Below are 53,998 nucleotides of genomic sequence, written 5' to 3' on the forward strand. Positions count from 1 at the left end.
GAGATATTGACGATGTTTTACTATTAGACGTAACACCTTTAACTTTAGGAATAGAAACAATGGGTGGAGTAGCAACACCATTAATTCCAAGAAACACAACCATTCCAGTAACAAAAAGTCAAATTTTCTCTACAGCACAAGATAATCAAACTGAAGTAACAATTAATGTTGTTCAAGGTGAAAGATCTATGGCTGCAGACAACAAAACATTAGGACAGTTTAACCTTTCAGGTATTGAACCAGCTCCTAGAGGTATTCCGCAAATTGAAGTTTCTTTCTCAATTGATGTTAATGGTATTACAACAGTAAAAGCAAAAGACAAAAAAACAAATAAAGAAACAGAAATCGTTATTAAAAATTCAACTTCACTAACAGAAGATGAAATCAATCAAATGGTTAAAGATGCTGAAGAAAATAGAGAAGCTGATAAAGTTAAAAAAGAAAAAGTTGAAATTACAGTTAGAACTGAATCTTTAATTTCACAACTTAAAAAGTCAATTTCAGATCAAGGCGATAAAGCAGACCCTAAAGTAGTAGAAGAATCTGAAAAACAAATTAAGGAATTAGAAGACTTGTTAAAAGACGAAAAATTTGATGAACTTAAAACAAAACTAGATCAAATTGAAAGTGCAATCAATGCATTTGCTCAACAAGCTGCTCAAGCTAAAGCAAACAGTTCTGATTCTGATAATATTGATTCTGTAGAAGCTGAAGAAGCAGAAGAAATCAAATAAATCAATAGAATTATTCAAAAAACGCCCAGCGCGTTTTTTTCATTTTACATTAGTTTATTAATTAAATTAAGGTTTAAAAGATCAAAACATGCACATAAAAAAATTTAAAAAAAATTTAATCTTTTTTTACACGTATGTTGATTTTAGTGTAATATATATATCAAGTGGTCATAGCACAATGTATACCTGATACCATTCCGAACTCAGTAGTCAAGCATTGTTGCGCCGAAGATACCTGAAAAGGGAAAATAGGTCGCCGCTTTTTTTATTTCTTTTTTTGGAGTAACAATGAGTTTTAGCAAAAAAATAAAAAACGAGATTTTAGAACAAAGTTTCGAATTAAAAGGATTTGAAGAATTGCTTCGTGGTTTCATAATTACATCGGCACACACTATAACTGACAACAGCGTTATTTGTAAAATAACAAATCAAAATATTAAATTGCAACTTATTTATCTATGTGCAAAATTTGACATCCGACATGGTTTTAGCACCGAACACAATAATGATTTGATGTTTGACAAAAAGTATTACAATTTAAAAGAAATAAAAAATCCAAAATTATTTTATGGCGGAGTTTTCATAGCTAGAGGAAGTGTAAGTTCAATTGATAGTAAAATTTTTCATCTTGAGTTCAGCGTGAATAATAAGGAAAATTTTGATTTTATAACAAACTTTTTACTCCAGCCTCAATACAATTTTAATCTCAAAACCATTAGCCGCAAAAATAAGCATGTGGCATATATTAAAAAACAAGAATCAATTAGTGATTTCCTTTTAGCACTAGGATTGGTACAAATTCATTTAGAATTTAATAATCAATTAAACCAGCACAAAATGGAAGGCTATGTTTCAAAATTAGCTCATTTAGATGAAATTAATACAGATAAAATCGTAAAGGCTAGCTTAAAACACATAAAAATGATTGATTTCATATTAGCTAATAATTACATTAATGAATTTAGCCCAGAACAAATGAAATTATTTGAAATAAAAAAGAACCAACCTTATTTGAGTTTGGAAGGATTAAGAGACGGTTTAGAAGAAGAAGATATTGAAATCAGTCGTAGTGGGATTAACCATTGACTTAGAAAGCTTAAAAAAGTTTTTCTAGATAAAGGTGGAGTGCTATAATTAGGCAATGAAGGAGAAAAAATGAGTGAACAAAATTTAGAAAATAATTATTCGAATTTAAGAATTAAAAAAACTTATTCATATACTGCATCAAAATATTATGGATTTACATTTTTAATATTTGCAATTGCTTCAGCTATTTTGGTATTAGGAGTCTATTTATTTACATATTTTAATGTAGCTAATAGAATTGTGATGGCATCAGATATATCGGTGTTAAGTATTATATTCTTTGTGCCACTTATACTTTTATTCATTTTTAGTTTTTTTAGACATAAAATGCCCCCAAAAGTATTTATACCTATATCAATATTTTTGATGTTGGTTATTTCCTTTTGAATTTCTACAATAGTTTCTTTATTAATCATTTACACTTCAATTGATTTAAACAACATTATATTAATATTCTTTATTCCAGTTGCTTTTATGCTACTTGCTGGTGTAACTGCTTGAATTCCAGGTTTAAAGATTTCTAAAGCATACAATTTGCTATTAATCGGAACCATAGCTGTTTTTGTAACTTTAATTGTTGGTTATTTTGTTACTTCAAACTGAGTCAATACCGCAATACTTACTTTGATGACAATTGTTTACTTTTTAATGAGTGTTATTGAAATGTATGTACTTAAAAAGCGTGCTAAATATGTTTCACAAATTGGTGGAAGAATGCCATTGGGTGAATTATTACTAATAAGTTTTGATAGTGCTTTCAATTTGTTCTATATATATGCAATGTTAGTTTATTATGCTGCTTTATTATTCGGTAAAAGATAGTGTCTCATATTGAGACATTTTTTATATAATTTTTTTATGAATGATTTAAAAATAATTATAAATGGTAATTCACTTTTATGGTTTGCCGAAAGTGAATGTTTAGCTTTTTTTAGTAAACATAATTCTGATAATTTAAATGAAATTATTTTTGATGATCGTAAACTTACAAAATTAAATCACTTTATTACACTTAGTAAAGCCAATCAATTACATGACACAAATTCTATATCTTTATCGTTTGATAAAGGATTTTGATTATATGTTAATGAGTCTGATACCATCATTGATTTATCAGATTTTAATCCAACAATAAAACCAATTAAACACCCACATTTAAATCAATTGAAATATAAATATCGATCACTATGGAACCAATTTCTATCAAATGAAATTAACTATAATGATTATTCTGAATTAATTACGGATGCTGCAATTTTAATACAACATATTGCCATATTTTTTAAGCCAGCCATATTGCATTTTTCTGGTAATTTTTTTTATACAAATAAGTGAATTGTTAAAAAATCCCTAGATTATGTTTTTAAAATTTTTTCACAAATCAGTACACGTAAAATAATGTTTGATTACTTTGATTATTCAAATATTGAAAAAAGCTTTCAATTCTCTGAAAGCTTAGATTTAAATAAAAAATTTATAACTAAATTGATAGAAAGAAATAATTAATAATTTTTGTCAATTGAACCGTTTTTAAGATAGACAATAACTTTACCACCAATTTTATCAGCTAATTCTTTTGCTCTTTTAACTGCTTCTGGTTTATTTTCTACTTCATCAGATTTTCTTACAGAATTACCTCTTTTAATAACTCATGTATTTGTGTGATTACCTTTTTCATCTTTACCGGCTACAACATAATATGTAGTTGACAATTCTCTAGTGTTATTCATATCAGTCCTTTATTTATTTAATATATTTATTATTATATAATAATTTTATAATTTTAAATATTTAGATTTTCATTGAATTTGCTAAAGAATTAGTAAGCTGATTATAATTAGCTAAAAATTTGCTTTAAAATATCTTTTTCATAGTAACACGTATACAATTTTAAGAAAAAAAACTTTTATTCATAATTTTCAAAAACGTGAAAATTGAAATTTTACAAAAAACTATTTTTTCTGTGTTATTTTGTTTAAAATACCGTTTTTTTGCATAAAAAATTATAATGTAATTTATGCATCTTTTTTTAAAAGAGGACTTCATCTTTTTTAAATAAGCATTCATTTTTGGTAAAATTAATCCATATCTTTGATAGAACAATTTTTTAATCTCTTTACTATTGACGATATGACAAAAAGAAAGGAAAAATATGAAAAAAACACAAATCAATAATTCCAATGTGATTGCAGATGACCAAAGTAAAATTAGTGTTAATGCTCAAATAGAAATTATAGGTCGTAAAGATTTTAAAATCGGTCTTTACAAAATTATAATTTATTCAATTTTTGCTGTTTTTTCAGCATTATTAGCAACCTCACATTACGTTGTTAACTCAAATAGTGTTATCTTTACAACTGTTGAGTTAAATAATATGGAAATTTATTGAATCGTTTGATTAGCCGCAATAGGTGCAGGTTCTATGTCAATATTTGTATTCATTGGTAGATCATTTAGAAATATTTGACCGCAAAAGTACCATTTGAGTGTAATTATTATTGTAACCTCGTTATTTATTTCAATTGTAGTTGCAACATTAACTAACAAACTTTCATCACAACAAACTGTAATAGACAGAGCAACAACTTGAATGATTATTGGGATTGTTAACTCAGTAATTCAATTAGGAGTATTAACATATTTCAGTATTATTTCAAAAAGTGTATTTCCTACAACTTACAATAGAGCATTACTTTCAATACCATGAATGCTAATGTTTCCAGTGTTTGGTATTATTTTAAGAGAATACGCAATTTCTGCACAAATAATCAATTCAACACAAACAATTATGTATTCAATAGTAGTAATTGTTTTAGCTGTTGTTGTAGCTCTATATTTTGCATTTGTTGTTATTTATTCTAATTTATTTAGAAGTAACATCATCAGTAATTTAACAAATAAAGAGCTTGAAGTTATAGATAGAAATAGAGAAATCTTTGTTTTTGCTTTAACAAATATTTTTGCATTAATGATTGTTGTTCCAATAATGTTAATTCAAACAACTAACCAAATTACATCTAATGACAATATTGCCTTCGTAATAGTAGGTGGTTTAATTACCCTATTATTAACTGGTTTATACATTTGATGAAAATACGATAGAAAAACTAAAAAACATAAAAAATCATTCTTAGGAAAAAGTAGTGATTCAACAACTGCATTAGAAAATTTAGTTCTATATGTATTTTTTATGTTCGTAATTGTTTTAATAAACACCCTATTAATCGGGTTTTCAAGTTTTTCAGGACAAAGACAGGTAACTTCAATTTTATTATTGACAATAACAGGAATATCGTTAATAGTGATAACCTTCTACAATACTATTTCACAAGTTAAGTTCCCAAATATTAAAAACTATACTAGTTCAGTTATTGTTTCATTTATGTTTTTCTTAGGAATAGTTATTGCAATTCTGTACTCTACAGTTTCAGATGCAACAATTATTAAAACATTTTTAACCAACTACCTTGTATTGTTCTTGTCAGTGATTATATTAATAGGATTCTTTATTTTATTAATTGTCAATATGTTTATTGCTTGAATTGCAATAACAGGTAAAACACCTAAATTTATGAAAAAGTCTCAAAAAAATAGTAAAGATTTTAAAAAGGGAAATATTACTGAAACAAATGAGTCATTAAATAACACAGTAACTCAAGAGTTATAAGAAAGGAAAATTTATGAGTAAAAAATCACAAAAAAGTGAAGCTATTCAAGAAACAAATACATTTGAAATTAACAATATTAGTTCAACTGATGAATTTGCTAGATTTGACAGAACAGCTGAACAAGTTTTTAAAGATGAACCAAAACTTGAAGGAGATGACGAGTTAGCTCAATTAGAAAAAGAGTCAGTCGTAATTAAAACAAAGTCAAATTCATCATACAAAAGTGTTGAAGACAGAAAAAGTTATGAAGAAATAATTAATCAAACTACTGAAATTCACGCTAGTCAAAAATATGCAGAAGCCGAAATGGAAAGAATCGCAACTGATTCAATGGCTCGTCAAGAAAAATTAAAAGACTTAGAAGAAAAATTAATTGACTATAACAGAAAACCTCTTTCAGGATTAGATTCATATGATAGTTATGCACTAGTTTTAAATAAAGCAGAATGAAACTTTAATGAATTAAAAGAAAGAAATACAGCATTTTCTGTAGTTGATATGGCATTACAGACACACCTATATCTATATGATGGTGAAATAATTTCTATTGAAAAAATAGAGTCTGTAATTAGAGAATTTATTCAATCAGTAGCTTTAAGAATGGCTTCAGGAAATGCAGTTCTATTAAATCCTATTTTAATTATGGATACAGTTAGATTTGATAATACAAGTGTTTTACCAATTATTGTAGCTAACCCAAAATTAATGAGTCCAATGAACATAATTGAATGAACATCAGTTGTTAAAGATAGTTCAAAAGACAAAATGAAAATTATTGATGTATATCTAAAAATGTTAGAAAATGCCCTATCAAATGGTCATGAAGTAGAATTTTTCGAAAACTCATTAATTGTAAGAAATATTGAAGGAATTCACTCATTATTTATGCACACAAGTGCAGCACAATGATTCAGAGGATTAATTTCTCGTGATTATATAAATAATATTTCAAAAGACAAAATTGAACAATAAAATCACAAGAAAGGAATTTAAATGAAGAAAAGTGAATTAAAAGAACGAAAACACTCGCTTGAATTCTTCTACGGACACATCGAAATTTCCAAACTTTCACTTCTACAAAAACTTAATCAAGAAAATTCCAACAAAAGAGCTTTAATGAAAATTAAAAGCACTAATGAAAAACTAATTAAAACAGTAGGTAAAAAATGATTAAATCGCTACATAGATTATTATGTTGCTGATAAAAAATTACCTAAATTCTACATTCTTGTCGAACCTTCTTCAGGTGACAAAATTGCAGAAATTGGAATGAAAAGATTAGAAGAATTTGTTAAAAATGAAATTGTTTCAGACTCATTTGTTGTAACAGTAGGTCAAAGAACATCAGAAATGGTTTCTAAATACAATTTAAGAGTTGTTGAAAACTTTGAAACAAATGATCTAGATAAAGATACTTCTAAATTTTCAGAAAAAATTAGTTCTTTAATCGAAGTAGGAATTAACAATAATGTTTTTGGTTATGTAGAAATCATTGTTGCTGAAATTAACAGTCGTACTAAAGAATTGGTTAGACAAAAATTATTCCCATTTGGTGAAGCCGGAGATTTAGATAAAGCAACTAAAGATCTAAATCAAAAAGTTGATCAAGACGGGATAAACGTTGAACCAGAAATTGAAAATGAATCCCTAGAAATTAAAAAAGCTAGAGAATACATTGAAATTATGGAAGCAATTGATCTAACTAAAAATAAATGATCTCCAGATATTGCTAACTTTTATGCTCTATTTGCTAAATCAATGATGAAAAGTTCAATTTATGAGTTACAAATCATAAGAAGAATCGAATCATTAACTTTAGAATTAGCTTTACTAAATGATAAGCAAAATAAAATTGAAGAACAACTTTCAGATGTTACAAAAGCATTTAATAGAATCAGAAAAGAAGAAACAACACTTCAAGGTTTAATTCTTCATGCTGCTTTCGAAAATCGTAAAAAGAAAAAAGCTGATGATGAGTCAATTTACAATAAATATCGAAGTTTTGCTCGAGATTTAGCTAAAGGGGGTAACTAATGGCTTTAGTAATTAAAACAATAGTTACCGATAAATTAAGACAAATTTATAATCCAAGAACTCATCAAATTGACTCAATAATTCTTTTTACAGTAGGCGGAGCACCTGAAAAAATCACTGAAGATAAAGGGGTTCGATCTAAACAAGATGTAAAGCAATCAGTTTCTATTTATGATGCAGTTGCCTTAATTGTTAAAATTGTTAATCCTGGTGATATCGAAGATGTAGTAGAAGATAGATTAGTAATAGCTGAAAATGTCATGATTGTTAAAAATCATGCAGGAAACTTAGTTGCAATAAATGGATTATTCAAGGTAATTTCAGATGATGATGTCAAAGGCTTTTATAGTGAAGATAAAGAATTACGAACAATGACAACTGAAAAAATTGAAGACTTCCTTGAAATTAATAAAAGTCAATCTGTTGCAAAAATTTTCTCAGAAATTTCAGAATACTTTACAGCCGAAAACTACCAAGTTAATAACAACATTTTCCGCTTAATTAGACATAAAGATAAATCTTTAGAATTAGCTAAAAAAGTTTTACTTAAATCAATTATGGCTTATCAATTAGAAAAAGGACAGGAGTAAAAGTGACTAAGAAACAAAAAAATAAACTTTTAATTTCAGCAGCATTAACTACTTCTGCAGTTGCAATTAGTTTAGGAACTTACGGTTTAATTAACGCAAATAATTCAAATTCTCAAGTAAATAATAGAATTAATTCTCAATTTGCTGTTGAAACAATTTCTACAAATGATGCAGCTAGTGCTTCAAATAGTGAAATATATTTTACGATTGGTGAAGTTCTTGATTTTGCTGTTGAAAATGGTCAATATGACAACATTTACAATAATTTACAACAATACAGTACTCAAAATTCTCCTGCTTTAGTTGAATTAATTAAAATTAGTCAGAATTTAAGATACTACAGATTGTGAAAAGAAATTGAATCAACTGTTAGTGACCAAACACTTTTAAATGAATTGAAAGCTTCTAAATTTCCAGATATTAATTTAGATTCACTAAATGATGTTATAACTTCTCAAGAACATATTCAACAACTTGTTGCAAATTTAAATGGTTATACTGAAAGTGCTAGTGTTAATATAACTGGTATTGGTAATCCAGTAGCAGATGAACCTATTGCTGGTGCTGCTTTAGTTGATTTAAGTAAATCAGTTGATGCAAATAATGGTGTAACACTGAATTTAAATAGTCAATATAACACTTTAGTTAAAGTTGCTGAAATTAATTCAAATGCTGCTTCTGATATCGTATTTAGTTTTACTCATTCAGGACCTCAAATTACCGGAAATAACAGTGGACGTTTAGTAATTAAAGCTGCAAACAATGCACTTTTAGATGCTTCAACAGGAACTGCTGCACAATTTCAAAATGGTTTAAATGTTTTTGGACGTTGAATTGGTAAATCAAAAGAAGATTTAGAAAAAGACCCTAACTTAGCAACAATTAATAATTTCATTTTAACTAACACAGGAAGTACATGAAATCTTTATGTTAGAACAAGAAATGATGAAGAAATTTCTAACTTAAGAATTATTTCAGGAAATGATTCTACTAATATAAAAGCTTTTGGAGTGTTGCAATCACAATTAAGTCCTGAAGCTATTGCTGAAAATAATCAAATTTCAAGTATTAGCTTTTTCTCAACATTTGTAAATTCTCAACAACCAAGTACAACAGATACTTCGTTAAATGAATTAAATATTTATATTGGTGATAAATCAAGTTTTGAACATGATTATTACACTAAAACACCTAATAGTGCAATTGTGCAAAATTCATATTCAATTGGTACAAATGCAGCAGGACAAGCAACTAAGTTTCAACTTACATATGATTCTGATTTAACTACAGGTAATGTTGGTGGTGGAGCCTTAAATATTCAACCTGATTCTATAAATGTTATTGCTTCAGGTGGTAATGAATTATCTGAAGGAGCTATCAAAGTTGATTCAAGTTTATATAATTCATATGTAGGTTATAAAATCGAATTTTCTAGTGATACCTTTGCTTTTAATCCAGCTAAATCTAATGCAGATGGTTCATATGCTTTTGATCCGCAAATTACTTTATCAGCTGAAGATTATGCTAATAAAATTTTCTTTGAAAAACCAAATACAGCAGTTTCTACTAGAACATTTTCAACCAAAGTTATTAATGCAATTGAACAAATTGATAAAAATGCCGAAGCAATTTCACTTCTAGCACAAACTTATTTAAATTGAGCAAACGGTAGAAATGCAAGTGCAACAACATTTACAGACAATCCACTTAGATTAAGTACAGTTTCTTCTACACAAGTTGGAAGTAAATATAGCAATATTGAATTATTTGGAAATCAAACAATCTTTAGCGGAATTGGACCAGATTTATATTCAGCTTTAATAAGTAATAATGTAATGATAAATAACATTGTTAGACAACTTACAAATGAAAACTTACAATTAGATACTGTTTATACTTTAGATGCAAATCAAGGTCAAGCTGATGCTTTAACAATTATTAATGACACTATTTTAGCTTCATTAAATACAAGTCAAAGTCAGCCATTAATTCAAGTTCTTGTTGATGCTTTAAGTGATGAATCACAAAATGAAACTACAAGAAATCAAGTTGCAGAATTGCAATTAGGAAAATTAATCGAACTGGTTTATTCAAATCTATTAAATTCAGCTAGAAATAAATTTAATGATTTATATACAAGTGCATTATTTAACTTTTTATCAACGCAAGCTTTAAGCACAACACAAACATTTAATACAGAATATGTAAATGTAGAAAATAAACAAAATGTTCTAGCTAATGGATTTGGTTCAAATAATACTAACAACCGAGTTGATTTAACATTATTTGCAAAAAATTCAGGTAATAGTTTAGTAACAATGGAAACTCCTTCTGGACGAAATTTAGCTAAAAATTACATTGATTTAATTTACAAAAGTGAATTTGGAGCAACTTTATATGCTTCAGCACAAAATGGTTCAGCAACTGCTTTTTCAGAATTTGCATCTAATAGTGCAATACTATATGATGCTGAACAATTGCAAAATTCAACAAATAGCGTTAAATTAAAATATCTAGATATTTATTCAAATCTATTTAGAATTATCAATAAAGATTGAAATTCAGTTTTAGATACATATTTAGCTTCTGGAGATACTATTAATTTAGTAGCAACAGGTATTGGAAATGATGTTGTAAGTTTTGAATCATGATTTAATGAACTAAATCAAAGATTAGATTCAAATTCAAACGAAGAAAACACCAAAGATACTTTAAATATTTACGGTTCAATAATTCAAACATCAATATTAGATAACTGAATTACCGGTGCTAATATTTACAAATCATTACAAAAAAGAAGAGAAGTTTTAGTTCAAGCAGGTACATTAACAAATTCTGAATTAACATTATTGCAAACTAAAACTAATGAACAACTTTATACATTACAAGTTATAGCTAATTATGCTTTAGCTACTAAAAACATAAGTCCTAATTCATATGTAAATGAATTTAGTAACACTCAAAATCAAGTTGCTTTAGCAGAGGAAATAATTAATAATTTAGATTTAAATACTCAAATTACTTACTCAACAAGCAGCTTGCAATCAGTAGTTGCACTTACAGTTCAACAAGCAAATAGTGCTTTTGTTGGAACATTATACGCTTTAGGAGCAATTACTACAATTGCAGCTGCAGCATTTCTATTGGCAAGATGGAAAGTACTAAGAGCTATGGCTACAAAATCACTAAGTAGAGCCTTAATCGGAGCACTAGTTGTCGGAGGCCTATTATTAGTGGCAGCCGTTATTGCGACAGTAGTTCTATTATAAAAAGAGAGGAATATAAAGATGACAAAATTAAAAATAGAAGCTATTAAAGATAACATTGTTACAGTTTCTGGTAAACATCCATATCAATTTTTAGAAGTTGTTACTTTTGCCAATAAAACTGAAGGTGTTATCTTAAAAGCTGACGTCGAAAAAGCAGAAGTTGGTCTGCTATCATCAAACCAACACAATGATTTAGAAGTGGGTGGAATTGCGATTCCTTCTGGTAAATTATTTCAAGTTAATATCTACAATGATTTACTTGGTTCAATTCTAGATGTAAGTTTAAATCCACTTATTTCAACTAAAGCAAGAGTTGATGAAATCTTAGCTACACAAGAAGTTTTTGAAGAAGCTAAACCTATTTATTCACGTGAAGCAGTTAGATCACCACTTGAAACTGGTGTTACAGTTGTTGATGCGATTTTACCAATTGGTAAAGGACAAAAACAACTTATTCTAGGAGATAAAGGAACTGGTAAAACAGCGATTGCTTTAAATGCAATTTTAGCTCAGTTCAGAAAAGAAACAATCAACATTTTTGTTGGTATTGGTAAAAAACGTGAAGAAATTGTTGAAATTTATTCAGTTTTACGTCAAAGAGAAGTAATTGACCAATCAATTATTCTAACTGCAGCTGCTGATGATTTAGCTGTTGCTAAATACTTAATTCCTTACGTAGGAGCTGCTGTTGCTGAATATTTCCAAGCACAAGGTAAAGATGTTTTAGTTGTATTTGATGATTTAACTAACCATGCTGATGCCTACCGTGAATTAGCACTACTTTCAGGTTCTTCACCTGGTCGTGAAGCTTTTCCTGGAGATATTTTCTATACTCACTCAAGACTTTTAGAAAGAGCAGGTCGTTACAGTGAACAATTTAACGGTGGTTCAATTACAATGCTTCCGATTGCTCAAACATTAGATAGTGATATTAGTGGATATATTCCTACAAACTTAATTTCAATTACTGACGGTCAAATTTTTACTTCAACTGCTTTATTTAATGCAGGTAAAAGACCAGCCATTGACATTGGACTTTCAGTTTCACGTATTGGTTCACAAGCACAAGAACCAATTATGGTTAAAGCATCAAGCGGTCTAAAACGTCAAATTGCTGATTTTGAAAGACAAAAAAGATTAGCTACATTTGGACAAAATTTAGATAAATCTCAAATTGATTTAATGGATACTGCTAGAGTTTTTGAAATGTTAACTGATCAAGGGCAATATGAAGTTATTGACTATCATACAACTGCTATTTTAGTTTTCTTACTTAAAAAAGGATACTTAAGTTTTTACAAAGATAATACTGAAAACTTAGTATTAGTTAAAGATGTCTTAAAAGTATTTTTTGCTAAAGATATTTTAGGTTCAAAACTAAGAAAACTAATCCGTGAAAATGATCTTGAATCTGACATTATTAGTCAATATGTATTCCACATGATTTTACCTCTACTAAAATACCACTTACTATCTGATTCAAAATACTTATCAAAAAACAAAAAATTCATTGAACTATACAAGAATGTAAGAAACGATGGACGAGTATTACTAGCTTACGAAAGACGTGGATTAGAGAAAGGAATTGCATATGAGTACAACTAAGAGACTTGATTATTACAAAAGTTTATACTACAATACTCTAAAAATGGGTGCTGTTAGAAATGGTATTAAAGTACGTAAAGGTACCAAAAAAGATAAACTAATCGAAAACATTTTAGCTTATGATGCAGAAAATCCAAAGCGAACAATTAAATATTGATTAGAAAATCGCGACAAAATGACTGAAGAAGAACGTAAAGCTGATGATGAAGCTTTTGAAGCAGCGCAAAAAAATGCTCCTGTTAAAGAAAAAGTTGAAGCTAAAGTTGCTACTACTTCAACATCAAAACGCGGACGTAAATCAAAAGCTGAAAAAACTGCTGAAATTGAAGCAGCTGGTGAAGTAAAACCTACTATTTCAAAACAAGAAGAAAGTGAATACTTACCTTTATCTGATTCAGATTACAAAAAAGCTACTTTTTATAAAGTTTATGCTCCTGAATCATTAGCATTATTAACAATTGACCAATTAAAAGTACTTGCAAGAATTTACAGTGTTGGAAGTATTGACATTAAAGGTAGAACACAATTAGCTAAAGAAATTGCTGCAAAACAATACAGTCAAGAATTCATTCAAAAAGCTCAAGAAGTTCTTAAACCTAAAAAACGTTTTATTGCTAAAAACAAACTTACACCACTTAAACGTAAAGATTATGTGATGGAAGGTTATGTTGTTGAAGTTAAATCTCAAGTTTACAAAATCGAATTAACTAAAGCTAAAGAAAGTCCTACAATCGGAAGCGTTTTTGAAATTGAAGTAGGTAGTGAAGTTAGAATTTTAGAAATTGCTGAAGTTATTAATGAAAAATTAGTTGCTGGATTTATTCTAGGTAAAGAAAGCGGAATTACAATTGGTTCATTTGCTAAAAGTAAAAACCAACCATATTCATTACCAATTTCTGAATCATTATTAGGAAGAATTATTGACCCAGTTGGTCGAATTTTAGATGATCCTAGTCACAGTATTAAAGGTGAACTTTATGCTCCAGCTGTTCCTGAAGCAACAAAAACTAGAGATAGATATAAAGTTTTACCTAAAACTGCTATTTTAGAAACTGGTATTAAAGTTATCGACGTTTTACTTCCAATTCCTTCTGGAGGTAAAACTGGATTACTTGGTGGTGCTGGTGTAGGTAAAACTGTTGTTATTCAAGAATTAATCAATACATTCATTAAACACCACGACGGAGTTAGTGTCTTTTCAGGTATTGGTGAAAGAATTCGTGAAGGACACGAATTATGAATGGAAGCTAAAGAATTAGGTTTTCTAGATAAAACAACATTTGTTTTCGGACAAATGAACGAAAGTCCTGGATTAAGATTACAATCAGGATTTACTGGAATTAAAGTTGCTGAATACTTTAGATCGAACCACGGTAAAGACGTATTACTATTTATCGACAATATTTTCCGTTACCAACAAGCTGGTTCAGAAGTATCTGCTCTATTAGAAAAAACACCTTCAGCTGTTGGTTACCAACCTTATCTAGTTAGTCAAATCGGAAGATTACAAGAAAGAATTAATTCAAACACTGATGGTGCAATTACTTCTATTCAAGCTATGTATATTCCAGCTGATGACTTTACTGATCCTGCTGCTGTTTCAGCTTTTGCTCACTTTGATTCAACAATTATTTTGAGTAGAAAATTAGCTGCAGAAGGACTTTACCCAGCTATTGATCCATTAGCAAGTAGTTCAAATTTACTTTCAACTCGTTTTACAACAAAAACACATATTGAAGTAGCTAGAGAAACAATTAGAATTTTAGATGAAAACAAACGTTTAGAAGACATCATTAACATCCTTGGATTTGATGCGCTGCCTGAAGAACAAAAAGAAACAGTTCTAAAAGGAAGAAGAATTAAACAATTCTTAACTCAGCCTTTTGTTGTTTCAGAAAAATTCACAGGTACACCTGGAGTTTTCGTTAAACTAAAAGATTCTATTGCAGGAATTAGAGAAATCCAATCAGGAGCTTTAAATCATATTCCTGAAAACTACTTTGCATATGTAGGAACAATTGAAGAAGTAAAAGCAAAATACGCACAATACGAAAAATCAATCAAAAAAGAAGAAACTACTGTTGAAGATATCACTGGTGAAATCGATACAGCTATAGCTTAATCTTTATCTAAATAGAAATGCTGCACACGGCAGCATTTTTTTGTTACGTTAACATCATCTTCAACTTGATCCGAATTAACACAAGCATAGAGCTACAAGATACTATATTCTTGAATAAATAAAATAGAATGCATTAATTGAATTTTTCTCATTTTTATTTACTAAATAACAAATAAATTCATCATTTTCTTTAACTATTGCATAACCATTTTGTTCAAAAACATAATCCTTATCAGAAATTAATTTTTGAACAAAATACTCATTTTTGATATCTTGATATTCAGCTACTTTTTGAATTTCTAAAGGATTCAAATTAGTTTTAACAGACTTAATAGCTTTATCGATATGTAAATCACGGTAATTACCATTACTATCTTTACGTTCATAGTCATAGACCCTATATGTTATGTCACTTGGTTGCTGCACTTCTAGAATCTGAATAAATTTATTTTCTTCATTTCCGATTGCGTGAATATATCCGGCAGGGATATCATAAAATTGGTTATCTTTAATAGACTTAAGATTAAATAATTTTTTGTAATTATTTTGATTAGCAATAGCAATGTCTTTTTCTGAAATTCCAGGTAATAAACCAACGATAATTTTTGCTCCTTCTTCGGCTTTTAATATATATCAGCTTTCAGATTTACCATTAGCCATATTTTCCAATAGCTTAGCTTTTTCATTATCAGGGTGTACTTGAATGCTTAAAGCTTGATTAGCTTCAATTATTTTAATTAATGGTCCTGTTGTAATTTTATTTCCATTTTCATCAATACTTTGATTTTCGACTAGCGGTGAATGAAGTCAGATTTCTCGACCTCATATTTTTTTCAGAATTATCGGTTTAATCTTTTTCATAAAAAATAAAAAAAATAAAAACGGCTACCCGTTTTTATTTACCTTCCTTTGAATGTTTACTAGAGTGACTTTCATTTAGTTTTTTAAGTTCTGCTAAAATTAATTCGTCCACAGTAGGCTTTACCTCAACTGGTTCAGGAGCAGGAGCATTTTGTGCTTTTTTAGCTGCTAAATAGTTAACAACTAAATATCATACTAATAGCATAATAAAAATAAAGAAAGCAACAATTAAGAAACTAACTAATGCTGATAGGAAGTTTCCATATAGAATGTACCCTTCATTAATTCCTGTAAATGCTTTTGCACCATCTAGATTTGGTACTCCAAATGATGTTACAATACCTGTTAAAATAACATCTTTTGCTAATGAGTTAACTAATGTACCGAATGCAGTACCAAGTAATAACCCAACAGCAAGCATAAACATATTTCCTCGTTTTACAATTTTATATGCATCACTCGCTGACTTTTTCAAAATATTTTTTTTCATAAGTTTTATATTATACTAAAATGTTTAGATTTGCTCTAAAATTGATAATAAATTTTTGATATTTTTGCGTTTTTCACTTGATGTGTAAACAACTTCCGGATTAAATTCAAGTAATGATACTTCTTGCTTAATTTTATGTAGCTGACTTTGATTGATTTTATCTACTTTTGTAAAAACTAATGTAAATGCCTTTTTTAAATCATTAAAAGTTTTCATAATTTCAATTTCTTCTTCTTGGATTCCTCTTCGAGAATCTATTAAAAGAAAAATCATATTCAATTGTTCTCTTTCAGAAATATATTCATTAATCATTTTTCACAATTTAATTTGATTAACTTTTGACATTTTTGCATATCCATAGCCAGGTAAATCAACAATTATTTTTTTAGAATCAGATTCAAAAAAATTTACTAATCTTGTTCTTCCGGGTGTATTACTAGTTCGAGCAATTTTCTGGTTTGCTAAGGCATTTAAAAGCGATGATTTACCAACATTTGACCTACCTAAAAAACAAGCTTCAGAACCATTATGTTTAAATCAATTGTCCTTACTGCTTGAACTTTTAATAAATTTTCACACTATGTCTACTTTCTTTTGTAATACTCAACATTAAAATCTAGATTCTCATCAACTCTTACTAATTTAAAATTATTTAAAAAACTTGTATCAAGATAAACATTGCCCTCAAATTTACCTTTAACTCTAGATAAAATAATTTCTTGAGCAAATTTTGCATATCTTTCGTATATGCTTTTTCCGCCACTTATAAAAAGAATTTCACTAGAATTTTCAAATTTTTTAAATAGAGCAAATAATTCTTCTTCGTTATGGATTGTAAAATCAGCGTTTTCTACATCTTCTGGTGATAAAACATAATGCACTCTTTTAGGTAATTTAGCTGGTAAACCCAAAAAAGTAGTACGCCCAAATAATAGAGAATGATTTAGCGTTGTATTTCTAAAATGGTCAAATTCACTTTTAATATTTCATGGCATTTTGTCATTTTGACCAATTAAATTATCTTCTGCTGTTGCTACTATTAATTTAATCATTAAACAGCTACTTTCGCTTTGATTGCAGAATGAGATTCATAATTTTCTAATTCAATATCATCGATTTTAAAGTCAAATAAATTTTTAATTTTTGGATTAAGTTTTAAAGTAGGTAAACTAAGTGGTTTTCGACTTAATTGCTCATTTACTTGTTCGTGATGATTTGAATAAATGTGTGCATCACCAATTGTGTGAATAAATTCACCAACTTTTAAATTAGTTACTTGAGCTACCATACTTAACAATAAAGAATATGAAGCAATATTAAAAGGCACACCTAAAAAAGCGTCACCGCTTCTTTGATAAAGTTGTAATGATAGTTCAGAATTTGCAGAAACATAAAACTGAAAAAAAGCATGACATGGCGGAAGAGCCATTTTATCTACTAAAGGCGGATTTCATGCTGAAACAATTATTCTTCTACTAAAGGGATTATTTTTAATGTCATCTATAGCTTTTTGAATTTGGTCTACTCCACCAAAATCTCGTCACTGTTTACCATAAACTGGTCCAAGATTTCCATGTTTTTCAGCAAATTTTGAATCACTTTTAATTTTTTCGGCAAACTCTTCAAGTGATTCGTTTTTAAAATCCGCTGATTTTTTAAATGCTTCATATGGCCATTCGTTTCAAATTCTTACATTGTTATCTACTAGATATTTAATGTTGGTTGATCCGCTAATAAATCATAATAATTCGTGCACAATTGCTTTTCAAGCCATTTTTTTAGTTGTAAGCAAAGGAAAACCTTGTCTTAAATCATAACGGCTTTGTGTACCAAAAACTCCCTTTGTACCAGTTCCTGTTCTATCTTCTCTAGTGGACCCATTTTTTTCAATGTGCATTAGTAAGTTTAAATATTCTTGCATTATTTCTCCTGTTTTTATAATAAATTAAAATCAAATTGCGCTTATTTTTATCGTGTATTTAATAAGATCAAATAAGTAATTATTTCACTTAAAAATTATATATTAAATATATTGTCTTACTTTAGAGTTTGCTCATTCAATAATCTTAATTTGTAAATGAGTAAAATATACATGAGGTAAATAATGGTAAAAAAATTTGAAAAAATCTTTAATTTAATGGCTACATTTATATTTGAAATCTATTGCTCAAATGCTAAAGTGTATGCTTCGTCAAATAGTAAAAAAAATAACAAAGAAACAGTCGAATTTATCGCCCCTACTGATGGTTATTATTCTGTTGACATCATTGCTCAAAAAAAGAATTTGAAAAGTTATGCGGTCGAGGGTTATTACTCTTATTTTTTAAATTAATATGAAAAAAATAAAAAAGTTAATACTAAGTATCCCTCTACTTGCAGTTGCAACACTTTCAAGCTGTGCATTTGCTTATGAAGAAAATACATCAACCAATTTTGAACATCATGGAATTATTAAGCTTACATATGAAGGAGGTAGTACTTATAATTCTCTAACCAGATTTTCTATTAGAACATTTTCTGATCAATCTAAATATACATGGCTTGATAATTTTGAAGTTTATAATACTTCTGAATTACATTGAGATACTGATGGCAATGACAATTTTTGAAATAATCGGGCGAAAAATTCAAGACAGTTTAATCAAAAAGTACTTTTATTTGATCAAAAATTAGACTATTCAAACTGATTTGATAAACGTAATTTAAAAATTAATAATTCAACAGATATTTCTCTTAAAAATAAAACGGTGAGCAAACAATTGAATGAATTTGATTTTGAAAAATATTCCTTACTTATTCTTCCTACCTTAATTACAATAACTGGTCCAGAATTTACTGAACCTGAAAAAAATATTTCTTTTTATAACTCGATCATGATTAGTGGAGAAAAATTAGTCCTAACAATTAAGGTTCAAGAGCTTTCTTCAACAAAATGGTGAACCAAAAATGTTCATACTGCAATTGTTGATTTTACTAGTTATCGTTTTATCATTGTTTCAAAAGAAGTATCGCAAAAACTTCAAGCAGTAACTAATAATGTTGAAATTATTATTGATAGATAAATAAGAAAGACATTTATACTTTTAAAAATAATCTTTTTTGTAACTAATAACTTTTTCAAAAAATATTTTCCAGATTGATATGTACTTGTGACATATCGATTTTTAAATAATATAATTTAGATATATAAATTTTAGGAGAAATATGAAACTTATTAATTCAAAAAAAGCAAGACAACCGCTTGGCCATTATTCGCAAGCTGTCGAAGCAAATAATACACTGTATATATCTGGTCAATTAGGTTTGACAAACGAAGATAATATTGATGTTTTAAAATTAAGATCTAAAGAAGCTTTAATAGAACAAACTACAAAAGCACTGTGAAACATTGAACAAATATTACTCGAAGCAAAATATACGATTAACAATTTAGTCAAAGTAAATATTTACTTAAGTTTAAATTATAGTCAAGCAGAAAATTTTGGATACATTAATGAAGTATATTCAAAATTTATGAAAGAACATAAACCGGCAAGAGCATTTGTTGTTGTTGCAGCATTACCAAAGGATGCAATTGTTGAAATTGAAGCAATTGCAGTTAAATAATGAAGATAGATAAATCACTAGCAAATGAAAATTTGTGAAATAAGCAAATTAGTCTTTTAGATATTATAAAAGCTAATCGAGAAATGTCAAAATATTTAAAGCCAACACCAACAGTGAAGGCTTATAGTTTTTCAAATCAACTAGGTATAAACTTTTATTTAAAACTAGAAAATACTCAGCCAGTCAATTCATTTAAAGTGCGCGGTGCTTTAAATAAAATTTTGAATTTAAGTGATGCAGAAAAACAAAAAGGTGTAATCGCAGCTAGTGCTGGTAATCATGCACAAGGTGTTGCTTTAGCTGCAACTGAATTTGGGATAAAAAGTTATATAGTAATGCCTGATAATGCCCCACTTACAAAAGTTAATAACACTAGAAAATATGGTGGTGAAGTAATTTTTAGTGGAGATAATACTTTTGATAGTGCACTAGAAAAAGCTATTAGACTAAGTAAAGAAAGAAATTTAGTTATGATACCACCATATGAAGACATTTCAGTAATTGCAGGTCAAGGCACAATTGCTCTAGAAATATTTAATGATTTAGATGATGTTGATACTATTGTTGTTCCTATTGGTGGCGGAGGATTAATAGCTGGTATTGCTTTAACAGCTAAAACATTTAAACCAGAAATTAGAATAATTGGTGTTGAAAGTGAAAATGTACCATCTGTTTACAATGCCATAAAAAATAAAGAATGACAAATTCTTGACCCTTCTTTATATAAACCTACAATAGCAGATGGTATAGCAGTTAAAAGACCAGGTTTAGTTAATTACCAAATGATTTTATCTTTAGTAGATGAAATAGTTTTAGTTAATGAAACTGAAATTCAAGATACTATAACACATATATTAAGTGAAACTAAAACAGTTGTAGAAGGTGCAGGAGCAGTAGCTGCTGCTTCAGTAATATACAAAAAGTTTGATTTTAAACCAGGCGAAAATATTGTTGCTATTGCATCGGGCGGAAATGTTGATAATGATAAATTGATCAACCATATGCTTAATACATTAAACCGCGAGAAATTACATCAGGCATTAAAAATTAATATTACTAAAAGCAATTATGGAAAGATTTTAGAAATATTAATTGCAAATAGCGTTAAGTTTTATACAAACAGCGGTGTTGATTTAAAACATAATATTCAATATGGAATGGTTACTTGTTCATTATTTACAACTAGTCATGGCGCAATTGAAAAAGTCACAAAGGCTTTTGAAAAAGAAAAAATTATCTACTCACCAATTTTTGAAATTAATTAATTGTTCAATAAAAATTAGGATTCAGTTGAATCCTTTTTTTAATACAAAAATCACGAAATGATAAATGTGTGTAATTGAAAATTTCACTAATAATTACTTATTCAAATTTTCATAGTCTAAAATATTTTTGTAATATTTAAATTCAACTTCCCCAGAATCTAAAATATGATTTCTCATTTTTCTTCTAACATCAGCTAGTTTAAAGCCAGATTCCATATTTAATTCGATATCAACTGCTCAAATTTTAATAGTGTAATAATGATCATGATCACTTGGACCAGGACCAATATAAACATTAGATGGCTCTAAAACCAATGAATTAGGTAATATAGATGGAAAATGCAAACCCTTATTAGAGCGGAATGTATCGCCCATAGTAATTTTTAATTTTTTAAAATCAGAATTTTCATTAATGTAATTTGTTTTTATGTTTGAACATAATCAATGTATCAAAGGAAATCCAAGTGTTCTAGTTGAATCATAATCGATCATCATCAAAACATATTCTTTTGCACCTTCTATTTCATCTCATTGCAAATGTGGATTAACTCCTAAATTAGAAACAGAATTGTATTTACCAATTTCTTTTTTGAATATGCCGTTAACTTGGCTATTAGAATATATTTTCATTATCCCATTCTTTTTGGTGTGCTAACACCTATTAATTTTAACGCTTTAGAAAATACAATATTTGTTAATTTAACAAGCGCCAATTTTGAAGCTTCATTTTCACTATTAATGATTTTTTCTTCAGCATAAAAAGAATTAAAAATGTTTTTCAAGTCAATTAAATAAGGGGCAAGTAAATTAACTTTGTAATTAGTTGCAATTGATTTTAATACATGCGGAAATTCAAAAATTTGCATTAATAATTTTTGCTCTTTTTCACTAAGAATATGATTAGCATTATATTGTTCTTCATTACTTTTTTCTAATAAAGAATTAGATCTTGCAAAAGCATATTGGACTCCATATACAGGATTTTCATCACTTTTTGAATTAGCTAAATCAAGATCAAAATCTAATGGACTGTTAATATCTCTTGATACCATAAATCATCTAACTGCATCTACACTAGTTAATTCGATCATATCACGTAAAAAAATTCCTGTACCAGCCCTTTTAGACATTTTATATTCGCTGCCATTTTTTAATAAGCGAACTAATTGAATAATTTCAATAGAGAATTTATCTAAATCTCTACCTAATATTTTCATTGCAATTTGCATTCTTCTTACATAGCCGCCGTGGTCAGCTCCTCAAAAGTCAATCATCTTATCAGATTTTGATGCTTTAATATTGTGATAAGCTATATCCGGTAAAAAGTATGTATGTGAACCATCTGATTTAATTAATACTCTATCTTTATCATCTCCAAATTCTGATGTTTTCAAAAATAATGCTCCATCTTTTGAATAAACATGATTTTCCATTTTTTCAATAGTTTTTTCGATCAATTCTTTTTCAATACTTCTTTCACTAAATCAAGTGTCATGATGAACATTAAAAATCTTAAGGTCAGATTTTATATAGTGTAATGCTATTTTTATGGCTGCATCTTTAAATTTTTTATTTTTGGTTATTGAATTTAAATCTTCATTTTCAAATTCAGTTTTAAATTCATCAAATAAATCTTTAGCAAAAATTTTAATATCTTCACCTCTATAAGAATCTTCAGGCATTTCAAATTTCTTAACACTTAAATTCTTTTCTTTCAACAATTCAATATATCTTACGAAAGTAGAAATAGCTAAAATATCAATTTGATTACCAGCATCATTAATATAATATTCAGATTCAACATCATAACCTTGGTATTTCAAAATCTTACTTAAACTATCTGCATATGCAGCCCCTCTTGCATGTCCAAAATGTAAAAAACCTGTTGGATTAACGCTCACAAATTCATTATTAATTTTTATATTATTAATTTTAGCTTTACCAAAATTATCGGAATTAGCAAGAGTTTTATTTAATGAAGAAATTAAAAAATCATTACTTAATTTAATATTTATAAATGCAGGTTTACTTATTAAGACACGATCTATTATTGAGCTTTTATCTAATTCAATTTTTAAAATTTGAGCTAATTCATGAGGATTTAATTTGAAAGATTTTGTTAAAATCATTGCTAAGTTAGTTGCAAGATGATAGTAAACTTTTTCATCGTTTAAATTATCTGGTAACTTACTTTCGCTTAATTGATAATTCAAATTATCAGGTAAATCGATGTTGTATTTTTTTGAAAGATTTTCAATAATTAAATTTAGTTCCTTTTTGATCATTGATTTTATTTCCATAATTCCGCCTTTATAGTTATTTAGTTGTATATTTTAAAGTCAAATATTGATTATTTTACATATCGTTATTCATACTAAAGTTTCACTAAAAATTTGTGAAATTTATTATCATATAAATAATAATTAAATTATATATATAATTATAGGCATGTCAGAAAACGTTTCAAATTACACATTAGAAATTTCTAATTTAAAATACAAACATTCCAAAAAGGATAAATTTGAAATTGACATTAAAACATTAAATCTTAAAAAAGGTAAATTTTATGGTTTTATTGGACCAAATGGCGCAGGAAAGACTACATTAATTAGATGTATTATTGGTGCGTATCCATCTTTTCAAGGTTTAATAAAAATTAATTCAATTTCAAATAAAATACCAACATCAAGATACAACCTAGGTTATGTTCCGGAAGCTGAAATATTTGCTGAAAAACAAACTGTCTATCAATTCTTATATTATTCAGCTTTGATGAGCGGAATTAAAACTAATGAAGCAAAATTAAAAATCGAAAAGAACCTTGTCGAATTTAAAATGGATCAATACAAAAATAGAAAAGCTAAATCATTATCAAGTGGTCAAAAGAAAAGATTACTATTAATTCAAGCTCTAATAAATGAACCAGATATTTTAGTCCTTGACGAACCAGCGGCAAATTTAGATCCAAGTAGTAGATACGAATTTTTCACATATTTAAAGCAAATTCAAAAACAAGGGAAAACTGTATTTATTTCTTCACACATATTATCTGAATTAGAACAATATATTGATGAATACATTTTATTCAAAGAAGGGAAAATTGTTTCTACCGGTGTTTTGGATGGAAAAAGCCAAAAAGAAGGCAATAGTTATACAATATTAATTAATAATGATCACATCGAAAATATGCAACAATTATTAACAAAATTAGGTATTGCTTTTGAAAATGTAGATAATGAATTTAAAATTGAAACATTAGATTCATCAGCTGTTTTAAGTTTGCAATCAGAAATAATTTCACATAAGATTGAAATGTTAGAATTTAAGAAAAAAGAAAGAAAATTGCAAGATGTTTACAACATTGCAATGGAGGTTGAATAAAATGGAATATAATAAATTAATTGATCATACATATTTAAAACCAGAAGCTAGACAAAAAGATATTGATAAATTGATTGAAGAAGCAATTGAGTGAAAGTTTAAAACAATTTGTGTTAATTCATCCTGAGTAGCTTATGCAGCTTCTAAACTAAAAAATTCAGAAGTTGGAATTACTTCTGTAATCGGTTTTCCGCTTGGTGCGATGATCACACAAGCTAAAGCTCAAGAAGCTAAATTAGCTATTGATCATGGAGCAAGTGAAATTGACATGGTTATTAATATTGGAAAATTAAAAGATAAAGAATTTGAATATGTTTTAAATGATATTAAGTCAGTTAAAAAAGCAATTGGAAACCATGTTTTGAAAGTGATTATTGAAACAGCTTTATTAACTCAACATGAAATTATTGAAGCAACTGAAATAGTATTAAAATCAGGTGCAGAATTTGTTAAAACAAGTACAGGTTTTAGTTTTAGAGGTGCTACACTTGATGATGTTAAAACTATGAAAAAAGTTGTAGGTAATAAAATTCAAATTAAAGCAGCTGGTGGTGTTAAAACACATGAAGATTTAGTGCAAATGGTTGAAGCAGGTGCATCAAGAATCGGAACATCAAGCGGTGTTAAATTAATGAAAAAAGAAGAAACTAATAAAAACGACTATTAATCAAACAATTTTTTTAACCGACTAACTTCATCTGGAGTTAGTTTTTTATATTCACCAATTTTTAAAGAACCAATTTCTAAAAAAGAATATTTAACTCTTTCTAATTCAATAACTTTTTTATTGAATTCAGCAAACATTCTTTTAACATGATGATATCAACCTTGACTTATTATCACCTTATATTTTCGATCGCTAATTTTTTCAACTTTTTGCTTAGATATTTTTTGGTTAATTTTAAAATGATTTGAATTTATTAATTCCATTTCTTGCTCATTTAAATTAGTATCTAAAGTAGCAATATAAACTCTTTCAATTTCAAATTTGGGATGAGTTAATTTATAAGTTAAATCACCATCGTTAGTTAATATTAAAAGACCTGTAGTGTCATAATCTAATCTTCCTACAGGATAAATTCGGCTTTTTGTATTTATCAAATCAACAACAATAGGACGATTAAAATTATCGCTAGTTGTTGTCACATATTTTTTTGGTTTATTTAGAATATAGTATTCTTTTGTATTTTTAAAAATAACAAGTCTATTTTTAAAATAAACTTTATCATTTGGATTGATTTTTTGACCAATTGCTGCAATTTCGTCATTGATTTTAACCAAACCCTGTTTAATATAAATTTCAGACTTTCTCAATGATGCAATTTCGGCTTTAGCTAGAAATTTTTGAATCCTCATTTTGATTAAATTGCAATTTTTAATAAAGCGGGAAACGCTAATTCTGCAGCTTGCTTAATATTAGCGTTAATTTGTTCGTTAGAAACTTTTTTATTCAAATCTATAACGTCACTTACAGCTTTTACAGAAGTAAAAGCAGTTTTATTTGCTAAAGCAACTTGTGCTATTGCAGCAGTTTCCATGTCAAAAAGAGTTGTTGTTAAAATTTGAGAAATGTACATTGCTCTTTCAAATTCAGAAACAAATGAATTTAAAGAAGCAATTCTTGCTTTAGGTAATGATCTTCTAAAATTATGAAAAAGTGGATAGTTGCGACTTTCACCTGGAATTTGCCCTAAAGGATATCAAGGAGTTTCAACATCTCCGTATGATGCTTCACTTATTATAAAAATTTTTCCCAAATCTTCTTTTCTAATTGAACCAACTGCTCCATAGTTATAAATAATTTTCGGATTATATCTTGAGATCATATCTTGCGCAGTCATCGCGGCATTAGTAAGACCTATTTTAGACCAAACTAAAATTAAAGTAACGTCACCTTTTTCTAAGAAATAATATTTTCTAATTTTGCTATCTTCTACTTTAACTTTAGCAAAACCACTTTGACTAATTATTTCAATTTCCATTCTGTCAGCAACAATTATATGTAATGTTTTTTTAGCCATTTATCAGCCTTTCATAATGAGCAATAATTTTTTCTGATGCCACATTTTTTTCTTTTAGAAAATTCAAGTTTATTTTTAGCAATGATTTAAAACCATTTTCTAAATCTGATTTAACAAGATTTCGAAGTTTTTGAATACCATTAAATTTTCTTCCTTCTGATATTTTATCTGCAATAAAGACAATTTTATCTTCGATAGACAAAGGTGTATTTTCTAAAGTAGTATGATTTAAAATTGCTTTATAAATTTTTTCATTTTCACCTTTATAAATATATTTATATCAAAGAGCACCGGATATTTGATGATATTTGTGAGTTTCTAAATTTTCAAATTTAATATCATAATATTTGTTAATCAATTCACGATGTACATCATTTTCTCATTCTTTTGCAACATCATGAAGCAGTCCTGCATAATAAGAAGTATTTCACTCTAAACCATTATCCTTTGCCAATTGTCCGGCAAATTCAGCTGTTGCAAAAGAATGTTTTGAGCGCTTTACAGACAAACACTTCCTCAGATATTCTTCTAAGTACAAATAATTTTTTGCAAAATATTTTTGCACGTTATTTGGAACTAAATCATAAATACCATGTTTAACATCAGTTGAAGAAAATTCTACTACTTCATTATTCAATAACCTTGCATTATATTTTTTTAAATTTACTTTTGAAATTCGACTACTCCTTCTAGCAACTAGCAGTGTAACTTGTTCTGAAATCCATTGAATTTCTTCTCATTTATGTAATCTTGTTAATAAATCGCTACCGATTAAAAAATAAATATCAGCATTTGGGTATATAGATTTAAAATATTTAATACTATCTTTTGTGTAACTGATTGTCCTACGATTAGTTTCAAATTCTGAAATTTCATCATTTTTGTCAATTGCCATTTTTAGCATTTTAAGACGATGTTCCGAAGTGGTTATTTTTTTACCTTTTTTGAAAGGATTTGTACCTGTTGGCAACCAAATAAAACGATCAGGTTTAATTTCTGATTTAGCATATTCTGCCATTTTTAAATGGCCAAAATGAATTGGGTCGAAGGTACCACCAAATATAATCACTTTCTCTTTTACGGACATTCTTTAAATTTTATATTATAAATAGTTCATATTACCAAAAATATGCTAATTGCGCAATTATTTTTTTATTTTTAATGTTAATGAAAAATTTTGTAACTATAAAATTCACAATTATATGATTGGCAATTATTAATGTGATTATATAATAGTTGTTATAATTTTCTAATATGGCAAGAAAATCAAAAAAAATTTCAAGACAAGAGCGTTTAGCGCAAGTTGAAAAAAAATTACAATTACTTGATGAAAATGAGTTTATTTTAAAGTTTGAATGACTTAAATCACCAGATTCTGAAGCAAGTTTAAAACGTCCTGAAAAAGCAAGAATTTCAAATTGAGATACTAAATCTGATTTTTACAATTCTTATAATAACGGTGATGATTCAGCAAAGTTACAATTATTTAGAATGATGCAAAGACTTTTTTCAGTAAATAAACAAGAAGGGAATATTTTTAAAAAAACATTTTCGAAAAAAAGTTATCTTTTTTACCTTTGAATATCAACAGTTTCTTTATTAACTATGATGTTTTTTATAATTGCTTATTTATTCACAGGTAATAGAGTTCAAGAAACAAATAACACAACAATATACTTAGTAATAGCTTTAGGACTTTTGTTTTTTGTATTGATAAGTCTTTACTTTTTATTTAAAGTTAATAAAATAATGGCATATAAAAATAAATGGATAAAAGAGTATTTTGGTAATTTCTGGTCGCAAAAAAATGTTAAATTTTCTTTTTCTAAAGAAGCGCAAATTTTGAAATTTTTAGATAATAAAATTGAAAATTTGCCAGCTGAGATTCCAGATTTTTTTACAGACCAAGATTTTTTAAATTTTAAAGTTTTATTTTTTAGAGAATTTTATTTTCATGAACCAATAAATCCAAGATGAAAATACAAAGTTAAATACAAATTATTTTCATTAAACTTTTCAATTGTTCATTTTGTATTTTTTCTAGGACTAATTACATCAGTAGCAATGTTAGTTCTTACATTAATTTAATATAAGGATAATAATGAAATACATTAAACCTAAAGGTACTTCAGATTTTATCGGTATTGATTCAGAAAAATACCAATTTATCTATGAGTCCTTTAAATCAATTTCTAATCAATATGGTTTTTCATTTATTGAAACACCTATTTTTGAAAATTCAGAATTATTTAAAAGAACGAGTGGCGAAAATAGCGACATAGTGAATAAAGAACTTTATGAATTTCAAGATAAATCGAATCGTAATTTCGCTCTAAGGCCTGAAGGTACTGCCCCAGTATTAAGAGCACTATTAGAATCTAAAGAAACGTTTCCTTTTCGTAAATTTTATTTTGGACCTATGTTTAGATACGAAAGACCACAAAAAGGTAGATATAGACAATTTTATCAAGGTGGATTAGAATGGGTATCAGATTTAGACACAAAATATAAATATGAAGTTTTATTTCTTGCTTTAGATTTTCTTAAAAAAATTAATTTAAATAATTTTAAAATTAAAATTAATTGACTAAGTTCTTTTGAACAACGTAGAAAGTACATAAATGAATTAAAAGAATACTTTCAAAAATTCAAATCTATGCTTGAACCCATTTCACTAAAAAGACTGGACAAAAATCCTCTTAGAATATTGGACGATAAAATTGAAATGCAAAAAGATTTTGTTAAACAAGCACCGCTTATAAAAGACTATATTAGTGGTGAAGAAATTGTTATTCTTGAATTTATTAAAAATAAAATCCAAGAATATCATCAAGAAATAAAAGTTGAAATTGATTACCGTCTTGTAAGAGGTATTGACTATTACACTGATATAGTTTTTGAGTTTGTAGATAACGAAACAGAGTTAACTTTATTAGCTGGTGGAGCATATTCGAATCTGCTGTCAGATTTAGGCGGAGAAAACATCCAGGGAATAGGTTTTGCTTTTGGTCTAGAAAGATTGATGGATTTAATAAATTTAAATCAAAAAAGACAATTGAAAATATGTGCTTATGCAACAAATGAATTAGAGTTAGAAAATATTATTGAATATAGAAATTTGTTTAGAAATTTAAATTATTCGTATGTTGAAAAAATAATAAATCACAACAAAGCATTTAGATACAAAGAAATAAAAAATGCAGATTTAATATTGTATTTTGACGCACTTCAAAATTCATATATATTAAAAAATTTATTAACAAAAGAAGTGTATAAAATTTCAAAAACAACATCCGTTTTTGAAATAAAAAAAATAATTGAGGAGCAAAGTGAAAGAATTAAATAATGGTCAAATTAATGAAACATTAATTGATAAAAAAATAACAGTTTATGGTTGAGCTCAAACAGTCAGAAATTTTGGAAAATTAACATTCGTAGATTTGAGGGATCAATCCGGAATAATTCAAGTTGTTTTCAATGATTTGGAAATAAAAATTAAACCCGAATCAGTACTAAAAATAACTGGAGTTCTACAAAAAAGAAAAACATCAAACGACCAAATACCAACAGGTAAATGGGAAATAAATGGTTCAGAAATACAAGTTATAAATGAATCTGATGATTTACCAATTCAAATAAATGATGAAGATAATTCAAAAGAAGACATAAGATTAAAGTATCGATATTTAGATTTAAGAAAACCTTCAATGCACCAAAAATTAACTTTAAGATCTAAGTTTTTTAGTGCATTAAGAAGAAGCTTAGATTCTCATGGTTTTTTAGAAATTGAAACGCCTTTATTGTCAAAATCAACACCAGAAGGTGCCAGAGATTTTCTAGTACCAACAAGAAAAAAAGGTCATTTTTTCTCTCTGCCACAAAGCCCACAATTGTACAAACAATTATTAATGAATTCTGGTTTTGAAAAATACTACCAATTTGCAAAAGTATTTAGAGATGAAGATTCAAGAAAAGATCGTCAACCAGAATTTACTCAATTAGATATGGAAGTTAGTTTTAAAAATCCAGAATATATAAAAACTTTAATTGAAAAAATTTTTAAAGAAAGTTTTGAAGCAATTTGTCATCCGATTAAAATTCCTTTTAAAAGAATGGATTATGACTATGCAATTGAAAATTATGGAGTAGATAAACCCGATTTACGTTTCGAATACAAAATTGAAGATATTTCTGACTTTTTTAAAAATTCAAAATTTGATATTATTGCTTCTAAAAAAACCATTAATGGAATATTTTTTGATAAAGAAATAGATAATACTGTTTTTAATTTTCTTGAACAAGTGGTTCAGAAAAATAAAGGTAAAATTTTATTTTATTTTAATTACAAAAACAAGGAATTAACTAAATCAAATTTTGCTAAAAAAGATTTGAGTACAGTTGAAAATTTAATTTTAAAATCATCTTTTGAATCAGGATCTGTGTTAGTTGTTGCTGATGATGTTTATCATTATGTAAAGCAGGCATTAGGTGCAGTTAGGGTAGAATTAAATAATATTTTCAAACTTGTTAAAGATGAAAACGAGTTAAATTTTTGTTGAATTGAAAACTGACCTTTATTTGAATATAATTATGAATCTAATACTTACGGTCCAATGCATCATGCATTTACTATGTACGATTCAAATACTTTAGTAAATAATAAAATTGACATGGAAAAAACCAAAGCACTTGCTTATGATTTAGTTTTAAATGGTTTTGAAATTGGTGGTGGAAGCCAAAGGATACATGATCCTAAAATTCAAAATTTAATTTTTGAAAGTATCGGTTTAGCCGAACAACAAATACAAAATCAATTTGGTTTTTTTATTAACTCATTTAAATATGGATTACCACCTCACGGAGGAATTGCTTTTGGTGTAGATAGAATCATGATGATCATCACAAAATCAAATTCTATTAGAGATGTAATAGCATTTCCAAAAAATGCAAAAGGTGATGATTTACTGTCTGAATCACCATCTACAGTCACATTAGAACAGTTAGATGAACTAAACTTAAAAATTGTTGAAAAATAACTTTGATGTTGCAACACATTGAAGTTATTTTTATATTACGAACAAAATTTTTTAAAAAAGGTTCATAGACAATTATTAAATTTTGTTATTAATTTTGATAATGTGTTACTTTTTATTCAAAACCACTTTTACATATTTTAAATATATTTTCACACATAAAGGCGATATTTTCTTATAATATACACAACAAATAGGGTTTTTCAATAATTGCTTCAAGATTGCCTCGAGAGGATGTATGAAAAAGAGAAGATTTATATTTGCAATAGCTATACCAACTATCGCCGGTTTTACTACAATAGCATCTGTTTCTTGTAGTCAGGAACTAATTACTAAAAAAGCAAATGAAGCCTTATCAAATATAATAAGGGGTTTTTCTAATAAAACCATCAACACTAAAAAATTTACATCAATAATGGAATTTTCTAGTGTTATTGATAAGCTTCAAAATCAAAATCAAACTGAAATCACCAAAAATTTAAGTGAAATATTAGATAATACATTCGCAACCGCTTTAGGTGATTTAGCAAAAATTGAATCAGCAACTATTGTAGAAGAAGGTAGTTTGGTCTTTTTACAATTAAAACTCTCATACCCAAATTCTTCAAATGTTCAAGAAGTGAAAATTGAAATAGGTAACATAATAAATGATCTAAACCCAAATCTTAATTTAGATGAAATAGCTACTAAATTAAATAATAAAATTTTTAGTCCAAAAACTACGGTGGTCCAAAAATCGCCCCAAGAATATGAAAAGTGAATTAAAAGTGTATCAATTGCAGCATTGACTGATTCATTAACATCTGAGTTAGAATCTAGTTTTAAAATTAATTTAGGTCAGGCAAAGATAATAAAAGCACAAGCAATTACTCCAAAAAATAATGATGAAACTGAAATAGTTTTAGAATTAGTTTTAACTAATGGTTTAGTAAATAAAAATGTGAAAATTACATTAAGCCCGTTGATAAGTCAAAATATATTAGATAAAAAAGCAGATCCATCTGTAATTATTGAAATATATGATAGATTGAATACTTTAGTTTTAGTTTCGGAAAATGAATTTAATAAAAGAGCAAATGAAGCTGTAAATGAATTATTGTTTGCACAAGATCTCAAGGGATTTATCTCAGTTTTTGATGTAACCAATTTTTTACCTAAATATGAATCAATTTTCAGTACAAATGATGAAGAAACTATCCCTTCTATTCCTGAAGGATATGAATTAAGAGCAGTTCTTGAAAATCAAGCAGATTAAGGAGAAACTGGATTTTTAACTATTCAATTTGTTTTATATCAAACTGCAACCAAAAAATATGTTTCAAATGATGGAACAACATATAGTGGTGATTACAAATTAATTACAGGAAAAAATACAACATTTTACGGATTTATTTCTAAGGCAGTTGAGACGTATTTTTCTGATACAAGCTCAAGATATTTATTTATAAATGAACCTACTTCAGCTCAAGATTTTATTAGAACTCTGCCAAATTATAATGTGGAATCAAAAATAGCAACATTAACTAGAAATGAGGTAAATTCATATTTTCCTGCAATTCAATTAGGAACACTTCCAGATAAAATTATTGAATCTGATGATGTAAATTTTGTTGACAAATATCTTGTTAAGCTACATGAAGGCGAAAACAAGAAACTAGATCTTAATATTTTAACATCAATCAGTTTAGATAAATTTAATTATGGAATCGATGGACGCATTCTTAGAAGTGAAGAATCAGAAACTAAAACAATTACTGTAACTGGTTTTGCAATACCGGATGAAAAACAGTCTAAAAAAGATGTTGAAGCATTAAAATCAGAATTACAATCATGAAAAAATTTAGTCTCACACACAAAGCAAAGACAAATAGCATCACAAGTAAATTATCAAAACTTTTATGACTTATTAAGAGATATTAGAAAAAATATTGCTAATAATGGTGCGATAATAACTTTGGGAAAACCTACTCCTAATGATGCTACAGGTTCAATTGAATTTAAAAATGTAACTATTTCTAAAAACAATCAAGTTTCAAGTCCAATTACTTTAGTTATTAGTGGATTTAGAAAAGTTGATTTAGTTGCTAAATCTTGATTTGACAAATGAACAAAAAGAACTAATTGAAAAGTGCAACAATATCAATCACAAAATAAACTTGCTTTTACTAGATCTACATTGACATCTGTGTGAAATAAACAAAATAATATAGTTGACAAATTCAATGCTGTTTTAGAAAATAATTTAGTTCTAAGCGATACACCAGTTACCTTAGATGGATATAATGTGTTTTTCAATTTACAAAGAATTGAAACCGATGCTGATGCAACAACTATGGATGTTGAGTTTTATCTATCAAAAACTATCGGAAATGTTGTTACATATTTTAATCATGATGGAACAATGGTAACTGAATTTGATGCTATTAATAGAGCAAAAGCTACACTTACAGGTATTGTAAGTGATGCTGCACAAATTCAGGCTCAAATCGACAGCGTAATGTCTGAAGATGAAGGTGCAGGAATTTATGATAATTTTTCAAATGTAGAAGACTTTGAAAATTATTTTAACAATTCTCCAGATGCAATTATGAGACGTATTGATCCAATTATTTCTAGAGGTTTATGAGGCAAACTTATTTATAACCAAACGGGTTATTATGCTATTGCTAAATTTACTAATATAAGACTTTTAAACAAAAACAATCCAGAAGATCAAGTTAAAATTAGAAAATTTATGGCTATAGATGCAGTTAAAGAAAAATTGCTTTGAAAATATAATGCTCTTAGACTTAGAATATTTTCGATTTCAGTAGAACTAAATGGTACAACTGGTGAAATATTAGTGGGCGGTTTACATAGAAATGGTGGAGGCGGTTGATATCTTTCAACTCCGCGAAATCAACAAATTGCAAACGGAAAACTTTACGAAGAATTTGTTGAATAAATTTTAAAATCTGCTATATTTTCTAAATTATTGACAAAATATTTTTTTGTTAAACACTTTTCTTATTTTTGAAACTATAACTTTAAAAACATATAAATGATCTTCCTAAAATCCTTAATATTTTTATAAGTCATCAAAGATAAAAAAATGATCATTGAAATAATAGAGGAGGCAACATATAGTTTTTACATTTAATGTAGTGATATATTGAAATAATTATTTTTAAAATAAATAAGGGTGAATTCAAAAAACTATAAACAAACATTTTTGAATAAGATATTAGAATTTAAAAGCACGGTCAAGAATAATCAAAAAGCTACAATAAATTAAAAATTAATTAAATTCACTCATTATTTTTGTGTTGTACAAAGTTCATGGAAATAAAAGATTATAATTTGTTCATGATGAAAACAAACTCTAAAAAAATTGATTTTGAAGAAAACGAGACTAATTTAAATTTTAATGGTCTCGTAGATTATGACCAAGATGAACGAATTTGAAAGCCAGTAGCATACACATCTTCAAGATATAGTAACGTAGATAAAATAAACCACCATACATATTCGGGAGTTGGATATAGGTTTATTATTCGAAGAGATCAAATTTATAACCGAAAAGTAGTAGATTATAATTTATTTAGAAGCAACCATGAAGTTGCTTTCACATATCTAGTGAAAAATAAAGGTATAAATGAAATTTAGGAAATTTTTTAAAAATTTTACGGTTTGTGCAAGTATTACTTCATCATTTTTATTATCTTCTTGTTGTTGTGCATACTTTGATGACCCGCTCCCCCATGAAAAAGCATATTTTAACGAAGACTACACTATTGTTAATTATGGTAGTCAGTATAAATATGAGAAAAAAAGAGAAAATGTCAAAGTAATTTACGAAAACATTTACGATCTATCTTACACTGATATAGAACATGAAACTAAATATGGGACACTATATCAGTCACAAGACATAGTGATTTCAAGTTACGATGAATTAATTAAATTTATTCAAAAACAAATATTAGTTTATAACACACAACAAAACTTTTCTAGTGAATCCAAAAACAAAAATATATTAGATTATTCAGCAGAAAAAAATACGGATATTTTATATCAAAAAATTAATTGAAATTACATATTTACAAATCAAAATAATATCCGATTATTAAATTTTCTTATCTGAAGGTATGACAAGAATTTTTTTCAAGAAAACAATTTAATATTAACAACTTTTAGCTTTGATAAAAAATTTAAAATAAATAAATATAAAAACGACTTTTATCGTAACTTTAATGAACAATCACATTACAACCTAAATTCTAATCACATTGATGTTTCATTGTATGTAGATAATGTGTTTAGAAATCTATACGAATATTATCATATATATCATGATCTTCAATTGAAAGATGTTATAAACGGATTCTCCTCTTTAACGGAAGTTAAAAAAGGGATCGTTATTCGAAAATATGATATTTAGTATATTGACTAAAACGTTTTTTTGAGCTAAATTTTTAAATTAATAGCAATTACTTTGTAACAATAATTTTTTGGATAATTATTTAATTTTTTCAATTTCAATTATTTCGGGCATAGCTGAAATTGAACCAGTTTTTGTTGTCGTTAATGCAGCAGCAATTGAAGCTTTTCTAGCGATTGTTAAAACAATTTCGCTATCAATTTCTTTTAATGATTTTGGAAAAAATCTACTTATAAAATAACCTAAAAAATATCCTAAAAATGCATCACCAGCTCCTGTTGAATCGATTTGATTTACTTTAATAGAGTCAACTTGATATATTCTTCCGTGTAATATTATTTTTACTCCTTTGCTACCCATAGTTATAAAAATTAATTTATCGGAGTAATTTTTAAAAAAACTAAAATCATTTGAATCAAGATTTTTGTATCTCAAAATTATATTAGCTTCTTCGCTACTTAATTTAATGATATTTGATTTATCAATGTATGGCAATATTTTTTTAGCAAATTCATTTGTATCAAAATAAAGTGAGTTTCTGTAATTTGGATCAAAAACAATTAGTTTATTTTGCTTCAATGCTTTTTCTAGATATTTATCGTAACTATGTCCTAAACTTCCTCCAAGCATTGCTGTAGCACTAGTTAACACAAGAATATCAAAATCAATATCTTCAAATTCTAATGTCTCATCTGCTCCGCGTTCGAATGTAAATGAGCGCTCACCATCATTATCTAATGTTACCTTTGCTAATGTAGTTTTTACATCTTTATTTTGAAGATATTTTTTTGACATATGGTATTTATTAAAATCGTCTTCAATAAGATTTGCATACTTATCATTTCCAATAATTCCAACAAAATATGGACTTAATTCTTTAAATTTAGATAAAGCAAAAGTTACATTCAATGGTGCACCACCAACTTTATCAATTATTGAATTATCAGAATTTTTAAATTGATCTATTAAGGCTTCACCAGGTAAAATTATTTTAATCATTTCAGTTAATCTCCAGTTTTTTTATTTCGCATTTTTTAATGATATTTCCATTAATTATTTCATAAGTCAAAAGATCATTTATAAAATATTTACTTGTAAAAAAAATCATTTTTTCATTATTGTAAATTTCTATTAATGAATTATCTAAAATAATTTTTAAATTTGTGATTTTTCCTACTTCAACTTTTCTTATATCACCAAAGTTATCGCCGTGCGAATGGCTCATATTTGATTTATTAATAGTTAAATTTTTTCCATCATAATATATTTTAAAATTATGATTATTTTTATTTTTTAATTCCAAAACAAAATCGTTATTTATTAAAACATCAAAAAATATATTTCTATTTTCTAAAATTCCCCTATTACTAGAAAGCAACTCTTTTTCGATTGAAAAAACTGGTTGAAAATTTATTTTACCTTTGTTGAAAATCATTTTTCTTGGTAGTGTTAAATTATGCGCCCACATATTATTGAAAGTTGCATATTGTTCTGTATCTGGCATTCCGGCTCAAGCAATCATCAATTTATTTTTTTCATTTTCACTAAAAAGTTGTGATGCATAAAAATCAAATCCATGATCCAATATTTGAAAATTATCTACGTTAAAAATTATTTTATTTTTTATTAAATCAATATTAATTTTTCCATTAATTGCAATATTCACATGTGGTTGTAAATCATACAAACCTTCAAAATATTTTCTTCCCTGAGTAGAAAAAATTAAACTAGCTGTTTTGTTATTATCTCAAAAAATAATATCTGGACATTCAATCATATAAGTAGATTTAAAATCAAAATTATTTATATTTACTTCACAGAAAAATTCAAAATTCTTGTCAGGATAATCTGAAATATATGTCACTAATTTTCCTACATTTTCTAGATTTTGCGCACCAATAAGCATTATATATTTTTCTTGATATTTAAATACTTTTGGGTCTCTAAAATGTCTAGTATATTTTGATTTATCTACTTTGAAAAGTAAGCTTTTATCTTCGATTTTATAATTTTTTCATTTACCAACATAAATTGCTGAATCATCATCTTCATAATCATTTATTTTTTTAAAATTACCTGTTCAATACAAATATGCTTGATTATTATCTACCAATGCTCCACCACTATATATACCGTTTCTTTCAAATTGATTTTCAATTTCTAAACCTATGTGATGATTTTCAAAATTAATAAAATCAGTTGTTGAATAATAGCCTCATTTTTTAACGTGATGTGTTGGTTTAAAAGGACTTCACTGATAAAAAATATGATATTTATTATCAAAAAACATTAAACCATTGGGATCATTTAATAATCCTGAATATGGACTTAAATGTAGCTGATTATAATAAGGATCTTCAAGTGATAATTTATGTAATTTCAATATTTCCATACTATTATCTTTATTAGACATTTGATAAGAATTTAATTTTTCTTCATTTCATTTTTTTAATATATTTTCTTTATTTTGCATTTTACAATTATAAAAAAAACTTGCCGCAGCAAATCTTTTTTTATCATCTTTTAATTAACCTTAAATAAGAATTGATTTGCATCAATTGAACCACTTTTTAAACCATCAACATTATTAAGTTCTGATTCGCTTAGTGCAATTACTATTACGTCAGAATTAGGACTGTTTTTAGACACATATTCTATATTAAATTCGGCAATCAAATCTCCCTTTTTAACGATTTGATCTTGTTTTACATGACTTCTAAAACCTTTACCCTTTAATTTAACGGTGTCAATTCCAATGTGAATTAGTAAATCTAAACCATTGTCGTTTCTGATTCCATAAGCATGTTTTGTATCAAAAACTGTGACCATTTGACCGTCAATAGGAGCATGAACTTGAGCTATTTTTTTAGTTTTATCAACTCTAATTGCAACTCCACTACCAAGTAATTGTTCTGAAAAAACTCCATCATTTAATTCTTCAAGAGAAACTATTTGCCCTTTTGTCGGACTCATAACATCAATAGTTCCAGAATTAATTTGTGTAGTGTTTATAATTTCTGGACTAATATCAACATTTACTTGTGAACCATCACTTAAAACTCCTTTTGTTTTGATTTTTTCAGGTGCTGTTTCTTCAGGATTATCGTTATATCATTCTGCTAATGATTTTTTACCTCATTTAGTTCTTGATAATAAAAATACTGACACAAATGCTACTAATGTTGAAATTAATGAAGCAATAACAATATTAATTCCAGGAGCTAAATCAAATGATTTATTAATATTTTCATAATATCTTCTTAATCCATCAGTCATGGTGAAATTAAATTGAATAAATCCTAGGAATGAAGCAGAACCTAAACTATTAGCAACTGTGTGAGTCATTCCTACGTAGTATCCACCAAAAGCTGAAGCAATATCACCTGCTATAAATACAAATTTTAATGGAATATTAACTCCGAATAAAATTGGTTCAGTAATTCCTAAATTTGCAGAAATAGCACCAGGAATTGATTTAGCTGCCGATAATTTTTTCTTCTTAATTATAAACAATATTGCAATTGCTAAACCAGCCATACCTTGAGATATATTTGAGACTGTTGCTATTGGTGTTATTCAGGTAATACCTTGACCATATGTAATTGATGATTGAGCAATTAATGTAGCTTCAATTGGTAATAACCCTTGATGTAAACCAGTTACAACTAAGAATGGATAAACAAATCCAAATACCGCTCCTCCAAAACCAAAGTAAGGGAAATTTGTATAAATAAATAAGTTCTCAAATACATAGGCTAAACCGATAGCTACATATTTAAAAATTGGACCGATTATTCAAAAACCTAAGAAAGTTGAAATAAATACAACACCAATTGGAATTAAAACTATTGCTAAAAATTCAGGTGTATATTTTTTTAATCCTCTTTCAATTCAATATGCCATGTAAACAATAGCTAAAACCGGAAATACTTGTGCTTGATAGCCAACTAATCTAAAACTGAAAAATTCAGGTAAATTTGGAAATAAAGCTATTGCGGCAATAGTTCCGTTAGCTCCACTACTTCCATTTGCAATTCCAGATGTTGAAGAAACTGAAAATAATTCTGCAGTTACTAATCAAGAATTAATTAAGTTTGGAGCAATTAAAATTAAACCAATTGCTAAACCTAAAAACGGATTGCCGCCAAATTTTCTCATCGACGTAAAACCAATAAAAGCAGGTAGTGAACCAAGTATTGCTCCACCTATAATTTCAAAAAATAGTGCCGCATTTTTAGCAGCAGTATCAGTGTTTGTATTAGCAACTGTGCCAATAAAACTATTTAATGCTAATGCAATACCACCTGCTATAAAAATTGGAATTAACGGAATGAATATATCTGCAAAATATCTTACTCCATATCTTAATAATAAAAATGAGTTTGAATATCACTTATTACGTTTATCTCATTTAAATTTGTCATTACTTTTAGGTTGCTTTTTATTTTTAATCGCTCCAGTTAATATTTCAAAATTTTCAGAAACTTTGTTAACAGTTCCTGGACCAAATATTAACTGTAATTGTTCGCCTTCTCAATTAGAACCTTTAAGTAATTTTGTTTTTTTAAGTTTTTCATTGTCAATTTTATTTTTGTCATATACATAAATACGCAATCTAGTTGCACAATGAAAACTATCTTTAACATTTTCTTTTCCACCTAAAGCTTCAATAACTTCTTCAGCAGCAATGGAAAAATTACTCTTTTTCATATGTTCTCCTTTTTGCATTATTTTAAATCAAAGTTAATAATTAAATTTAAAAATCATTTTTTGTTAAAAAAATTATGTATTTTTTCGGATAAGGACATTTTTTTGCATTTATATTTGGAAGGAGGAAAACATGAACAACAATTTTCAAAAAATGACTAAGGAAGAAGATGCCAATACATATGGCGGATCTTTTCTAGCAGTTCTAGCTGCTATTCCGGCAGTCACTTTGGCAATTACTTCAGTTGTTAATTTATTTCGAAGTTTCACCAGTACAAAATCTGAAGGAACACTAAAAACTAAAGAATTTGAATACAAATGAGACCAAGAGCAAGCCAACCATAATAGTGGATCAAACTCTAAATCAGCTTCTAAAGGAGATTCAATCCCAGTATATTTTGGTTACTAAATAAAGCGGTTCTTTTTTTATTTTCCATCCATGGTATTTGTAAAACATAAATCCGTGCTTTTAAAATTTTTTGTTTTATAAATACATCCTACAACTTGCCACCGGGCAAGTTTTTTCTTATTTTTATGTCTATAAATTTGTTTTCATTTTACGAATTATCTTTAGCAATATATTGCAAAAATTGTGATATATTTAGAAAGTTACTTTGTAACCATACTGAAGTGGTTTTAAAAATCTTTATCTAAAGCTTACCACAAGGATGAATTTAAAGATACATGGAGTTAATATGTACGCAATTATAGAAACCGGCGGAAAACAACTTATCGTTCAAAAAGGCGATGTTATTTACGTTGAAAAACTACAAGGTGAAGAAGGTTCGACAATTGTTTTTGATAAAGTTTTACTTTTTGATAAAAAAATTGGACAACCATATGTTAAAGGTGCTACTGTTACTGGGAAAATTGAAAAGCACGGTAAACAAAAGAAAATTATTGTTTACCGACATAATGCTAAATCTACCCATAAACGTAAATTAGGACACAGACAACCTTATACCAAAATTGAAATTATTGAATTGAAAGGATAGGTCAACCAGATGGCAAAAACAAAAGCAGGTGGTTCCACCCGTAACGGTCGTGACTCGGCTGGACGTCGTTTAGGCGCAAAACTTGGTGATGGCCAATTTTCTACAGCAGGTTCAATTATTTATAGACAAAGAGGGACAAAAATTTTCCCGGGTAATAATGTTGGACGTGGTGGAGATGATACACTATTCACCCTTATTGATGGTTATGTTAAATATGAAAAAAGACGTAACCGTAAATATGCCTCTGTTTATGCAGATAAAAAATAATTCGCTTAATTTGCGAATTTTTTTATGTCTTTTTTCAAATAAGGCTAAAAAATTGCATATATAAGTATGGAAAAAGAAGACATATTATTATATTTTTGAACAAAATATCAAGGAAATTGCAAAGATTTCTGACAAGCATTAAAAAAGCAAGAATCAATTGATTATTCTTATTTAGAAAATATCAAATTGGAACTTAAAAATAAAGGAATTAATTATTTAACTTATATGGATAGTTTATATCCTAAAGAAATGCTATTTTACAAATTTTCACAAATTGTTATTTTTTATAAAGGTAATATCAATTTATTAACTAAAACTAAAATAACATTAACAGGAGATATTTATGATGGAGAAGTAGAATTTTTCTTTGAAAATCAATTAAGTAAATTTAAAGATTTTGTTATCGTTAATCCAGATTTTAAAGGAGTGGACCAAAAAATTAACGATTTAACAACACACCATAATATTAAATCAATATACATTTTGCCTTGCGGTATTAATGATAAATATTACAAAATTAACAAAATCTCTGAAGGTGATAACTTGGTGTTATCCATTTATCCCGTGAATACTCATCCGAAATATTATCGATTTTTAGAAAAAAATCATTTAATTTCAATATTTTCAGATGAATTAATATTAGGAAAAATTCGCTATAAAAGCAAAATTTTAAATCTAGTTAGCCAATTTGTTGACAAAGGCAAAAGCGTATCAATTTTAGAAACTGCAGATCCAAGCGTATACAATTCTTATTTAATTTTAGATGGAGCAACACCATTAGATTACGGAATTGAATAACTATTAAACTATCTTAAAAAATTCATATTTTATTTTATCAACTTATTAAATAACTGTTGTAAAATTACAAGGCTATCACCTGATAGCTTTTTACTATTTTATTAAAAAAAGTTATCAAAATATGCTATAAATTAAGGAGATTAATGTCAAATTCAAAATTTGTGGACAGAAAATTTGGTCCAATTACAGTCAGAAGAGATTATTCAAAAACTAAAAATAGTTTGCCATTAACAGATGTTCTAGAAATGCAACGAACATCTTTTGATGAATTTTTAAACAAATCTATCGATAAAGCACTAAAGGCAATTTACCCAATTGAATCAGGTAATAAAAAAGTTGTAATTTCATATATTAACGGTTCTAAAAAAATTGAAAAACCAGCTTTAAGTGAAGTTAAAGCAATTAAGGAAGCTAAAGAACGTGGAGCTACATACTCTGCAAAAGTTAGAATCAAATTGCAAAAAATGATAAATGAAACTGGAGAAACAACTACTGATGAAGTATTGCTATGCGATATTCCATTAATGACTCAAGGTGGATCATTTATCATAAATGGTTCTGAAAAAATTATTGTTAGCCAGTTGATTCGTTCTCCGGGTGTTTATTTTTCAACCAGAACAAGAGATAAGCAATCAGATGACTTGTTTAATAAAGTAGATTTATTGCCTCGTATTGGTTCATGAGTAGAAATAAAACATAAAGTAAGTGGTTCATCTGTTGATTCAGTTAAAATCAGAATTGATAAAAACAAACAATTTTCTTTATCAACTTTTTTAGTTTCACTTGGTTTAACACATGAAGATATTATTAAGCTTTATGGAAACAGCGAAACTTTAATGCAAACATTGCAAAAAGACAAATTCAAATTTGATGAACAAGATGAAACTACAATTCTAAAAGAAGCTAGAGAAAGAATTTTTAGAATAATCCGTAAAGGTGACAGGATTACTAAAGAAGCTGTTAGAAACTTAATACCTAACCTTATTTTTAACGAAAAAAGATACAGCCTTAGTGATTCAGGTAGATTCATTATTAATAGAAAACTGACATTAATTGACAGAATAATCGGTACATATTTAGCTGAAGACTTAATTGGTAAAGTTGATGGTGAAAAAAGAGTTATTTTTAAAGAAGGTACTTACATTAATAAAGAAATTGCTCACCAAATTCAAAACGGTTTTGAATCAAAACTATTTCCATGAATTAATTTAGCAAATGAAACTTCACTTAATGAAGATGCCTACGGTCGTCTTGTTGAAGATAGTCCAGAACTAAAAAAACGATTACGTGTTATTGGTGTAAGAGTATTTAAAAACAAAAAAGACAAAGATGAAAATGGTTTAAAACACCTTATCATTGGTAATGACCCTAGCGCAACCGAAGGACATTTATTAGTTTCAGATATTATTGCAGCTGTTGGATATTACTTTAATTTAATTGAAAACATTGGTGTGGAAGATGACCCGGATTCATTAATTAACAAAAGAATCGTTTCTGTTGGTGAACTATTATTAAATCAATTCACAATTGGTTTAACTAAAATGGAAAAAAACACAAAAGAAAAAATTTCTTCAAAAGACTCTTCAAAAATTACTCCAAAAAATGTCACAAATAACAAAATGATTCAAAATCAAATTAAGACATTCTTTAACTCTTCAAAATTATCACAATTTATGGATCAAACTAATCCGCTTGCTGAAATATCAACAAAGCGAAAAATCACATCTCTTGGAATGGGTGGACTAAACCGTGATACTGCACAGTTCGAAGTTCGTGACGTTCACTCTACTCACTATGGAAGAATTTGTCCGATTGAAACTCCTGAAGGGCAAAACATCGGTCTTATACTTAATTTAGCTACTTATGCACGTATCAATGACCTAGGTTTTTTAGAAACTCCATATTATAAAGTTAACAATGCAGTTGTTGATTATTCAACACCTATTTATTTAACTGCATACCAAGAACAAGATAAAAAGTTTGCACAATCAACAATAGATATTGACAAAAACAATAGAATTGTAGAAAAGCAAATAACCGTTAAATTTAACGGTGATTATACAATTGTTGATGCCGAAGAAGTTGATTACATTTCTGTAAGTTCAAATCAAATGACTTCATTAGCAAGTTCATGTATTCCTTTCTTAGAAAATAACGACGCTAACCGTGCACTTATGGGTGCGAACATGCAACGTCAAGCAGTTCCTTTATTAAAAGCTGAAGCTCCATTTGTTGCTACAGGTATTGAAGCAGATATTGCTAAATTTTCTTCATCAAATGTAAAAGCAAATAGAGCTGGTGAAGTAATTTATGTTGATGGTAATGAAATTAAAATTTCACCACACGCTGAAGGTGATACAAAAACAAGAACTGATGTTTATCCATTAATGTCATTCCAACGTTCTAACCAAGGAACTGTAATGAGTCAAAGTCCTATTGTCAAAGTAGGAGATCATGTTGAAGCTGGAGATATAATTACAGATTCATCATCATTTTCAAATGCCGAAATGTCAATTGGTAAAAACTTATTAGTTGGATTTACAACATTTGAAGGTTATAACTTTGAAGATGCTGTAATAATTAGTGAAAGATTATTTAAGGATGATTCTTTAACATCAATTCATATTGAAGAACAATCAATTCAATTCAGAAAATCAAAAGCTGGTGATGATGAATTAACTGACCAAATTCCAAATGCAAGTTCTAACTCAAGAAGACATTTAGACGATACCGGTATTGTTTTAGTTGGTTCAGAAGTTAAGCCTGGTGACATTTTGGTTGGTAGAGTTTCACCACGTGGTGACGAAAATAATAATCCAAGTGAAAAATTATTGCACGCTATTTTCAATCAAAAAATTTCAGCTAAAAAAGATACATCTTTAAAAGTTAAAAATGGTCATCAAGGTACAGTTATTGATGTACAAATATTATCACGTGAAAACGGTGATAAACTTGAAGATGGAATTGACAAAATAATCAAAGTTTACATTGCACAAAAACGTAAGATTAAAGTTGGTGACAAGATGGCCGGACGATTTGGTAACAAAGGTGTTATCTCAAGAATAGTTCCTGTTGAAGATATGCCGTATTTAGAAGATGGTACACCACTAGATATTTTACTTAACCCTCAAGGGGTTCCTTCACGTATGAACATTGGTCAAATTTTAGAATTACACCTAGGTATGGTTTCATATAAAACAGGAGTTAAATTCGTTTCACCAGTATTTGATGGAATTAAATGAGATGTTATTCAAGAAGAATTACAAAAAGCTGGTTTAGATAAATCTGGTAAATCAGTTGTATATGATCCGCAAACTGCAAAACCATTTGACAATCCTATTTCAGTAGGAGTAATGTACATGCTAAAACTAAGCCATATGGTTGATGATAAAATGCATGCTCGTTCAGTTGGTCCATATTCACTAATTACTCAACAACCGCTTGGTGGAAAGAGTCAAAATGGTGGACAAAGATTTGGGGAAATGGAAACATGAGCTCTTGAATCATATGGAGCAACAAACATCCTTCAAGAAATCTTGACATATAAATCAGATAACATCGAAGGAAGAAATCAACTTTATGGTGCTCTAACTAGTGGTAAAGAATTACCAGAACCTGGAGTGCCTGAATCATTTAGCGTTCTTGCTTACGAATTACGAGGTCTTGGAGTTAAATTTGAAGTACACGAAGATGAATTCGAATATTCAAATGCCGATGAAGACAGCGATAATGAAATCGGTGAAGTAGATGATTATGATGATGTTGAATTTGAAGATTTAGACATTGACATGTCAGATGACATCGAATCATTTAATTAGGAGAGAATATGGAACAAAATAAAAATAGAGATTACAACAAAATCGACGAAAATAAAATCAAAAAAATATCACTCTCTTTAGTTACTGAAGAAGATGTTTTAGACTGATCTAACGGTGAAGTTACAAAACCTGAAACAATCAACTATAAATCTTATAAACCTGAAAGATACGGTCTTTTTGATGAGTTAATTTTCGGACCAACTACAGATTTTAAATGTCCAATTTGTGGAAAGAAATATAAAAAATCTAACGAAGGTCAATTGTGTAAAGCTACAGCAAATTGTGAAATTGAAAAACCTGAAATTTTACCTAAAATTGCTCGTAGAACAAGAATGGGACACATTGATTTAAATGTACCTGTTGTTCACTTTTGATTTTTCAAAATTGACCATTCAATAATTTCTAAATTATTAGGTTTGAAAATTGGTGATTCTACTGATATGGTTTCAAAAGCAGATCTTGAAAGTGTTATTTACTATAAATCACACATTGTTTTAGAATCTGGTGGATTAAAAAATTTACCTAAAAATAAAATTATTAACATTAATAATGCGGCTGAAATTTACAAAAATGCTCTTTTAGAAGTTAAAGAATTAACTAAAGATGATCCAGATGCTCAAGAAATAATTGATGAATCTTTAGAAGACATTTTTACAATGACTGAATCAAAACAAACTTCTGATTACGGAGTTGATTTTTACGAATTAAATGAAGTTATAGAAGAGTACAGTAATGCAAAAATTGATACAGGTTCTAGAGCGATTGAATACTTACTTTCAAATATTAATTTAGAAGCTGAAAGAGAAGAAGTAAAAAATAAAATCAAAGAAATTAATACAACCGAAATTGATGGTAATTATATTTCTACAAGTAAAGATGGCGAAAGAAAAGCTCTTTACAAAAGATTAAAAATTATTAACTCTTTTATTGATAGTGGTCAGCATCCAACAAGTATGTTAATTTATAAACTACCTGTTATTCCAGTTGACTTAAGACCCTTAGTTCAGCTTGATGGTGGAAGACACTCAACAAGTGATATCAATGAATTATATAGACGAATAATAATCAGAAATAACCGCCTTAAAAAATGATTAGAAGCAAAAGCTCCTACTTTAATTGTTCAAAATGAATTGAGAATGATTCAAGAAGCAGTTGATGCCTTAATTGACAATGCTAAGAAAAAACCAAAACCTATTGCTTCTAAAGATAACCGACCTTTAAAATCACTTGCAGATGCACTTACAGGTAAAAAAGGTAGATTTAGACAAAACCTACTTGGAAAACGTGTTGATTATTCAGGTAGATCAGTTATCGTAGTGGGTCCTAATTTAAAAATGCACCAAGCTGGAATTCCTCGTGAAATGGCAGCTAAACTTTTTGAACCATGAATTATCAAACGTTTAATTGAAAAAGAAATTTCATCATCAGTTAAACAAGCAAGAAAATTAATTGAAAATTTAAACCCAATTATTTGACCAGAAGTTGCTGAAGTAATTAAAGGAAGACCAGTTTTACTTAATCGTGCGCCAACCTTACACCGTCTTTCTATTCAAGCTTTTGAACCTGTTTTAATTCGTGGTCGTGCTATTAGATTACACCCACTTGTAACTGCAGCTTTCAATGCCGATTTCGATGGTGACCAAATGGCCGTTCACGTTCCAATTAGCCCGCAAGCTGTGCGTGAAGCTAAAGAGCTTTTATATGCAAACAGAAATATTCTTGGTCCAAAAGATGGTGAACCAATCATTAACCCTTCACAGGATATGGTTTTAGGAATTTACTATTTAACAATGGAAGTTGCTGGAGCAAAAGGTGAAGGTAAAGTATTTAATAACATCGATGAATTAATCCGAGCACATGAAGTTGGGGTTGTTGATTTACATGCTAGAGTAGCTATGCCATTTAATAATTTATATAAATCAGCTACAACTATAACTGACAAAGGATATGTTGTTTCAACAGTTGGTAAATTTATTTTTAACCAAGCCTTCCCAGATAGTTTCCCATTCATTTTCGATAATACTGTCGAAACATATACAAAGCCAAGATATTATTTAAGATATCAAGTTCCTTCAGGTGAAAATATTCTTGAACATATTAAACAACTTCCAATTAACAATGCTTTAACTAAGAAAAACATTGCAAGAATTATTAGAAATGTTTATGACAAATATGTTTCAGTTATTTCAAAAGAAGAACTTGCTAACGTAATAGATCAGTTGAATTCTCAAAATATAAAAGATGTATATTCATTATTAGAATCAATTAGAACAATTAACGGCACAAATCTAAATCATGATCATTCAAGTTTACTAGCTAAATTTACAACAACCAATTTCTGAGAAATTAATAAAAAACTTTCTAGAAAAATTGGAATTGAAAATCCACTTTGAGAAATTGATCAATTTGTTGAATTATTAGAAAACACTTGATTTGACTATGTAAATGTGATCGCTTCATTCTTAGACGAAATCAAATCACTTGGATTTAAATATTCAACAATCTCAGGTACATCAATTGCAATTAGTGATATTAGTACAGTTGAAAATAAAAATGCCAAAATCGCTGAAGGTGAAGAATACACTGATAAACTAAAAGAAAAATACCGTCAAGGTTGAATTACTGATGATGAAAGATATTCATTAACAATTCAAAGATGAGCTAAAATCAAAGAAAACATCCAAGATGATTTAAAAGAAATTACAAGTGATAAATCTAATCGATTTAACCCAATTTTCATCATGATGAATTCAGGAGCTAGAGCTACAATTTCTAACTTCGTCCAGTTAGCAGGTCTGCGTGGACTTATGGCTAACAACGTTCAAAGACTTAAAGCCGATGCTGAAAATGAGCGTGTTGTTCGTTCAACTGTTGAAATTCCAGTTAAATCTTCATTCTTAGAAGGTCTTACATCATATGAATTTTATTCATCAACCCACGGGGCTAGAAAAGGACTAACCGATACTGCGCTTAATACTGCTAAATCAGGATATTTAACAAGAAGATTAATTGACGTTGCTCAAAGTATTGTTGTTAGAGAAAAAGATTGTGGTAGTGATGTTGGTTTTGAAATTTCAAACATAGTAGATAACAAAACTAATTCAGTAATTGTTGATTTATTAGAAAGAATTGAAGGTCGTTTTACTCTTAGAGCATTAAACAATAAATTCGGAAACGAAATTATAGGACCAGGTCAATTAATTACTAAAGAAATAGCAGAAGAAATAGTAAGACACCATGACAGTGTTGAAATTCGTTCAATATTAGCTTGTGGTACACAAAACGGTGTATGTCAAATGTGTTTTGGAAAAGATTTATCTACTTCTAGAATTGTTTCAATTGGTGAAGCTGTTGGTATTACAGCTAGTCAATCAATTGGTGAACCTGGTACACAGTTAACTATGCGTACTTTCCATACTGGAGGGGTTGCTGGTGTTGAAGATATTACTGGTGGTTTCGGTCGTTTATCTGAGTTAATTGATGCTTATAAAAAACCTTGAGGTAAACCTGCTGTTATTGCAAAACAACACGGTAAAGTTAAATCAATTTCAGAAAGAACAAACGAAAATGGTGGATTCAAAGATTATGAAATCGAAATTGAATACCGCGATGAACATGGTAATGTTGAAATTGACAAAATTCATTCAACAGCTAAAAATACAATGAGAGTAGTTCAAGGTGATTTTATTGTTCCTGGTCAAAAAATTATTGATGGCCCAATCATTTTAGTTGATTTACTAAAATATGCTGGAATTCGTTCAGTACAATCATATTTATTAAAAGAAATTCAAAGAATTTACCGTATGCAAGGTATTGCTATTAGTGATAAATATATTGAAATTATTGTTAGCCAAATGCTTTCAAAAATTCAAATTACACATCCAGGTGATTCACCACTAGTTGCAGGTTCACAAATTGATAGAATTAAGTTCCAAAAAATTTCTGGAAAATTACTTTCAGAAAGAAAACAACCTCCTTTTGGAAAAGTTATGATTGAAGGAGCTAAACGTATTCCGTTACTTTCAGAATCATTCTTATCTGCAGCTTCATATCAAGAATCAGCAAAAATAATTGTTAATGCTGCTATTAGTTCAAGAGTTGATAAATTAACCGGATTAAAAGAAAACATTATTTTAGGTCACAAAATTCCTGCTGGAACAAACTCTAAATATACAAAAAATTCAAAATTTGACATCAAAGATCCATATGATTATTTCCCTCATAGACAAAAAACTAGAGCAAATATCGTAGTAGATAAAGAAATAGTCGGTATGATTGAATCACACGGTGAAGAGTTAGTGTTTTAGTAACAAATTAGTAGAGATTTTCTCTACTTTTTTATTGCAAAAATTTCAAATTATTTTGTATAAATATGCCATTATTTATCAGTCCTAATGTGATAAAATTACGGTACTTCAGGCAGAATTAAAAAATAAGCCTATCGGAGGATTAAATGAATAAGACAGGATTAATTATCGGATCTGTTGTTGGGGGTCTAACAATAGTCGGTGGTAGTACTGCTGCAGGAATAATTGTAGCTACTCAAAGAAATGGTTCAGGAAGCGAAGATCCTGGTCAGGCAGTAGTTTTTGATTTAGCTGCGGCAGTTACAACAATTAAAAGAGATGCTAAAGTTAATAATGAACTTAAGCAAAAATTAGCTTCTGATTCTTTCAATTTATCACTTAATTCAAGAGAAATTTCAACATTATTAAATTTAGATTCAGTTGACATAAAAGAATTTAGAGCTGAATATAAAATGACACTTGTTGATGATGCAAATGGTCAAATTGAAGTAGACATAAAAGTAAGTAAAGGTGCAGAATCAAGTGAATTCAAAATGCAATTTTTCGGTTTCTTAGTAAAAACTGAAAATCCTGAACAAAGCAAGCTTATTTCAATTTCTGCAGAAATTATAAATGCGATAAAATCTGTTTCAATAGATAAATCACTGACTGCTACAGAATTTGCTACTGCAATTAATACACTAGAAAAATTAGAAGCTTTTACTAAAATCGGATTTGCTGAGTTTGATGCAAATGTAGCAAATTATTTTGTAACTGTTAACGGTAGAACATCTGCTGAACTTACTTTTGAAATTGCTTCAAAAGTAGATCCAGAAATTAAATATAAATTCACTACTGAAGTTACAGATTTTGCATTAATTTCTTATATTGACGCATTAAAAGACCAATTTACTCGTTTATCTCAAACTACATACAAAATTAATTCTGATATATTGGTTGATAATTTTGTCAAATTGCAAAACACTGGTTCAATAGATGAACAAAAGCAATATTTAATTAATTCACTTGGTTCTGAAGAATTTTTCCCTTATTTAAATCATTTTCAAAATTTAAAATTAACATCAATTGTGGCATCAAAAGTAAATGATAAAAGCGCTCTTGTTAAAATAACTTTAGCTTATGAAAATACTACAATTGAAGCAAGTGTTAATATAGTTAATTTCATAACCGCTGAAGAACTAGCTAAAAAAATTCATGATGAAAAAATGTCAACGGATTCAGAATATGCTGCATATTTTAATGTATTAGATTATTTCCAAAATAATATTATTGTATTAAATGGTAAATTAACCGCAGAAGAATACTACAATGAATTCGAAAAATTAAGTCAAGGCCAAATAAATTATGTTGGTGATGAAAAGAAAATAAATTTTGGATTATACATATTGAGTCAAGAACAGCAAAATATGTTTAAAAGTGAAGAAATCGCAAATATCTCACTATCCCTTGAAGATGGCAAACTATTTATTAGATTCTCAATAATCAGTGACTTAGCACGATATTCTACATCACTTAAAAAAGAACTTAAATTAGGTCAAGAAGCTCCTTTACCTCCGGAAAAAATAAAACAGTCTGACATTTTAAAATCTATTAACGAATTAGAAAAGAAAATTTCTACTGATACTTTGAAATTATCACAAGATAGTTTAAGTAAATATACATTAGTTGATTTTATTACAGCTGTAGAGAAATTAGATTCTTTAACATCTTTCGAGATTAAAAACTATCTAGATGCTACATCTAAATCACTATTAAGTGAATTTGAAAAATTAAATGTTTCATCTAAAATTATTTTTGATTTTAAAAATTCAACAGAAGATTTTAAATTTGAAATAGTTTTATCATGAGATAAACATGTTAAATCTTATAAATTTAATATAAACGGATTTAAACAAGCTACTAAAGAAGAAGTTGAAGATAAAAGTAAATTAGTTTATGAACAATGAACAGAAAAAGCTAAATCAATCATCAACAGCAATATTAAATTCAAAGATGAAATTATTGCTCCATTATTTTATGAAGAGTTTATCAAAAAATCAATAGAAGATAAAAAGCAAAATTTAATTGATTCACTTATAGATAAAAACGTTGCTGACTTTATTAAAGATAAAGAAATAGAACTACTTCCAAGTGTTTCTTTCATATCACTTACTGATCAATTTTCTTTAAACTTGAAATTTAAAAAACATCATCAATACAATAATTTAACTACCGAATTCGATATGAGTTTTATTTTCAATTTTTCAACAACTACTGAATACAATTATTATTTTTCATTAGTTACAAATTTAAGTAAAAAAGTATTTTATGTTTCTAACGGTTATAAACAATCTGAAATAATACTTGAATTACTTGCATTGCAAAACTTAAGTAATAGTTTTAATTTAGTTGAGTATCTTTCATATCAAATAGATGAAAATCAACGTGATGATTTCCTGAAACTTAATAATGGTCCTTTTGACAAATTTTCATTTTCACCAGTTAAAAATGATTCTTCATCAATATTGTTGACAAGCAAAATATTACTTGGTACAAGCAAAACTAATTTTTCAATTAAATTAACTGGATTCAAAGTAGTTTAAAATTTTAACAAAATTTGCTACAAAATTATTTCAATATTTCCACTTAGCTAATGTTTTATTTTAATTCAATAGTATTATTTTAATAATTGTTATAATTTTACATAGAAATTTTGAGCATATTTTACATAAAAAACAAATAAAGATATTTTTGCGCTATTTTTTGTCGTAAAAATATCTTTTTATTTTTAAATTGATTACTTTATATAATTCATTTAACCATTTAATATCCGCAGTATTTAACAAATATTTTTATGATTTTAAAGGGAGCAAGTAAAAATTAACGGATTTAAAATTTTATTTTTTTTAGAAACTTAAAATTAAGTCTCATTTTTACCTTAG

At 27.7% G+C, this 53,998-nt stretch carries 45 protein-coding genes and 1 rRNA gene (1 of these 46 running past the window's edge); 32 read left to right on the forward strand and 14 right to left on the reverse strand.

Annotated features, from left to right (window positions below; all coding sequences use genetic code 4):
* The 5 genes from dnaK to CG473_RS01440 form a co-directional block, all read left to right on the forward strand.
* A protein-coding gene (gene dnaK / locus CG473_RS01420) for a molecular chaperone DnaK (protein WP_094254527.1) crosses the window boundary here: on the forward strand, positions 1-734 show its 3' portion. 1,066 nt of this gene lie to the left of the window's left edge; the window shows 734 of its 1,800 coding nt (coding positions 1,067-1,800); its start codon lies beyond the left edge, outside the window; the stop codon is at positions 732-734.
* A gap of 160 nt (positions 735-894) precedes the next feature.
* Positions 895-999 (forward strand): 5S ribosomal RNA (rrf, locus tag CG473_RS01425).
* Between the two features lie 23 nt (positions 1,000-1,022).
* Positions 1,023-1,868, forward strand: coding sequence for a DNA-binding protein WhiA (whiA, locus tag CG473_RS01430; protein ID WP_094254528.1), 846 nt, complete (start codon positions 1,023-1,025; stop codon positions 1,866-1,868).
* Between the two features lie 21 nt (positions 1,869-1,889).
* Entirely contained in the window at positions 1,890-2,642 is a 753-nt protein-coding gene (locus tag CG473_RS01435; RefSeq protein ID WP_094254529.1) for an MAG0110 family membrane protein, read from the forward strand.
* 36 nt (positions 2,643-2,678) lie between these two features.
* A complete protein-coding gene (locus tag CG473_RS01440) occupies positions 2,679-3,326 on the forward strand; it encodes a hypothetical protein (RefSeq protein ID WP_094254530.1) in 648 nt (215 codons plus the stop codon).
* Here CG473_RS01440 and CG473_RS01445 read toward each other — a convergent pair.
* Positions 3,323-3,550: a DUF2188 domain-containing protein gene (locus CG473_RS01445; RefSeq protein ID WP_094254531.1), complete on the reverse strand. Its 228-nt coding sequence runs from the start codon at positions 3,548-3,550 to the stop codon at positions 3,323-3,325. The genes CG473_RS01440 and CG473_RS01445 overlap by 4 nt on opposite strands.
* A 422-nt stretch (positions 3,551-3,972) precedes the next feature.
* Here CG473_RS01445 and CG473_RS01450 point away from each other — a divergent pair, with 422 nt between their 5' ends.
* The 7 genes from CG473_RS01450 to CG473_RS01480 are packed head-to-tail and all read left to right on the forward strand — an operon-like array spanning position 3,973 to position 15,108.
* Entirely contained in the window at positions 3,973-5,487 is a 1,515-nt protein-coding gene (locus CG473_RS01450) for a hypothetical protein (RefSeq protein WP_094254532.1), read from the forward strand.
* A 13-nt stretch (positions 5,488-5,500) separates the two neighbouring features.
* Complete coding sequence (locus CG473_RS01455) at positions 5,501-6,460, forward strand: hypothetical protein (protein WP_094254533.1); 960 nt, start codon at positions 5,501-5,503, stop codon at positions 6,458-6,460.
* Between the two features lie 21 nt (positions 6,461-6,481).
* On the forward strand, positions 6,482-7,522 hold the full coding sequence (locus CG473_RS01460; protein ID WP_094254534.1) for an MMOB1630 family gliding motility ATPase complex subunit: 1,041 nt from the start codon (positions 6,482-6,484) through the stop codon (positions 7,520-7,522).
* Entirely contained in the window at positions 7,522-8,112 is a 591-nt protein-coding gene (locus CG473_RS01465) for an MMOB1640 family gliding machinery internal complex protein (protein ID WP_094254535.1), read from the forward strand. Before CG473_RS01460 ends, CG473_RS01465 begins: the two co-directional genes overlap by 1 nt.
* Before the next feature lie 2 nt (positions 8,113-8,114).
* On the forward strand, positions 8,115-11,381 hold the full coding sequence (locus CG473_RS01470) for a hypothetical protein (protein ID WP_094254536.1): 3,267 nt from the start codon (positions 8,115-8,117) through the stop codon (positions 11,379-11,381).
* 18 nt (positions 11,382-11,399) lie between these two features.
* Positions 11,400-12,986, forward strand: coding sequence for an MMOB1660 family gliding motility ATPase complex subunit (locus tag CG473_RS01475; protein WP_094254537.1), 1,587 nt, complete (start codon positions 11,400-11,402; stop codon positions 12,984-12,986).
* A complete protein-coding gene (locus CG473_RS01480) occupies positions 12,973-15,108 on the forward strand; it encodes an MMOB1670 family gliding motility ATPase complex subunit (RefSeq protein ID WP_243720092.1) in 2,136 nt (711 codons plus the stop codon). The genes CG473_RS01475 and CG473_RS01480 overlap by 14 nt, the downstream gene beginning before the upstream one ends.
* Positions 15,109-15,210: 102 nt before the next feature.
* Here the strand turns inward: CG473_RS01480 and CG473_RS01485 are convergent, their stop codons facing one another.
* Genes CG473_RS01485 through CG473_RS01505 form a run of 5 tightly spaced genes read right to left on the reverse strand, consistent with a single transcriptional unit; the run spans position 15,211 to position 18,380 of the window.
* The gene (locus CG473_RS01485; RefSeq protein ID WP_094254538.1) at positions 15,211-15,969 is read right to left on the reverse strand and encodes a type I phosphomannose isomerase catalytic subunit; all 759 of its coding nucleotides are present in this window, start codon (positions 15,967-15,969) and stop codon (positions 15,211-15,213) included.
* 34 nt (positions 15,970-16,003) lie between these two features.
* Complete coding sequence (locus CG473_RS01490) at positions 16,004-16,459, reverse strand: large conductance mechanosensitive channel protein MscL (RefSeq protein ID WP_243720093.1); 456 nt, start codon at positions 16,457-16,459, stop codon at positions 16,004-16,006.
* Positions 16,460-16,483: 24 nt separating this feature from the next.
* The gene (gene yihA / locus CG473_RS01495; RefSeq protein ID WP_094254539.1) at positions 16,484-17,038 is read right to left on the reverse strand and encodes a ribosome biogenesis GTP-binding protein YihA/YsxC; all 555 of its coding nucleotides are present in this window, start codon (positions 17,036-17,038) and stop codon (positions 16,484-16,486) included.
* 5 nt (positions 17,039-17,043) lie between these two features.
* A complete protein-coding gene (locus CG473_RS01500) occupies positions 17,044-17,511 on the reverse strand; it encodes a dihydrofolate reductase (RefSeq protein ID WP_094254540.1) in 468 nt (155 codons plus the stop codon).
* On the reverse strand, positions 17,511-18,380 hold the full coding sequence (locus tag CG473_RS01505) for a thymidylate synthase (protein ID WP_094254541.1): 870 nt from the start codon (positions 18,378-18,380) through the stop codon (positions 17,511-17,513). Before CG473_RS01505 ends, CG473_RS01500 begins: the two co-directional genes overlap by 1 nt.
* A 183-nt stretch (positions 18,381-18,563) precedes the next feature.
* Between CG473_RS01505 and CG473_RS01510 the strand changes: the two genes are divergently transcribed.
* The 4 genes from CG473_RS01510 to CG473_RS01525 all read left to right on the forward strand — a co-directional run bounded on the left by CG473_RS01510 (position 18,564) and on the right by CG473_RS01525 (position 21,330).
* Complete coding sequence (locus tag CG473_RS01510) at positions 18,564-18,791, forward strand: hypothetical protein (protein ID WP_094254542.1); 228 nt, start codon at positions 18,564-18,566, stop codon at positions 18,789-18,791.
* A gap of 1 nt (position 18,792) precedes the next feature.
* Positions 18,793-19,521, forward strand: coding sequence for a hypothetical protein (locus CG473_RS01515; RefSeq protein ID WP_094254543.1), 729 nt, complete (start codon positions 18,793-18,795; stop codon positions 19,519-19,521).
* 142 nt (positions 19,522-19,663) lie between these two features.
* Positions 19,664-20,065, forward strand: a complete 402-nt coding sequence (locus CG473_RS01520) for a RidA family protein (RefSeq protein WP_094254544.1) — start codon at positions 19,664-19,666, stop codon at positions 20,063-20,065.
* Positions 20,065-21,330 carry a threonine ammonia-lyase gene (locus tag CG473_RS01525; RefSeq protein WP_094254545.1) on the forward strand — a complete coding sequence of 422 codons (1,266 nt, stop codon included), beginning with the start codon at positions 20,065-20,067 and terminating at the stop codon, positions 21,328-21,330. Before CG473_RS01520 ends, CG473_RS01525 begins: the two co-directional genes overlap by 1 nt.
* A 93-nt stretch (positions 21,331-21,423) precedes the next feature.
* Here CG473_RS01525 and CG473_RS01530 read toward each other — a convergent pair whose 3' ends face one another.
* Positions 21,424-21,960 (reverse strand): YbhB/YbcL family Raf kinase inhibitor-like protein, encoded by a 537-nt coding sequence (locus tag CG473_RS01530; protein ID WP_094254546.1) that lies wholly within the window; start codon positions 21,958-21,960, stop codon positions 21,424-21,426.
* On the reverse strand, positions 21,960-23,630 hold the full coding sequence (gene argS, locus CG473_RS01535; RefSeq protein WP_094254547.1) for an arginine--tRNA ligase: 1,671 nt from the start codon (positions 23,628-23,630) through the stop codon (positions 21,960-21,962). The genes CG473_RS01530 and argS overlap by 1 nt, the downstream gene beginning before the upstream one ends.
* Positions 23,631-23,778: 148 nt before the next feature.
* Here argS and CG473_RS01540 point away from each other — a divergent pair, with 148 nt between their 5' ends.
* Entirely contained in the window at positions 23,779-24,711 is a 933-nt protein-coding gene (locus CG473_RS01540; RefSeq protein WP_094254548.1) for an ABC transporter ATP-binding protein, read from the forward strand.
* 1 nt (position 24,712) lies between these two features.
* Positions 24,713-25,378: a deoxyribose-phosphate aldolase gene (gene deoC / locus CG473_RS01545; RefSeq protein ID WP_094254549.1), complete on the forward strand. Its 666-nt coding sequence runs from the start codon at positions 24,713-24,715 to the stop codon at positions 25,376-25,378.
* Here deoC and CG473_RS01550 read toward each other — a convergent pair.
* From CG473_RS01550 to CG473_RS01560, 3 genes are read right to left on the reverse strand one after another with little or no spacing between them, the layout of a single operon-like run.
* Positions 25,375-26,067 (reverse strand): pseudouridine synthase, encoded by a 693-nt coding sequence (locus CG473_RS01550; RefSeq protein WP_094254550.1) that lies wholly within the window; start codon positions 26,065-26,067, stop codon positions 25,375-25,377. The two genes, deoC and CG473_RS01550, sit on opposite strands and share 4 nt — an antisense overlap.
* A 5-nt stretch (positions 26,068-26,072) precedes the next feature.
* Positions 26,073-26,732, reverse strand: coding sequence for a phosphorylase family protein (locus CG473_RS01555; RefSeq protein ID WP_094254551.1), 660 nt, complete (start codon positions 26,730-26,732; stop codon positions 26,073-26,075).
* Positions 26,725-27,819 (reverse strand): nicotinate-nucleotide adenylyltransferase, encoded by a 1,095-nt coding sequence (locus CG473_RS01560; RefSeq protein WP_094254552.1) that lies wholly within the window; start codon positions 27,817-27,819, stop codon positions 26,725-26,727. Before CG473_RS01560 ends, CG473_RS01555 begins: the two co-directional genes overlap by 8 nt.
* Positions 27,820-27,986: 167 nt before the next feature.
* Between CG473_RS01560 and CG473_RS01565 the strand changes: the two genes are divergently transcribed.
* From CG473_RS01565 to CG473_RS01595, 7 genes are all read left to right on the forward strand, one after another.
* Positions 27,987-28,820: a hypothetical protein gene (locus CG473_RS01565; RefSeq protein ID WP_094254553.1), complete on the forward strand. Its 834-nt coding sequence runs from the start codon at positions 27,987-27,989 to the stop codon at positions 28,818-28,820.
* A 13-nt stretch (positions 28,821-28,833) separates the two neighbouring features.
* Positions 28,834-30,078: a histidine--tRNA ligase gene (hisS, locus tag CG473_RS01570; RefSeq protein ID WP_094254554.1), complete on the forward strand. Its 1,245-nt coding sequence runs from the start codon at positions 28,834-28,836 to the stop codon at positions 30,076-30,078.
* Entirely contained in the window at positions 30,062-31,768 is a 1,707-nt protein-coding gene (gene aspS, locus CG473_RS01575; RefSeq protein ID WP_243720094.1) for an aspartate--tRNA ligase, read from the forward strand. The genes hisS and aspS overlap by 17 nt, the downstream gene beginning before the upstream one ends.
* Positions 31,769-32,003: 235 nt before the next feature.
* Entirely contained in the window at positions 32,004-33,020 is a 1,017-nt protein-coding gene (locus CG473_RS01580) for a hypothetical protein (RefSeq protein ID WP_094254556.1), read from the forward strand.
* A 243-nt stretch (positions 33,021-33,263) separates the two neighbouring features.
* A complete protein-coding gene (locus tag CG473_RS01585) occupies positions 33,264-34,709 on the forward strand; it encodes a lipoprotein 17-related variable surface protein (protein ID WP_166623178.1) in 1,446 nt (481 codons plus the stop codon).
* A gap of 401 nt (positions 34,710-35,110) precedes the next feature.
* Positions 35,111-35,410, forward strand: a complete 300-nt coding sequence (locus tag CG473_RS01590; protein ID WP_133509967.1) for a hypothetical protein — start codon at positions 35,111-35,113, stop codon at positions 35,408-35,410.
* Complete coding sequence (locus CG473_RS01595; RefSeq protein ID WP_094254559.1) at positions 35,400-36,185, forward strand: hypothetical protein; 786 nt, start codon at positions 35,400-35,402, stop codon at positions 36,183-36,185. The genes CG473_RS01590 and CG473_RS01595 overlap by 11 nt, the downstream gene beginning before the upstream one ends.
* Before the next feature lie 78 nt (positions 36,186-36,263).
* Here the strand turns inward: CG473_RS01595 and CG473_RS01600 are convergent, their stop codons facing one another.
* The 3 genes from CG473_RS01600 to CG473_RS01610 are packed head-to-tail and all read right to left on the reverse strand — an operon-like array spanning position 36,264 to position 40,895.
* Complete coding sequence (locus tag CG473_RS01600; RefSeq protein WP_094254560.1) at positions 36,264-37,184, reverse strand: carbohydrate kinase family protein; 921 nt, start codon at positions 37,182-37,184, stop codon at positions 36,264-36,266.
* Positions 37,177-38,658: a glycoside hydrolase family 32 protein gene (locus CG473_RS01605; protein WP_094254561.1), complete on the reverse strand. Its 1,482-nt coding sequence runs from the start codon at positions 38,656-38,658 to the stop codon at positions 37,177-37,179. Before CG473_RS01605 ends, CG473_RS01600 begins: the two co-directional genes overlap by 8 nt.
* A 50-nt stretch (positions 38,659-38,708) precedes the next feature.
* The gene (locus tag CG473_RS01610; RefSeq protein WP_166623179.1) at positions 38,709-40,895 is read right to left on the reverse strand and encodes a glucose PTS transporter subunit IIA; all 2,187 of its coding nucleotides are present in this window, start codon (positions 40,893-40,895) and stop codon (positions 38,709-38,711) included.
* A 130-nt stretch (positions 40,896-41,025) separates the two neighbouring features.
* Between CG473_RS01610 and CG473_RS01615 the strand changes: the two genes are divergently transcribed.
* The 7 genes from CG473_RS01615 to CG473_RS01645 all read left to right on the forward strand — a co-directional run bounded on the left by CG473_RS01615 (position 41,026) and on the right by CG473_RS01645 (position 53,659).
* Positions 41,026-41,301, forward strand: coding sequence for a hypothetical protein (locus CG473_RS01615; RefSeq protein ID WP_094254563.1), 276 nt, complete (start codon positions 41,026-41,028; stop codon positions 41,299-41,301).
* 286 nt (positions 41,302-41,587) lie between these two features.
* Positions 41,588-41,887, forward strand: a complete 300-nt coding sequence (rplU, locus tag CG473_RS01620) for a 50S ribosomal protein L21 (RefSeq protein ID WP_094254564.1) — start codon at positions 41,588-41,590, stop codon at positions 41,885-41,887.
* A gap of 9 nt (positions 41,888-41,896) precedes the next feature.
* Positions 41,897-42,154, forward strand: a complete 258-nt coding sequence (gene rpmA, locus CG473_RS01625) for a 50S ribosomal protein L27 (protein WP_094254565.1) — start codon at positions 41,897-41,899, stop codon at positions 42,152-42,154.
* A 66-nt stretch (positions 42,155-42,220) separates the two neighbouring features.
* Positions 42,221-42,952 (forward strand): DNA-processing protein DprA, encoded by a 732-nt coding sequence (locus tag CG473_RS01630; RefSeq protein WP_094254566.1) that lies wholly within the window; start codon positions 42,221-42,223, stop codon positions 42,950-42,952.
* A 143-nt stretch (positions 42,953-43,095) separates the two neighbouring features.
* Positions 43,096-46,770, forward strand: coding sequence for a DNA-directed RNA polymerase subunit beta (gene rpoB / locus CG473_RS01635; RefSeq protein ID WP_094254567.1), 3,675 nt, complete (start codon positions 43,096-43,098; stop codon positions 46,768-46,770).
* Positions 46,771-46,778: 8 nt separating this feature from the next.
* The gene (locus CG473_RS01640; protein WP_094254568.1) at positions 46,779-51,077 is read left to right on the forward strand and encodes a DNA-directed RNA polymerase subunit beta'; all 4,299 of its coding nucleotides are present in this window, start codon (positions 46,779-46,781) and stop codon (positions 51,075-51,077) included.
* Between the two features lie 146 nt (positions 51,078-51,223).
* Positions 51,224-53,659: a lipoprotein 17-related variable surface protein gene (locus tag CG473_RS01645; RefSeq protein ID WP_094254569.1), complete on the forward strand. Its 2,436-nt coding sequence runs from the start codon at positions 51,224-51,226 to the stop codon at positions 53,657-53,659.
* Positions 53,660-53,998 lie beyond the last annotated feature (339 nt).

Origin of the sequence: Mycoplasma testudineum, from assembly GCF_002245785.1 — a bacterium.
GTDB classification, from domain to species: domain Bacteria; phylum Bacillota_I; class Bacilli_A; order Mycoplasmatales; family Metamycoplasmataceae; genus Mycoplasmopsis_B; species Mycoplasmopsis_B testudinea.